Here is a 54,417-nt window from a genome sequence, read left to right as displayed (position 1 = left end):
GTACGACGTGCAGGGGAGTGTCGCGCTCTCATCGCAGAGCGGAGGCATCGGGATGGCGATCCTCGGCTTCAGCCGCTCCAGCCGGATGGGAGTTTCCGCAATCGTTGGGGTAGGCAACAAGGCCGATATCGACGAGGATGACCTCCTGACGTTCTTCGAGAGCGACGACAACACCAACCTGATCGCCATGCACCTTGAGGACCTGAAGGACGGCCGGGCCTTCGCCGAGACGGCGGCCCGGGTGTCGAAGCGGAAGCCGGTCGTCGTCCTGAAGGCCGGCCGTACCGCCCTGGGCGCGCGGGCCGCCAGCTCGCACACCGGCGCGCTGGCCGGCGACGACAAGGTGTACGACGACATCCTCAAGCAGAGCGGCGTGGTCCGGGCACCGGGGCTGAACGAGATGCTCCAGTACGCCCGCGGGATCCCGCTGCTGCCGACGCCGAAGGGCGAGAACGTCGTCATCATCACCGGCGCGGGCGGCTCCGGCGTACTGCTGTCGGACGCCTGCGTGGACGCCGGCCTCACGCTGATGGACATCCCGCCGGACCTGGACGCGGCGTTCCGGACGTTCATCCCGCCGTTCGGTGCGGCCGGCAACCCGGTCGACATCACCGGCGGCGAACCGCCGTCGACGTACCGGAACACGATCGCGCTCGGGCTGTCCGACGAGCGCATCCACGCCCTCATCCTCGGCTACTGGCACACGATCGTGACGCCGCCGATGGTGTTCGCGCACCTGGTGGCCGAGGTGGTCGAGGAGTTCCGGGCGAAGGGGATCGACAAGCCCGTGGTCGCCTCGCTGTCCGGGGACGTCGAGGTCGAGGAGGCCGCGCAGTACCTGTTCGACCACGGCGTCGTCGCCTACCCCTACACCACCGAGACCCCGGTCCAGGTCCTCGGTGCGAAGTACCGCTGGGCCCGCAACGCCGGCCCGCTCTGATTGGAGGCAGGAACACACGGGAACAACCGCTAGTTGGCGTCGAACTAAGGAGTCCGCCTTGGACGTCACGAGCAAGACCTCAGAAGTACCCGAAGAGCCGGCGGCCGTCACCGAGAAGGTCTGGAAGGCCGGCCGACTCGAACCGATGCCGATCCGGAAACTTCCGGACGCACCGCCCTCGATGCACATCCTCGGCCCGACCGTGTTCCTGGTCGCGCTGGGGGTGGGCATGGGGGAGTCGTACATGTGGCCCCGGCTCGTCCTGGTGTTCGGGCCGGACATCCGCTGGCTGTTCATGGTCGGTGTCACGCTGCAGGCGTTCGTGCTGCTGGAGATGGCGCGGTATGCGATGGCCACCGGGGAGAGCATCTTCTTCGGCGCGGCCCGGATCTTCAAACCGCTGATGTGGTTCTTCTACGCGGCGGCGATCCTGATCTACATGTGGCCGGGCCATCTGTCCGCCGGCGCGGCCGCGTTCGAGGAGATCACCGGCATCCCCTGGCAGGTCACCGCGTGCGTGGCTCTGGTGTTCGTGGGTGTGCTGTTCAGTCTGCTGTCGGTGATCTACAACTTCCTCGAGAAACTGCTCGGTCTGCTGATCGGTCTGCTGGTCGTCGGTACGTCGGTGATCGCCGCGATCGTGGGCAGCTGGGACGACCTCGGCCGGACGCTGAGCGGGATGTTCGCGGTCGGGTTCTTCCCGCACGAGGCGATGACGTCGACGTGGTTCCCGGTGGTGGTCGGCTCGATCGCGTTCGCCGGGCCGTCCGGGATGCAGCAGATGTGGTACACGCTGCAGCTGCGCGACAGCGGCGCCGGCATGGGCGCGCACATCCCGAAGATCCGCGGCCTGCGCGCCTCGGCTTCGGAGGAGGCCGAGTCGATGCCGTCGCGCGGGTTCATGTTCGACACCGAGGACCCGGCCGAGATGGCGAAGTGGAAGGGCTGGCGCAAGTGGGTGACGTTCGACGCGATCCTGCTGTTCTGGGGGATCACGATGCTGGTCACGATCTCGTTCACGGTACTGGCGATGTCGGCGGCCCGGGAGAACCCGAACGTCGGCACGCTGATCGAGGGCGGTGACCGGGAGGCGGCGCTGAAGGCGATGTCGGACTCGTTCGCGTCGGCCGGCTCGCCGATCCTCGGCACGTTGTTCTTCGCCTTCATCGCACTGATCGGGCTGAACGCGACCCTCGGGCTGTTCGACTCGTTCTCCCGCGGCCAGGCGGACATGACGTACTACTTCGTGCCCGGCGCGAAACGCTTCTCGATGTCGCGGCTGTACGCCGGGTTCCTGTGGGGCGTGATCCTGTTCGGGATCCTGATCCTGCTGTTCGGGCCGGCCGACGGTCCGGCGGGGATCCTGGACACGCTGGCGTTCCTGTCGACGTTCGCGATGGGCGCGTACTGCATCGTGCTGCTGCTCACCAACAACAGGCTGCTGCCGAAGAAGATCCGGCCCGGCCCGGTGCGGAACGTGATCATCGGGTTCGGCGCGGTGTTCTACCTCGGGATGCTGTTCTACTGCCTGTTCCGCTTCGGCGTGGCAGTGGGCTGACATGAAAGAGCTTGCGGAGTACTGCGTCCCGGCCGCCTCGGTCGGCGCCGCCGCCGGGCTCGTCGCCGGCGGACTGGCCGCGTTCGCCGGCCGGCCCGTCGGCTGGTCGATCCTCAGCGGCCTCGGGCTCGGCGTACCGCTGATCCTGTTCGGCTCCGGGTACGCCGTACTCGTTGCCCTCGGCAAAGTCCCCGCCGGGGTGTTCGCCCCGGCGGCGGTCTACTGGGTGATCGCGTTCCCACTGGCGCTGCTGGTGCACGGGATCACCAACGTGTGGTTGGTGACCGGAACGCCCGGCCTTCCGGTTGATCCGTGGAAGTTCTTGGCGTTCCGGGCGTTGATCAGCATGGGGTTCGCGATCGGGTTCCTCTGGATGCACGACCAGATAGCGCGCCTCTGGTGGCCCCGAATCCTCGACCACAACCGCTACGCCAACCGCACCGTCTCCCAGTACCACCTCTCCACCACCCTCCAACCCCGCAAAACCGCCGCCGACCGCAAAAGCTGACACCCCGCCCGCACTCACCCCCGAGTGCGGGCGGGCGTCCCGCCCGAAGCAGCGACGGGGGTACGGCGCGTGGTGGGCGCGTGGAGGTAACGACGGAGCGGCCGCTCAACTGGTGCGGCTGGCGACGGCGACGCCAGGCGTGGAGGTTCTGCAGATCGGGCTTCCTGCTGATGAGACCGTCGGTGATGTCCGCTTCGAGCGGGCCTACCCCGTGTGGACGATGACGCACGACGGGATCAGCTGGCCTGAGCGTGAACCGGAGCTGGTGGCGCCGCTCGAGTACTGCGGGGCGGACGACCTGCCCCGCGACTTCCAACACGCCTATGAACAGGCGTACCGCGACCAACGGCTCGTCGAACCGCGCAACTCCTGGGATCGCTCACCCGACCAGGGCGCGCTAGCTGTCACCCCCGACGGTCAAGTAGCCGGCTTCGTCCTCGGCTTCTCCCAGCCAGACGGCAGCATCGAGCTAGGCCCGATCGGCACCGTTCCCACCTGGCGCGGGCGCGGTGTCTGTACGGCGCTGCTCGCCACAGTGCTGTATCGCTCCCGAGGACTCCACCTGCACCTGACCGTCGACGGCGAGAGCCCAACGCGCGCCCACGAGCTCTACCTACGCCACGGCTTCCGGATCACCGAGCGCCTGGTCAGGTACGAGGTACAGCTCAGCTAGCGACGTCGACTCGCGCGGCCGCTGGAGGTCAGGTGATGCGGCGGCGGCGCTTTTGGGTCGGGGTTGAGGGCTCGGGGACGGGGTCCGCGGCCTGGAGGTCGTGGTACGCCTTGCGGGTGTGTTCGGTGTGTTCGCGCATGATCTGGGCGGCCTTGTCCTCGTCGCCTTCGCTGATGGCTTTGACGAGGCGGTTGTGTTCACGCCACGACGCCGCGCCACGCACGGGCGCGACGGGCGTGTAGTACCAGCGGACCCGGCGGTCGACCTGGGCGGCGAAGTCGACGAGGAAGCGGTTGCCCGACATCTCGGTGATCAGGCTGTGGAGTTCGCCGTTCGTACGTACGGTGCCGTCGATGTCGCCGGCCTCCTGGTACGCCGTGCCGACCTTGCACAGGTCGCGAAGCTTGGCGACGTCCTCCTTGGACGCGTGCCGGGCGGCGAGGCGCGCGGACTCGGACTCGAGGGCGGCGCGGGCCGCGAGCAGTTGGTCGACCTCGTCCTCGGCGGGCACGTGCACCATCGCGCCGAAACCGGGGCGCAGGTCCACCCAGCCCTCGTTGTTCAGCCGCTGCAGGGCCTCGCGGACCGGCTGCCGGGAGACACCCAGCAGTTCGGCGAGCTCGACCTCGACGAGGTGCCGGCCGCGCTCCAGCGTGCCGTCGATGATCATCTCGGTGAGGGCCTCGTACACCGACTCGCGCAACGGCTGCGGCCGCTTGACGTGCCGCGCGCCCGCCGGTTCGGCACCCGCCCCTGGCCCCGCACTGATCGTCGTCATGAGGTCCCTTCCGGTCCAACAGTGATGGCACTTGGTAGACAGTCTACCAAGTGCCACGAGCTGGCCCAGGGATTCAGGCCGCCGACTCCTCGGCGTCGTCCCGGGCGTCCCGGCCGGTCAGTTCGGCGAGCTCCAGGTCGAGTGCGTCCAGCTCCTGCAGTTCCGGGGCGTCCGGGAACTGCGGTCGTGCTGCGAGGGCCCCGAACCTACGCGTGAAGATCATGTCCACCTCTCATTGAATTCTGGCTTCTGTATACATTGAACCAGGTCGACCGGCCGGGTATGCCCTCGTCTCACGTGATCCCGCTTACACCTTCGCCGAGTACGAATGCGCGCCGGTGCCCGCCAACTGTCGATTGTTGACAATCAGATAGTCGTCACGGATCGGCGTACCGCTCAGCCATGCCTCGAGGATCTCCCGGGTCCCCGCGGCGTACCGGGCCTGCGCGGACAGCGTCGACCCGGAGATGTGCGGCGTCATCCCGTGGTGCGGCATGGTCCGCCACGGGTGGTCCGCGGGCGCCGGCTGCGGGTACCAGACGTCACCGGCGTACCCGGCCAGCTGTCCGCTCTCCAGCGCGCGCACGATCGCGTCCTGGTCGGCAATCTTCGCCCGCGCGGTGTTGATCAGGTACGCGCCGCGCTTCATCGTCGCGAGCAGTTCGTCCCCGAACAGTCCCTCGGTCTCCGGGTGCAGTGGGGCGTTGATCGTCACGACGTCGCAGTACGGCGCCATGGCGGCCGCGCTCGGGTGGAACGTCAGCCCGAGTTCCCGCTCGACCGATTCCGGCAGCCGGTGCCGGTCGGTGTAGTGCAGGTGTACGTCGAACGGCGCGAGCCGCCGGAGCACCGCCGTACCGATCCGTCCGGCCGCGACCGTACCGACGTGCATGCCTTCGAGGTCGTACGAGCGGGTCACGCAGTCCGCGATGTTCCAGCCGCCGTCGCGGACGACCTGGTGCGACGGGAGGTAGTTCCGGACCAGCCCGAGGATCATCATCACGACGTGCTCGGCGACACTGACGCTGTTCGAATAGGTGACCTCGGCAACCGTCACGCCGTGCGCGATCGCCGCGTCCAGGTCGACGTGGTCGGACCCGATCCCGGCGGTGATCGCGAGCTTGAGCTTCGGCGCGTTCGCGATCCGCTCCGCGGTGAGGTACGCCGGCCAGAACGGCTGGGAGATCACCACGTCCGTGTCGGGCAGTTCGCGATCCAGGGCGGTCTCCTTGTCGGAGAGGATGACGAGTGTGTGCCCCTGGCTCTCCAGGAAGCTCCGCAGCCCGAGTTCACCGGACACGCTCCCGAGCAGGGTGCCTCATGATGGGGAATCTCCTTGTTCCGAAGGGATTTCCACCATCGCCGGGTCAGGCCTCGGCGGTCAAAGACTTGCTGGCTATCGCGAGATAGCCGGAGCCCGTCAGATGTACGTCGAGCAGGTCGTCGAGCGCTTTCTGTACGCCGGCCTGCCGGGCGATGTCGAGCAACGCCCGTGCCTGCACGGGCTCGGGGCTGCGCGCGGCGATCACCAGCCCGACCCGGGGCCCGTTCGCCGGCCGCTTGAGCGGTACGACGCGCATCCCGTCCGGTACGCCGAACATGTGCAGCCACGCGTGCGAGATCACCGTCGACCAATGCCTGCCGTGCAGGTGGCTGTAGAGGCCCGACACGGTGTCGCTCTCGATCGACGGGTTCGCGGTGGCGCCGTCATCGGTGAAGTACCCGTTCATGATCCGGCGGTTGCGCATGTCGGGGGAGAGCAGACACAACGGCAGCTCAGCGACCTGCGCCCAGGTGGCGACCGGCAGGTCGGCGAGCTCGGTGTGCTTGGGCGTCAGCAGCAGGTACCGCTCCTCGTACAGCGGGGTCTTGCGGACCTGGCCGAGCGTGTCGTCGTCGAGGTACGTCATCGCGACGTCCAGGTCGAACTCGGCCAGCTTGTGGGTGATGTCGCGCGACGACAGCGACTCCAGCGTGACCCGCGCGTTCGGGTGCCGCTCGCAGAACGGCGTGGTGAGCAGCGAGACGACCGGCATCGCGGTCGGGATCGCGCCGAGCCGGAGCGTGCCGGTCAGGCCGCCGCGCAGCATCGACAGCTCGTGGCGGAGCGCGTCCTGCTCGGCGAGGATCCGCTGCGCCCAGAGCAGCACCCGTTCGCCCTCCGGCGTCAGCCCCTCGAACCGGCGGCCGCGCCGTACGATCGGCACGTCCAGCTCCTGCTCGAGCTTGCGGATCGCGGCGGACAGCGACGGCTGCGAGACGTAGCAGGCGTCCGCGGCCCGGGCGAAGTGCTTCTCCCGGGCGAGGGCGACGAGATACTCCAGTTGGCGGAGCAGCATCAGCGCTCCGAATGCGGTGTGCAGTCGCCGGTATACATAATCCAACTGTAATGAACCGGGATCCTCTCGGCAATGGTGTGAACTGGATCACAGCATGTCTTGTTCGCGGCGCCTCGTTCGACGTTCAGTCAGAGAGAGGAGCTAGCTGATGGAGAATGTCGTTTCGAAGGACGGCACCGAGCTCGCGTACGACGTGACCGGCAGTGGACCCGGGCTGGTCCTGGTCGCCGGTGCGTTCACGGGCCGCGCGTACTTCGCCGAGTACGCCCAGGCGCTGTCGTCGACGTTCACGGTGATCGCGTACGACCGCCGTGGTCGCGGTGACTCCGGTGACACGGCGCCGTACGCCGTGGAGTGCGAGTGGGAGGACCTGGACGCCGTCCGGTCGGCCTCGGGCGCTCAGTACGCGTGTGCGTTCTCTTCGGGGAGCATGGTGCTGTTGCAGGCAGGGTTGCCGTTCGAGAAGCAGGCGGTCGTGGAGCCGCCGTTCCGCGTCGAGGGCGCACCACCGGCGCCGGAGCGATACGTAGAGCGGCTGCAGGAGTACGTGGCCGCTGGGAACCCAGGAGGTGCGGCCGAGCTGTTCATGGTGGAGGCGGTCGGTCAGCCGCGCGAGATGGTCGAACAGATCCGCCAGACACCCATGTGGGCCGGGCTGGAGGCTATGGCGCCCACCCTGGTGTACGACGCGCTGCAGATGCGTGACAGCGCCGTACCGGTCGAACTGCTCGCGTCGATCGAGGTGCCGACGCTAGGGCTCTACAGCAACGCCAGCCCGGAGTGGTTGCAGCGGTCTGTGCGCGAGACGGCTGCCGCGCTGCCTCAGGGCACAGCGGACGGCCGTGACGGTACGTTCCACACCGTGCCGCCTGAAACGCTGGCTGCCGTGTTGACGGACTACTTCGGCACTAGCTGAGCTGGCCTGGTCAGTAGACGCTTCAGACGCGGTGCGAGCGGCCGTTCCACGCCGTAGTGCAGGGCGGCCGCGACACCGGCCATGAGCAGCATCGTGGCGGCGACCAGGAGGACGTGGTTCACCTGGTCGCCGAGGCGCTCGAAGATGATGAAGCCGAGGTGCGCGTGCACCAGGTAGAGCGGGTACGTGAGCGCGCCGAGCACCGCGAACCACGGCCGGCCCAGGTGGTGCGTGACCTTCAATGCGACCGCGAGCATGATCGCGAAGATCGCCACGATGATCGCGACCACGACGGGCCGGTGGATCTCCGTGTTGTACCGGAGGCCGACCCGGTCCGCGAACCCGATGCCGCGGTAGATCGCGTTGCCGAGCGAGATCGCGACGATCGCCAGCGTCTGCGGCGCCGAGCCGTACCGGTGGATCAGGCAGAGCGCCATCCCGGCGATGAAGTAGTGCGCGAACTGCGTGTTCAGCACCAGATCGGTGGCGTGCGGCAACAGCCCGGCCTGGAACACGAAGGTCGCCGCCAGCCACGCCCAGCAGAAGGCCGTCACCCGGCGCGCGGTGATCCCGATCCAGCTCAGCACCAGGACCATCGCGTAGAACCGGAGCTCGGCCCACAACGTCCAGTAGACGACGTCGACGTTCTGGATGTTCGGCAGCGAGTTCAACATCGTGAGATTCGCCAGGTACTGCGGCAACGAGACCGGGAACCGCCCTTGGCTGAAGCCGACCGACACCAGCGTCGTGAGCGTGACCGCGACCCAGTACGCCGGGTACAGCCGGACCGCCCGCGACACCACGAACGACCGTGGGCTCCGGTTCCACGCGCTGAGCAGTACGACGAAGCCGCTGATCGTGAAGAACAGGTCGACGCCCAGGTACCCGTACCGTGCCACCAGATCGACGTGCGGAAAGTGCAGTCCGCTCAGACCGCCGGCGTACGCCGAGAACAGGTAGTGGTACGCCATCACCGACACCGCCGCGCAGATGCGCAGCAGATCGACCTCGTGAAGCCTGCCTGCTCTGGAATCCACAGCCGTAGTCTGCCGACGCACTCCGCGCCGATCGTCAACCCTGAGGACGATCCCGTCGTGCTACCTCCGGATGACATTCCCGGCGAGGAGACGGTTGTACGCGGCAAGGACTTCGGGCGGGATCTCGACGCGGTCGATGAAGTTCCGGCCGTCGGGTCCGTAGCCGTCGGGCGACAGGCGGTGGATCTCGCCGAGTAGCAGGGACCGGAAGCGGTCTCGCGACCAGATCTCCGGGGCGCCCGGGCCGGTGCCGACGTGATCGGGGCCGATCCACGGGATGATCGGGGCCTGGCTGAGCAGCGTCGTACCGGGGAGGTCGGCGAACGAGCGGACGAAGCAGGCGTGCGTACGGCGTTGCATCGTCGGGTCCTGGATCAGCAGCAGCGTCTGCGGAGTGTCGATCAGGCGGCGGGTGAACTCGGCGTTCTCGCCGCAGTTGGTGGACCGATCCTCGATGGTGACCCGCTCGATACCGGCCCTGATCAGCAGGTCCCGGAACACGTGCGCCTCCGGCCGTCCCGTCGCGACGTCGAGCCCACGTCGCCGGACCGCCTCGTCGAGGTACCGCGTCGAGTGCCCGATCCCGCCGCTGATCAGGACGGGTACGTCGTACTCACGGCAGGCGTCGGCCGCGATCTCGACCGACTCGATGACTGCCGAGCCCATCAGTACGACGACATCCGGCCGCTCGACCGGATCCCGCCGCGCGAGGTACCGGGCGATCACTTCCTCATCCAAAGCTGACGCGCTCCAGGTAGTAGTCGAGCAAGGTGGTGTCGCCCTCCGCGACGGTCTTGTCGGTACTGCGTTTGTACAGGTGTAGCAGGAGGTTGGTGACCGGGCCGTGGACCGTGACCGCGGTCGGTTCGTCGCTGTGCCGCCAGCGGATCACGTCGCCGGTCAGGTCGACGACCCACGCCTGCTCCGGCGCGTCGAACTTCAGCGTGCGCTCCGGGCCGAGCAGCTCGCGCATCCACGGATGCACGTCGAAGTGGAACGGCAGCGCACCGAGCTCCATCCACTCGTCGATCCCGTCCGCCGCCACCTCGGGCGTCAGTTCGTACGGAATCCCGAGCGCGAGCGCCGCGTCGGCGCGGTGCATGACGGTCTCGTGCGTCATGCGCCGCGCGGTGAACCGGGTGGTCGGATCGTCGACCGGCATCTCGATCGGTACGTCGGGACCGGCGGCCCGGAGTGCATCCGCCAGTTCGCGTGCGCCGTCGACGATCCACCCGGCGAGCTCGTCGAGCGCGTCGTCGGTGCGGTCGGCCGGGTCGGCGTACCAGTGCGTCGGGTCGCGGAACTCGTCCTCCGGCGGTGCCGCACCGGTCCGCGCGACCACCGTCGCCTCGCGGTGGGCTCCGCCGACGTGACGGACCAGCTGACCGACGTTCCACCCGGGGCAGGACGGGACGGCCTGGCCCAGGTCCTTGCCTGTGGTCAGGTGGGCGCCCAGCAACTCGGCTTGCTCGACGATCAGTGCGCAGTGCTGCTCGAACTCCATCTGCTCCTCCTTGACCGGTTGCCCGTTGGTCGGAGCCGGTGGCGGCAGTTTGACATCAGGTCGGCAGGCGCATCGGCATCAGGATGTACGCGGAGTCGGCGGTCGGCGCGTCCTCGGGGGAGTGCAGGCCGGTCAGGTTGGCCGGCTTGATCGGCTGGGTGAAGGCGAAGTGCGCGACCGGCGTACCGAGTGAGGCCAGGCCGTCGAGCAGGTAACCGGCGTTGAACCCGGTCACCACCGGGTCGCCGGTGAGCGAGACCTCCACGGACTCCGAAGCCTGCGCCTCCTCACCGTTGCCGGCGTCGAGCGTCGCCGTACCGTCCGCGAACGTGAGCCGCACCGGCGCCGACCGCTCCGCCACCAGCGCGACCCGTTTCACTGCCTCGGCGAGTGCCGCGGTCTGCACGGTGACCGTCGACGTGATCGCCGTCGGCACGGGGATCAGCCCGCGGACCCTCGGGAACTCGCCGTCGATCAGCCGGCTGGTCGCGTGCCGGCCGCCGCCCTCGAACCCGATCAACCCGTCCCCTGTACGGGTCGAACCGAGCGCGAGCGTGAACTCGTGACCGGCCATCGCCTTCGCAACGTCCAGCAGTCGCTTGGCCGGGACGAGTGCGTTCGCCTCGATGCCGGCGTCGACCGGTTGCCACTCGAACGTCCGGACGGCCAGCCGGTACCTGTCGGTGGCCAGCAGTGAGATCGTCGAGCCGCGGATCTCCAGCCGGATCCCGGTGAACACCGGCAGCGTGTCGTCGCGCCCCGCCGCGCTGATCACCTGCGTCACCGCGCGCTGGAACACCTCGCCGTCGACGAGGCCGCTCGCTGCCGGGATCTCCGGAAGCGGCGGGTACTCGTCGAGCGGCAGGGTATGAAGGACGAATCGGGCGGCACCGCTGCTCACGTGGACCCGCGCGGTCTCCGCCGTCAGCTCCACCGTGTCGAGCGGCATGCTCTTGCAGATGTCCGACAGCAACCGCCCGGAGACCAGCGCCCGCCCCTCGTCGGCCACCTCCGCCGGCACGCTGACCTGCGCCGAACTCTCGTAGTCGAACCCGGACACCGTCACCTGACCGTCCGCCGCGTCGACCACCATCCCGGCGAGAATCGGCACACTCGGCCGGCTCGGCAGCCCGCGTGCCACCCACCCGACCGCCTCGGCCAGCACCTCACGCCCGACCCGAACCTTCATTCCCAGCTCCTCCCCATCGAGAGGAACCAGCCAATCAGGCGCCACCGACAATTCTTGGACCGCAGCTGATCTCGCCGCACCGAGAACGGGTCAACTCCTTGAGAGCCGACCGTTCCTGTCGAGCTCCAGGACTGTGTCGACCCGGATGCGTTGCAGGAACGCGTTGTCGTGGCTGACCACTAGGAGGGCGCCGCGGTACGCATCGAGCGCTTCTGCGAGCTGCTCCACGCTGGCGATGTCCAGGTTGTTGGTGGGCTCGTCCAGCACGAGCAGTTGCGCAGGTGGCTCTGCCAGCAGCAGCCGTGCCAGCGATACCCGGAAACGCTCGCCGCCGGACAGTGTGTGCACCGGCCTGTCCGGACTGTCACCGCGTAGGAGCAGCCGGGCCAGCTGGTTGCGGATGGTGCTTGTCGGCAGGCCAGGAGCGACCGCTTGCACGTTCGCGATCGCACTGGCGTCGTCGTCGAGCCCGTCGAGCCGCTGCGGGAGATAGCCGACCAGATCGGTCAGCAGCCGCCCGTGCGGCCTGCCAGGCGTTGCTGCGGCCCCACGGATCAGCTGGTAGATCAGCGTCGACTTGCCGGTGCCGTTCGCTCCCACGAGTGCTACGCGCTCAGGACCTTGCACCACGATCGTGCGGTCCTCGTCGTACAGCTCAGCGATTCGGCGTCCTCGCGGTACGTCGGGGTCCGGCAGCACGAGGTGGATGTGCTCGTCCTGCCGTACGCGGGCGTCCGCCGCGTCGACAGCCGCCTGCGCGGCCTGCACCTTGTCGTCGAGCGTGGAACGCATCGCCCCGGCTGAGGCCTGCGCCTTACTCGCACGGTTGCCCGCCAGGATCTTCGGGATACCGCCCTGCTGCTGCGTCTTCTTCGCCGTACGCTCACGGCGCGCCAGCTTGGTCTCGGCCTCGACCCGCTGCCGTTTCTCGACCTTGAGCGTCTGCTGCGCGCTACGGGCGGCCTGGACCGCTGCGGCCTGCTCCTGCTCCCGGTGTTCCTTCCAGGCGCTGTACGGACCGCCGTACGTGTCGAGAGTCCCGGCGTACAGCTCGGTGGTGTTCTCCATGTGCTCCAGCAGTTCGAGGTCGTGGCTGACGACGACGAGCGTTCCGGGCCAGTTGTCCACGAACTCGGCCAGCTTGGCGCGCGTCGGCCGGTCGAGGTTGTTCGTCGGCTCGTCGAGCAAGGTGATCGGCGTACGGCGGACGCGCAGGCCGGTGATCGCGATCAGCATCGCCTCACCGCCGGACACCTCCGCGACCCGGCGGTCGAGGTCGGCGGCGGAGAACCCGAGCTGGTCGAGCGCCTCCGCGGCCCGGGCCTCGATGTCCCAGTCGTCGCCGATCGTGTCGAAGTGCCGTTCGTCGGCGTCGCCCGCCTCGATCGCGCGGATCGCCGTGACGATCGCGTCGATCCCGAGCAACTCGGCGACCGTTGCGTCCTGGCGCAACGCCAACGTCTGCGGCAGGTACCCGACCTCGCCGGCGGTGTCGAGGTGGCCGGCCGTCGGCCGCAGTACACCGGCGATCAGCCGGAGCAGCGTCGACTTGCCGGCGCCGTTGCGGCCGATCAGACCGGTACGCCCGGCACTGATGGTGCCGGTCACGCCGGCCAGCGCCACGGCGCCGTCCGGCCATTCGAAGGTGAGATTGCGCAGCGAGATCGCGGACTTGGAAGACATACGTGTGTATCTGCTTTCGGGGAGTCGGGTCGCGCACAGGCGACCCGGGAGACGGATCGACGCGATCCGGACATGCCCGGGCAGACGCCCACGAAGGGCGGACCAGTAAGAGAGGTCAAGGCCACCGGCAGTCCGGCGGCTAGATTCTGTCGACCTCGATCTCCACGCCTCGACCCTAGCATGTGATTGCAGTCACAACCGCGGCGAGGCCGGCAGCGCCCCCGGCAGGATTCGAACCTGCGACCCACAGATTAGAAGTCTGTCGCTCTATCCAGCTGAGCTACGGGGGCGTACGGCAGGGAAGAGTCTCTCAGATACCCGGGCGATCCCGCCTCCGGGTTACCGATCACGGTGCTCCGGCGCGGCGCCGAAGTACAGGGATGTCGTTCCATCCCGGTAACGCTGAGTGGGTGGTCCTGCCGATGGATCTTGACCCCAACTAGGCTGCGGTGCATGAGTTACCCCTCACCAGGCCCGTCCGGCCCGCCGCAACCCGCGGCTGGGTCGGCGTACGCGCCCGGCGGCCCCTATCCGCAGCCCAACGCGCTCGGGAACCACCCGGTCCCCGGCCAGCGGCGGAACCGGGGCGTGCTGATCGGCATCGTGATCGCGGTGCTGTTCGCGATCGCCGGCCTGGTGATCTTCGGCGTGGTGGCCAAGTCGACCGGTGCGGGCGGCTTCACCTGGGGCCTCGTGTTCGCGTTCGTCCCGGTCATCCCGGTCATCGCGCTGTACCTCTGGCTGGACCGCTACGAGCCCGAGCCGACGAGGTACATCGTCTTCGCGCTCTGCTGGGGCGCCTTCATCGCGACGCTGGTCGCGATCTTCATCAACACCGAGGTGTCGCACCGGCTGGCCGAGACCGGCGTCGGCGGCGACCGGTCCGCCGTCTTCGTCGCGCCGCCGGTCGAGGAGTTCGCGAAGGGCTCCGTGATCCTGCTGCTGGCGCTGCTGCGCCGCAAGGAGTTCGACGGCATCATCGACGGCCTGGTGTACGCCGGGATGGTCGGCGTCGGCTTCGCCTTCACCGAGAACATCCTGTATTACGGCCGCGTCTTCAACACGCTCTCCGAGGAGGCCGGCAGCGACGCGGGCCTCAAGGGCGCGTTCGCGCTGTTCATCGTCCGCGGCGTGATCTCGCCGTTCGCGCATCCGCTCTTCACGTCGTTCACCGCGATCGGGATCGGCGTCGCGGTACGGCACCGAAGTACCGTCGTCCGTTTCCTGGCGCCGGTCGTCGGGTACCTGGCCGCCGTACTGGCGCACGCCTCGTGGAACGCCTCCGCGAGCTGGGCCGGCGGTGGCGGCTTCATCCTCGCGTACCTGTGCCTGATGGTGCCGCTGTTCATCTGCCTGGTGGTGTTCGCGCTGGTGATGCGATCACGGGAGGGGCAGATGATTGCGTCCAGGCTGTACGACTACGTGCGGTTCGGGTGGCTGATACCGCAGGACGTACCACTGATCGCGACCCTCCGCGGCCGCAAGGCGCTGCGGCAGAACGCCCGCCGGTACGGCCCACAGGCGGAGGCCGCCGCGAAGGCGTTCCAGCACAACGCGACCGAACTGGCGTACCTGCGCGACAAGATCGTCCGCCAGGTCATCGGCCCCGACGCCCTCGAAACCGAGAAGTCCCTCCTCGACGAACTCCGCGACCGCCGCCCGAGCGTCCCCTTCCCCCCCATGCCCGCCTTCGCCCAAGCCGCCCCCTCCTACGCCACCGCCCCCATGGGCCCAGGTGCTCCGATGGGACCGGGTGCTGCCCTCGGACCGAACGCTCCGATAGGCCCGGGTGGCCCGATGGTTCCTGGCGGGTCCATGGGACCGGGTGTACCCATGGGACCTGACGGCCCGATGGGTCCCGGCGCTCCCGGCCCGGGTGCTCCGATGAGTCCTGGCGGGTCCATGGGCCCGGGTGCTCCGATGGGACCTGGCGGCCCGATGGGTCCCGGCGCTCCGGGCCCGGGTGCTCCGATGGGTCCTGCCGGGTCCATTGGACCTGATGCTCCCCGCGGATCGGGTGGCCCGATGGGGCCTGGCACGCCTCTGGCACCAGGTGCTCCGATGGGTCCGGGTGCATCCACGCAGGACGTGGTTCCGCCCGAGCATTCGGGGTATTCGGCCGGGCAATCCGGCCAGGAAGCCGGTCAGCCCGGATACCCGCCGGGACCCCCCGGCCAACAAGGACCGCCGGGAGGATACGGTCCGTATCCTCCACCGCAGTGACTGCCACCCGTCCACGCCGCCAAACGGGGATGACGATGACTTTGCTTCCGCGCTGTCCGACCGGGCACTCTGTGCTCGTGGGCGGACGTCGTGGCTGACACCAGGTCAGCAGCAGGTGAAGGTTCGGAACCGCGGGTTCCGAACCAGGATCAGCCTGCCCAGGAGCTGGCGAACCTGATCGCCCAGTCCACCCCCAAACCCCGCGGCTTCTGGCGCCGCCGCCGCAAACGCACCCCCGACCCCACACCCCCCACCGAACCAACCCCGCCCGCGTCAACCCCACCCCCCGCCACCCCCAACGCGGACAAAACCACCCCGAGCACCCCCACGCCGACCGGCACCCCCACGCCCGCCGACGCCTCCGCGCCCGGCGAGACCTCGGCGTCCGGCGAGACCTCCGCGTCCGGTCGGGCCTCCACATCCGGAGACACCCTCACGTCAGGCGGCACCCCCGTGTCTGGAGACGCCTCCGCGTCGAGCGAAGCGTCCCTGTCCGGTGACGGCACCGCGTCAAGCGGCGCCTCCGCACCCGGCGAGAACTCCGCCTCCGCGACCGGCGGCGCATCCAGTGGCGGCGGAGCCACCGCGCCGAGCGGGCCGGTGTCCGGCGAGACCTCCGCGTCCAGCGATGCCTCGACCGCGGGCACCTCGGCCGCGACTGGCGCAGACAATCCAGCGGCCGCCTCGGACGCGCCCGGCGCCGGCGGTGGAGCTGCAGCCACCGACTCGTCCGCAGCCTCGGACTCGACGGCGCAGGCGGCAAAGGCAGTCGGCACCGTCGACGGCACCGCAGCCTCCCCGGCGACCTCGGGAACCGACGCTGACCCGGCCGGCGAGCCGCAAGCCGGCGCAGTGGACACCGCCCGTCCCGACAGCGCGACTGACAGCGGTGCGACTGCGGACGCGACCAGCTCCACCCCAGACACCTCTGCCGAACCCACCGACGCCTCACCGGCCAACGGAGCAACGGCCACCACCTCCCAGCCCAACGCGTCAACCGACGAGGCGACCGCGGGGACGGCGACTGGCACCACGAATAGCACCACGGATGGCTCGGCGAGCGCCGGTACGACGGGCAAGTCGACCGGTGACGCCTCAGCCAACACGTCGACGGCCGGCGGTACCGCAGCCCTGGCCGTGGACGAATCCGCAGTACCAGCGACTCCGCGGGACGCCGCGTCCCGTCCATCAGTGGGCGTTGTCTACGAGCCTGACGAATCGGCGGACGGATTCCCGCTCGAGTACGGCAACATCATCGTGGGCCTGCCGAAGGAAGCCAGCCGGCCGCCCTCGACTCCGGACGGGTCCGAGCCCGAGGCCCCGGTGGATTCCGCGCCCGTCGCTGCAGACCCGCGTGCACAAGCTCCGGCGGATGCCGACGCCGAGGACGCCAGTACGGTCAGCAGAGCTGCGTCCGGCTCGTACGACACCGCCGCAGGCGCCGCGGTGTCCGGCTCGGCCGACGAGGCTTCCGACGTAGTCGAACCCACTCCGGCGGATGCCCCAGACGGAGCAGATGCTCGCGCAGACGCCGCAACCGCCGCTCACGCGGTGGCCGGGGATGCGGTGGACGCCGACACGGTGAATGGTGACGCGGTGGATGCCGATGCGGTGGACGGCGATGCGGTGGATGCCAATGCGGTGGCCGGGGACGCGCTGGATGCCGACGGGGTAGGCGCTGGGACAGGCGGAGTGGGACCCGAGGCTGCGGATGATGCGCCGGGTGAGACCGGAGCCGGTACGAGCGAGGGCATGGCCGCTGCAGGTGACCGTGCAGACGGTAGGCCCGGCGCAGTTGGCCCAGACAGCGGTGCGACTCCCGCGGGTGAGGCCGACCCCGCCGACGGCGCAACCGGTGCCGACGGTGTGGCTGACGCGGACGGTGTGGCTGATGCGGCGGTGGGCGGGTCGGGGGCTGAGGCGTCTGGCGCGGAGGTCGTCGAGCCGGTGGATGAGGCTGGTGCAGCTGGGTCGGCGGAGGATGCTTCCGGTGCGGATGATGCCTCGGGCGGTACGCCGGAGTCCTCGGAGCGGGCTGCTGACGCGGGTGCGGAACACGCGGCGAGCGGGTCGGTGGACGGTACCTCGGATGGTGCCTCGGACGATGCGGGTGCTAGTGGCGTTGGTGACGGCTTCGCAGGTGTGGGGGCGGGTGGCTCGGCCTCGGGGAGTCGTTCGGATGATGCAGTTGGCTCGGACGGTGGAACGGGCGGTGGTTCTGATGCGGTCTCCGAGGAAGACACTGACGGTTCTGCGGTAGGTGCTGGTGTTGACGGCGCGTCCGGTGGAGAGAGCGCTGCTGAGGGTGTTGACGGGGCTGAGGGCGGCTCTGGGGACGCTGGCGGGGACGAGGGCGGCTCTGGCGGCGCTGGCAGTGGTGCGGCTGTAGATGAGGCTGAGGACCGGACCCAGGCTGCGGTTGGTGCTGCGGCGGTGGCTGCGGCTGGGACTGCGGCTGCGGGAGCTGGGGCGAGCCAGGCGGATGGTGGGGAAAGCTCTGCTGAGGGTGCTGCAGGGGCGGAGGCCGTGGCTGCGGATGGTGACGCTGAGGGCTCTGCGTCCCAGGACGAGTCTGCGCCTGAGGATGGGGCGGCGTCCGAGGATGGGGCGAGGCCTGACGAGGGTGCTGCGTCCGAGGGGGCTGTGTCCGAGGGGGCTGTGTCCGATCGGGCTGGCGGGTCTGGGGATGGTGCTGCGGCTGGCGACAATGCTGTGTCGGGTGGTGGCGCAGCGTTCGAGGGTGGGGTTGCGGCTGAGGGTGGGGATGGGTCCGGCGGTTCCGAGGGGGCCGGCGGTGGCGGCGCGGGTGAGGGTGCGGGCGTTGCTGAGGGTGCGGGCGCGTCCGGTGCTGGGGATGCGTCCGATGGTGCGGGCGCGTCCGATGGTGGGGATTCGTCTGGTGGTGCGGGCGAGTCTGGTGGTGGGGATGCATCCGGTAGTGGGGATGGGGATGCGTCTGGTGGTGGGGATGAGCGGGAGCTGACTGCGGAAGAGTTGGCTGGGAAGTTGGCGGCTGAGCAGGCTGCTATGGCTTTGATTACTGCGTTGATGAAGTTGCGGGGGGTGTTGGCGGGGAGTCAGTTGCCGCTTGAGGTGGTGGGGGCTGATGAGGCTCGGCAGCAGCAGAAGGCCATGCTGGATCAGCTGGACGACTACTTGTTGCCGCGGCTGGTGCAGTTGGAAGCTCCGATTCTTGCGGTGGTTGGTGGGTCTACGGGAGCCGGCAAGTCGACGCTGGTGAACACGGTGATCGGCAAGGTCGTCAGTGAGCCGGGTGTGTTGCGGCCGACTACGCGTTCGCCGGTGTTGATTCATCACCCGGCGGATGCGGACTGGTTCGTCGGGGACCGGGTGTTGCCGGGGATGGCGCGGACCGCGTCCGAAGAGCCGGGTGGCATGGAGGACGCGGGACAGCTGCGGCTCGTGGCGGCCGAGAGTGTGCCGCGCGGGCTGGCGATCCTGGACGCGCCGGACATCGACTCCGTGGTCGAGGCGAACCGTGATCTCGCGACGCAGTTGCTCGCGGCCGCCGACCTCTGGTTGTTCGTCACGACGGCGGCGCGGTACTCCGACGCGGTCCCATGGGAGTTCCTGCAGAGCGCGTCGGACCGCAGTACGGCGGTTGCCGTGGTGCTGGACCGGGCGCCGAGCGAGACGATCGACGACATCACCGGGCACCTCGCGCAGATGCTGCTCGAGCGCGGGCTGGGTGACTCGCCGCTGTTCTCGATCCAGGAGACGGTTGTGGACGGCAACGGGATGTTGCCGCAGCCGGTCGTTGCCGGGATCAAGGACTGGCTGATCGATCTGGCGGCCGACGCCGAGGCGCGGGCGGGTGTCGTACGGCGGACCTTGCAGGGTGCGGTCAGCGCGATGGTGAAGAAGACGGCGCCGTTCGCGGCCGCGGTCAAGGCGCAGGCCGAGACGGCGCTCGAGCTGCGGTCCTCGGTGGAGTCGGCGTACGACCAGGGTGTCAAGGACATCGCGAAGGCGGGCCAGGACGGGACGTTGCTGCGCGGCGAGGTGCTTGCGCGGTGGCAGCAGTTCGTCGGGACCGGCGAACTGCTGAAGGGGCTGCAGTCCAACGGCGGACGGTTGCGCGACCGGCTGAAGAGCTCGCTGGGCAACAAGCCGGCGGAGACCCGCGACGTCCGCGACGCTATCCAGTCCGGTCTGGAGTCGTTGCTGAGTGAGCACGCGACCGCCGCGGCGGAGCGGGCGGAGAAGGTCTGGCAGGGGACGGCGCCCGGGCGCCAGTTGCTCGCCGCCGCGGATGCCGACAAGGCGGCGGGCGTGAACTCCGCTCGGGTCGATGGACAGTCCGCGGGGGTGGGGAAGGCCGGTGCGTCGGCTGCGAAGGCCGGTGCCGGTGGCAACGATGTGGTGCCATCGCTCGGAACGTTGTCGGAGCAGTTCCCGGCCGCGGCCAGCCGGACGGTACGCGAGTGGCAGGCGTTCGTGCTCGACCTGGTCCGCAAGGAAGGCGCGGACAAGAAGTCGACGGCGAAGATCCTGGAGTACGGCGTCAACGGGCTCGGCCTTTCGCTGATGGTGGTCATGTTCGCCAGTGCGGCAGGCATCCCGAAGGGCGCTCAGACGAGCGCCGGCGTCGGGAGCGCGGTCGTCGGGCAGCGGTTGCTGGAGGCAGTTTTCGGCGACAAGGCAGTTCAGGGCATGGTGGACAAGGCACGCGAGGACCTTGACGGTAAGGTTCGTGCCCTGATGGATGCCGAATTCGCCCGCTATCTGCCTGTCCTTGACCAGCATCCGGTCGACGCCGAGACGGCCAGGCAACTGACCGAGGCCGCGCGCGCGGTGGAGGACTGCACGTGACGGAAACAGTGGATACGGTCGAGACGCCCGCCCGGGCGGAGACCGATGTCCTGAAGAAGATCGATGCGCTCGAAGCGGCCGCGAAGTCCGGTGACGGCCGGCTGGACCCGGTGGTGCTCACCGAGGCCGCGCAGATCGTCGATCGCGCCGGCCAACGGCTGCGGATGTCCGGCGACCTGACCGTGGTCGCGCTCGCCGGTGCGACCGGCTCCGGGAAGTCGTCGCTGTTCAACGCGCTGACCGGGCTCGACCTGGCCGCGATCGGAACACGCCGGCCGACCAGCTCGATGCCGCTCGCCTGCGTGTGGGGTGACGAACCGGCCGGTGAGGTCCTGAGCTGGCTGGGCATTCCGCGCCGGCACCAGGTGCAGCACCGCAGCTCGCTGGAGGAGGCGCACTCCGAGGACCTGGACGGACTAGTCCTGCTCGACCTCCCCGACCACGACTCGACCGAAGTCGAGCACCGGCTGATCGTCGACCGCCTGGTCGAACTGGTCGACCTGCTCATCTGGGTGGTGGACCCGCAGAAGTACGCCGATGCGGCGCTGCACAACCGGTACATCAAACCGTTCGCCTCGCATTCCGGGGTGATGGTGTTCGCGCTGAACCACATCGACAAGCTGACGCCGGAGCAGCGGAAGAGCTGCCTCGAAGACCTCGACAAGCTGATCAAGTCGGACGGGCTGAAGTCGCCGACGATCGTTGCCACCTCGGCGGTCAGCGGTGACGGGCTGGAAGAGATTCGCTCCTTGCTGGTCAAGCGGGTCAGCAACAAGCGCTCCGCGCGGGAGCGGCTCGCGGCCGATGTCGACCGGGTCTCGGACCGGATGGCGAGCCAGTGCGGCAACGCGAAGACGCCGGAGATCGCTGAGGCCGATGTCACCGAGCTCGTCGAGTCGTTGTCGGACGCGAGCGGGTTGACGGTGGTGTCGGACGCCGTACGGCGCTCCTACCTGCAGCGTGCTCGTGCGGCGACCGGGTGGCCGTTGACGAAGTGGGTCGGGCGGTTCCGGCCGGACCCGTTGCGGCGGCTGCACGGCGACCAGGTGTCTCGCGAAGAGGGCAAGGCGTTGCGGAAGTCGGCGTCCAGCGAGGTCGCCATTGCACGCTCTTCGTTGCCTGCGGCAACACCGGTGCAGCGGGCCCGGATGGACGCCGCGGTACGCACGATCACGAACAAGGCCGCCGATGGTCTGTCGCGGCCGTGGGCGGACTCGGTCCGGACGGCGATCCGCCGGCGCGAGGAATCGCTCGGCGACGAACTCGACCAAGCGGTCGCGCGGACCGACCTCGGCGTGTCCAGCACTCCGGGCTGGTGGAGCGTCGCCCGGATCGTCCAGTGGCTGCTGTTCCTGGTGACACTCGGCGGTGCCGCGTGGCTGATCGCCTTGCTGGTAACGCGAATCGCGCACCTGAACGATCCGCCGCTGCCAGAGCTGAACGGCGTGCCGTACGCGTGGATCATGCTCGTCGGTGGCGCCGTCCTCGGGCTGGCGCTCTCCTTCCTCTGCCGGGTCTTCGCCACCAACGGGGCGCTGCGGCGCTCCCGGCAGGTGTCGAAGGCGTTGCGCGAGGAACTGGTGAAGGTTGCCGACAGCCACGTTGTGGCGCCGGCGCGCGAGGAGCTCGCGGCGTACACCAAGTGCCGCGACAGCCTGGCCACCGCTCGCCACTAGGGCGCCGCACCGGCAGCGCGCGCCGGGGTCGAGGCGGCGCACGCTCCGGAGGGTCAGAGCTCGGCGTCGGGGGCGAACTGCGCCATCGAGGTCTTGGCGGCGCTGAGCAGGTCCTCCTCGGTGGTGGTGCCGGAGGCGCGGACCGCGTCGATCCAGGCGCGGACGCACTGCTCGTTGTACTTGATCACCTCGGCGGAGTTGGCCATCGCGGTCGGGTCCGCGTCCGGCGGCAGTTCGCCGGTGACGTAGAGCGCGAGGCCGAGCAGGCCGCCGTCCCAGCCGGGGCCGACCCAGAGCGCGCCGGCGCCGCCGGGGGCCGGCGCCCCGTCCATGGAGTGTTCGAGCTCGAGATCGGTCGAGGAGCCCGCTCCGGGGAGGAGCCGCAGCTCGAGCAGGCTGGTCGGGCCGCCGAAGGTCACCTTGAAGCGCTTCGGCGGATCGCACTCGAGGATCTCGCCGCCGGCGTTGCCCTGCAGCTGGAACGAGCCGCCGACCTTCAGGTCGCCGCTCACCGGCATGAACCAGCGAGCCATCCGCTCGGGGTCCGTGAGGGCGCCCCACACCTCGGTAGGCTCGGCCCGGTAGGTGCGGCGCATCAGCACCGTCACGGTCTCGCCGGTCCGGCTGACCTCGCGCTGGACCGCGTTGATGTGCTCGAGGATGTCGATCACGGGTGGTTCCCTCTCCTGGTCGGCTGCTGGGTAGGCCCCCAGAATGCCGGGCAGGGCTTATATAAGTCAACGGTGAGATAGTCATGCCGCCTCCGCCGCCGGGCGTTCCGCGGACAGGGGGAGCGGCGTGGCGGAGAACTCGTCGGGCGGGTACGGCGCGGCGTTCACGTCGGGTGTCCGTGGGACGGATCCGAGTGATTCGGAGCGCGGCGCGCTCTTGGCGAAGGTCGCAGTACCGCGACTGAGATCGTGGCCGAGTGAGAAGGCCTCCAGGATGACGCGACTGCGTTGTTCACCGGAGTCGTCCGTCCATTCGTGGGTCCGGAGGCGACCGGTCACGATGACCGGATGGCCGATGCCGATCGAGTCGAACACGTTGCGGGCCAGGCCTCGCCAGCATTCCACCGTGTACCAGGTGGTCGGCTTGTCCACGTAGGTGTTGAGGGCCTTCTCGAACTGGCGTGGAGTCGAGGCGAGCCGGAAGCTGACCTGAGGTGTCTGTCCGAGCTCCTTGAAGTCCGGTTCGCTGCCGATCCTGCCGACGACTGTGATGTAGGTGTCACCGAGGCTCATGCGGGTGCCTTCCGGTCGGAGGGGTGCGTTGTCGACGGAGAAGGTGCACCGATCGCGGCGTATGCGGAGGGATGAACCGGGCGGCTGTGGACAACCGGTTGGGAAACGGGCAGGGGGAGCACATAGGCTCTGGGTATGGCGGAATTCATCTACACCCTTCGCAACGTCCGGAAGGCGTACGGCGACAAGGTCGTTCTCGACGACGTCACGCTGAACTTCCTGATCGGCGCGAAGATCGGCGTGGTCGGGCCGAACGGCACCGGCAAGTCCTCGCTGTTCAAGATCATGGCCGGGCTCGAGCACCCGAACAACGGCGAGGCGCGGCTGGCCGAGGACGCGACGGTCGGGATCCTGCTGCAGGAGCCGCCGCTGACCGAGGGCAAGACGGTGCTGGAGAACGTCGAGGAAGGCGTCGGCGACACCAAGCAGAAGCTCGACCGCTTCAACGAGATCTCCGCCGAGCTGGCCGATCCGGACGCGGACTACGACACGCTGCTGGCCGAGATGGGCGACCTGCAGACCGAGCTCGACCACCGCAACGCCTGGGACATCGACGCCCAGCTCGAGCAGGCGATGGACGCGCTGCGCTGCCCGCCGCCGGACGCGATCGTCGACAACCTCTCCGGTGGTGAGCGCCGCCGGGTCGCGCTCTGCAAGCTGCTGCTCCAGCAGCCGGACCTGCTGCTGCTCGACGAGCCCACCAACCACCTGGACGCCGAGTCGGTGCTCTGGCTGGAGCAGCACCTGCAGAAGTACCCGGGCGCCGTGATGGCGATCACCCACGACCGGTACTTCCTGGACAACGTCGCCGAGTGGATCCTCGAGCTCGACCGCGGCCGGACGTACGGCTACGAGGGCAACTACTCGAAGTACCTGGAGACCAAGCAGCAGCGGCTCGTGGTCGAGGGGCAGAAGGACGCGAAGCGGCAGAAGATCCTGGAGCGCGAGCTCGAGTGGGTCCGGTCGAACGCGAAGGCCCGGCAGACCAAGAGCAAGGCCCGGCTTGCGCGCTACGAGGAGCTTGCCGCCGAGGCCGAGCGCAACCGCAAGCTGGACATCGACGAGATCAACATCCCGGCGGGTCCGCGGCTTGGCAGCACCGTGCTCGAGGCCGCCAAGCTGGTCAAGGGATTCGGCGACCGCACGCTGATCGACGGCCTGAGCTTCAGCCTGCCGCGGGCCGGCATCGTCGGTGTGGTCGGCCCGAACGGCGTCGGCAAGTCGACGCTGTTCCGGATGATCGTCGGCGAGGAGCAGCCCGATGCGGGCTCGCTGAAGCTCGGTGAGACGGTCAAGATCTCGTACGTCGACCAGTCCCGCGGCGGCCTGGACCCGAAGAAGACCGTCTGGGAGCAGGTGTCCGACGGCCTCGACCACATCAAGGTCGCGAACTTCGAGATGCCGAGCCGGGCGTACGTCGCCTCGTTCGGGTTCAAGGGCCCGGACCAGCAGAAGCCGACCGGCGTGCTGTCCGGCGGTGAGCGGAACCGGCTGAACCTGGCGCTGACGCTGAAGATGGGCGGCAACCTGCTGCTCCTCGACGAGCCGACCAACGACCTGGATGTCGAGACCCTGCAGTCGCTCGAGGACGCGCTGCTGGAGTTCCCGGGCTGTGCGGTGGTCGTGTCCCACGACCGCTGGTTCCTGGACCGCGTCGCGACCCACATCCTGGCCTGGGAGGGTACCGACGAGGACGAGGCCAAGTGGTTCTGGTTCGAGGGCAACTTCGCGTCCTACGAGGCGAACAAGCTCGAGCGTCTCGGCCCGGAGGCGGCCCGCCCGCACCGGGTGACGCACCGCAAGCTCACCCGCGACTGACGCGCGCCGCAAAGACCCCGTCTCCGCCACCAGGAGGCGGGGTTTTTCGGCGTCAAATACTTAGCCCTTGCGCTAAGTATTGAGAGAACGCAATACTTAGCCTCATGGCACAGTATGAGGTCGATGGAGTGTTCGTCGCGCTCGCCGACCCGACCCGGCGGAGCGTGATCCGGCGGCTCGGGCGGGGCCCGACCAGTGTGGGTGAGCTCGCCGCCGAGTACCCGATCACGCTGCCGTCGTTCATGAAGCACGTCCGGACGCTGGAGTCGAACGGGCTGATCCGCACGGTCAAGACCGGCCGGGTGCGGACCTGCGTGCTGAACCGCGAACGGCTCGCCGTGGTCGACGACTGGCTGGCCGAGCAACGGCGGATCTGGGAAGCGCGCACCGATCGGTTGGAGCGCCTGGTCACCGAGGAGGACATGTGAAGGCGGAGTTCGATCCGGAGCTGGACCTGGTCGTGGAGCGCCTGATCCGGGCGCCGCGGGAGAAGGTCTGGAGAGCGTGGAGCGATCCGGAGCGGTTCGCGCGGTGGTGGGTGCCGGCGCCCGCGGTCTGCCGGGTACGGCGCCTGGAGCTGCGGCCGGGCGGCGCGATGGTGACCGAGCTCAGCGAGGACGGTATGGCGTTCGGGCCGCATCTGGATGCGAGCTTCCTGGTGGTGGAGGAGCTCGAGCGGCTGGTGTTCACGAACGCGATCGACAGCCGTTGGCGTCCGGCTGATCCGGAGCCGTTGCTGATGACCGCGGAGGTGCTGCTCGCGGAGCATACGGAGGGGACGGACTACCGCGTTGTCGTGCGGCATGGGTCGGCGGCGGCGCGGGCGTTGCACGAGGAGCTCGGGTTCGCGGACGGCTGGGGCACCGTGACCAAGCAGCTCGCGGCGGTGGTCGAGGCATGAGGCTGGTACTCACGGAGTTCGTCACGCTGGACGGGGTGTACCAGGGGCCGGGGTCGCCGAGCGAGGACACGACCGACGGGTTCGTGCGGGGTGGCTGGCTGGTGCCGTACATGGATGAGATGTTCGTTCGGCGGGCGGCCGAATGGTTGCGGTTGGCGGGCGGCTTGCTGCTCGGGCGGCGGACCTATCAGGCGTTTGCCCGGGACTGGCCGCGGATCACGGATCCTGATGATCCGTTCACCGAGCTGATGAACTCGCTTCCCAAGTACGTCGTCAGTACGTCGATGGGCGAAGGTGATTGGGGGCCGGACTGGTCGATGCCGTGCGGCTCGTGGTTGCGCCGACGGTGATCGGGGATGGGCGGCGGTTGTTCGATCAGCCGGGGGAGACCGCGGGGCTCGAACTCACGAACTACGAGGCGACTCCGGGCGGCCTGCTGCTGCTCGAGTACCAGACCGTCGGTAGCGCGCCGGCCGGCGCGTACGAAGGCGTGGCCGCGCTGGTCCGACCGGCCGGAAGAAATCGGACGTGAAATGCTGGTGAGTATTTACTGAGAAGCATTGTTGGTATTTGCAACGAATAGCTCCCGGTATGGACAACGACGGTTTCCGGGTATCAACTGGGAGTAGCCGTACCGCCCCACGGTCTTGGGGCGGTGGGGGGTTATGGCAGGTCTCGGGTGGTCGGGCGCGGGCGCGCGGGGTCCGCCGTGTGCGCGGGGTGCCGCAGGTACATCCGCCACTCGGACTCCAGGAGCATCATGATGGCAACACCAACATGTTTTTTCATTCCGCCGCACATCACCGACCACATCGCGAGGAACGCGCAGCGGCAGGGCCGCGGGGCCGAGGCCGTCCGTTCGGCCATGGCCGACCAGGCTTTGCGGCAACAGCGTAAGGCCGCAACCTACGCGACCCTTCAAACGCTTACTCCGCCCCAGCCGGGCAAGAGCGACATCGCCATCTACGACGACCAGAACCAGTGGACCGTCAACGTCCAGCTGATCCGCGGCCCGGACGATCCTCCGGTCGCGGCCCAGAACGCCAACCTCGCGTACGACGCGCTGACCGCGACCCGGAAGTTCTACCACGACGTGCTCGGTCGCGAGTCGATCGACAACGCCGGCCTGACCATCGACGGCAACGTCAATTTCGGGGTCCAGTACGACAATGCGTTCTGGGACGGCTCGGAAATGGTGTTCGGGAACGGCGACAACGTCATCTTCAAGGATTTCACCAATGACGTCGACGTCCCCGGCCACGAGCTGACCCACGGCGTCACGCAGTACACCGCCGGCCTCGGGTACACCGACCAGACCGGCGCTCTGAACGAGGCGACCTCCGACATCATGGGTGCGTGCATCGACCAGTACGTCAGCGGCCAGGACGCCGGTACGTTCAACTGGCTGATCGGTGAGGGCGTGATGGCCGACGACCTGTACGGCGAGGCGATCCGGTCGATGGCGCACCCGGGTACGGCGTACGACGATCCGCTGCTCGGCAAGGACCCGCAGCCCGACAGCATGGCGGGCTACGTGCCGAACGGCGACCCGCACGTCAACAGCGGGATCATCAACCGGGTGTTCTACCTGATCGCGACCGATCTCGGCAGCTTCCCCGCGGCGAAGCTCTGGTACGCGACCCTGCAGAACCTCTGGCCGACCGCGGTGTTCGCCGACACGGCGCACGTCGCGAGCGAGATGGCGCGCATCCTGGCGCGGGACGGCGTGGTCGCCCGCCAGGCACCGCAGACCGTCAGGGCAGCCTTCCACGAGGTCGGCATCAGTTGATCCAGGACGGGCGGGGCCGGCCTTGACCTCCCGGAGACCGACCCCGCTCGAATCAGGCCGACTGCGCCAGGTCGGACCCTGGTCCGGCCCAGGCGACGTCGCAGGTCTCGCAGGACCAGGTGAAGTGTTGATGACGGCGCTGCCGGAGCGGGACATGCTTGCCTAGCAAGGCGCCACAGGACCAGCAGATGCTGCTGACCAGGACGTGGCCTTCCGGTATTTGGGCGCCGCCATCCTGGAGGGGGATGGGGTTGCTCATCGATCTGCTCTTTCGGTGGGGGTGCTACCAGTGTGCGCTACCCACGCGAAGGTCAGGCGTTTGTTTGATGATCCGCGAGCACTTCTTCGAGCACCTGACGACTGGCAGCGGAAGTCTCGTAGGTGATCAGCGCTTTCCAGAGCGCCCAGCCGCGGGCGCGGGCCCACATCGCGTCGTCCTGAGCGACAGCCTCGCGGAAGCTCGCGCGGGACGAGCCGGAGAAGAACGTGTACGCGATCACCAGGTCGCACGCGGGATCGCCGACGCCCGACGTACCGAAGTCGATGACCGCCGACAGCCGGCCGTCGCGGACGAGGAGGTTGCCGCTGGCGATGTCGCCGTGGAACCACACCGGCGGACCGTCCCACGAGGCGGCGAGGGCGGCGTCCCAGATCTCGCCGGCGAGGCCTGTGTCGTCCAGTACGGCGAGGGCGTCGAGCGTCTCGTCGTGGTAGTGCTCGAGCGATGCGCCGCGATAGAAGCTGTGCGCGCCGGCGAGTGGGCCGCCGGTCGCGTCGACGCTCTGCAGCGCGAGGACGAAGGCGGCGACCGAGCGGGCGAACTCGTCCAGGTCGACGGTCTCGGGTGCCGCCGTTTCGCCTGAGATCCAGCGTCGAACGGCCCAGGGGTGTGGATAGCCCAGACCGGGCTTGCCCTTCGCGACAGCCTCAGGGATCTCGACCGGCAGTTCCGGCCCGAGGCGGGGGAGCCAGACGTGTTCCTTGTCGACGGCAGCGACATACGCCTCGGCTGTCGGGAGGCGGGCGGTGAGGCCGGAGCCGAGGCGGTACGTCCGGTTGTCCCACCCGTCGACCGCGACCGGCGTCACCGGCAGGTCGGCCCACTGGGGGAACTGCTGTGCGATCAGTCGCCGTACCAGCGCCGCATCGATGCCGGCGCGGCCGTCCTGAGGGAGTTCGGTCACGTCCAGCAGGTTCCCGGAGGAGGCCGACGCCCTCAATCGCTTTAGCTCCTGGCTTCAGCGACCGAGTCGTTGAGGAACGCGGCGATGGTCTCGAGTTCCTCGACGGTGCGCGATTCCAGTACGCCGGCCAGCCGGTTGCCCTGGTCGGCGTACAGCGGGGCGAGCCGCTCGTTGATCGCCTCCAGCGACGGCGTGACGACGACCTTCCGCCGGTCCGCGGGGTCGGGCCGGCGGGTGACGAAGCCGTGCGCCTCGAGCCGGTCGATGACGCCGGTGACCGTGCCGGACGTCAGGCCGGTGTGCTCGGTGAGCTGCCGCGGGGTGAGCGGTCCGTACGTCTGCAGCAGCGTCATGAACTGGGAGTCGCTCGCGCCGAGCCCGACCTTCGCCGAGATCGCGTGGTTGAACAGCACCACCTCGGCGATCAGCCGGATCATGCGCTGCTGGATCTCGCCGGTGAGCTCTTCGCGGGAACTGGTCATGGTCCGCCTCAGCATAGGGCTTGCATTTCTCTCGGATCTCCAAGATACTCGGAGTACCAAGATACTTGAAGGGACGAGAGAACATGAAGGTGCTGGTAATCGGCGGCGGGACCGGCGGGCTCGCGCTGGCGCACGGACTGCTGCGGGCGGGGATCGAGGTGGCGGTGTTCGAGCGCGACGCGCTGCGCACCGACGGGCTGCACGGCTACCGGGTCGGGATCGACCCGGACGGCAGCCGCGCGCTGCATTCGCTGCTGCCCCCGGAGTTGTACGACACGTTCGTCGCCACCAAGGCGCGCGACCCGAAGTACTTCAACATGCTCACCGAGGACTTCAAGGAGGTCCTGTCGATGGAGGTTCCGTCGTCGACGGACCCGGTCGAGAGCGAGAAGTCGATCAGCCGGATGACGCTCCGCCAGGTGCTGCTGACCGGCCTCGAGGACGTGGTCGAGTTCGGCAAGGAGTTCACCCGCTTCGAGCAGTACGACGACCACGTGACGGCGTACTTCGCCGACGGGACCGAGGCGACCGGGGACCTGCTGGTCGCCGCCGACGGATCAGGGTCCCGGGTACGCCGGCAGTACCTGCCGCAGGCGAAGACCGAGGAGACCGGGATCGTGGCGATCGCGGGCAAGCTGCCGATCACCGACGAGAGCGTGAAGCTGGTGTCGCCGAAGGTCTTCGAGGGCATCTCGATGATCAACGCGCCGCGCGGGCTGTTCTGCATCATCCACGTGATGGAGTTCCAGTGGGACCGCGACGGGCGCGTGAAGCACGGGATCGGCGGCAACACCGAGGAGCTGATCCGGCACTGGCCGGGCCTGCAGTTCGACAACACCCGCGACTACATCAACTGGGGCCTGTCGGCGACCCGGGACAAGCTGCCCGCGAACGTCATGGAGCTCACCGGCGACGAGCTGATCGAGGTCGCGCTCGACCTGACGCCGGACTGGCACCCGAACCTGCGCCGGATGTTCGAGCTCACCGATCGGGGCACCTGCTTCCCGGTGAACATCTGGACGTCGGTCCCGCTGGAGCAGTGGGACAGTACGAACGTCACGCTGATCGGTGACGCGATTCACACGATGACGCCGGGCCGTGGCGTCGGCGCGAACACCGCGCTCCGGGACGCTGTGAACCTCTGCCGCGCGCTGATCGACGTACGCGACGGCCGCCGTGAACTGGTCGCGGCTGTGCGCGAGTACGAGACGAAGATGATCGAGTACGGGTTCGACGCCGTGATCAAGTCGCGCGCCCAGATGACCGCGGACGACCCGGTGCACAAGCCGGTGATCGGCCGGCTGGCCCTGGCCGGCATGCGTACGGCGATGCGCGCGGTGAACCACGTACCACCGTTGAAGCGGCGGATGCGGGACTCGATGATGGCGTACCGCGGCGCCGGCCGGGAGGAAAACCAGCTGGAGATCACTCCGGCCCCGGCCGGCAGGTGACGAGCGGTCAGCGCTGGCCGATGTGCTCCGAGACGGCGTCGAAGACCCGCCCGACCGCGGCGAAGTCCTCCTGGCTGGCCAGGTCGACGAGGTTCTCCCGGACGCCGGCGACGTGGTACGGCGCGGCCTGCTCCAGCAGGGCGAACCCGGCGTCGGTCAGCTCGGCCCAGACGCCGCGCTTGTCGCTCGTGCACGACGTACGGCGGACGAGCTCGGCGGCCTCGAGGCGGCCGACCGTGTGGGTCAGGCGGGACCGGCTCTGGTGCAGCCGGTCCGCCAGGTCGGCCATCCGGAGCCGCCGGTCGGGCGCCTCGGAGAGCCGGACGAGGATCTCGTAGTCGTTGATCCCCAGGCCGAACTGACGAAGGTCGTCGTCGAGCTTCGCCATCAGGCGTGCGGTGCCCAGCAGGTAGGCCCGCCACGCCACCTGCTGCTCGGCGTCGAGCCACCGAGTCCCCCGGTCCATCTCAGTCTCCGTCGTCACGGGAACAGTGTACCGGGAATGTGGTTGACATTTAAACTGTTACTGCCTACTGTCGTAGTCATCGGTTGAAGCTTTAACTATTGAACCAGGCTGCGTCGCCCCCGACCAGTAGCGCCACATTCCCCGAGAGGACCTCATGAGCGACACCACCACCGGCACCCTGACCAGCACGATCCCCGGCCTGGCTGCCGGCACGTATGCCATCGACACCGCGCACACCGAGATCGGCTTCACCGTCCGGCACCTGATGACCAAGGTCCGCGGCACGTTCGAGGACTTCAGCGGCGAGATCGTCGTCAAGGACACCATCGAGGAGTCCGTGGCGAACGTCGCCGTCGAGCTGGCCTCCGTGCACACCCGCAACGCGCAGCGCGACGGGCACCTGCGTTCCGGCGACTTCTTCGACGCCGAGAAGAGCCCGAAGATGACTTTCGTCAGCACCGCCATCAAGGCCGAGGGCGACGACTACGTGCTGGCCGGCGACCTGACCATCAAGGACGTCACCAAGCCGATCGAGTTCGCGGTCGAGTTCCTCGGTGTCGACCAGAACGCGTACGGGCAGACCATCATCGGTTTCGAGGCCTCCGCGTCGATCAGCCGCAAGGAGTGGGGCATCGACTTCAACGTCCCGCTCGAGGGTGGCAAGCTGCTGATCGGTGACAAGGTGGACATCCACCTCGACGTCCAGGCCGCGCTGCAGGCCTGATCGTCCGAGCGAATACCCCGCACCCGGGTGGTGCGGGGTTTTGCTATGCCTGGACCATTCGGTGCGCGAGGTCGGCGTACAGCTTGCCCAGGGTGGCCGGCTCGCCGCGGTGCGGGGTGTACCAGCGGGCGACGTCGATCGAGAGCGACAGTACGGCGAGCGTGGTGCCCGGCAGGTCGCTGACGACGAACTCGCCCGCCCGTACGCCGTCCGCGAGCACCTGCTCGATCTGGGTCGAGATGGCGCGGCGGATCGTCGCGACCTCGGCCAGGTGCTCCGGGGAGAGCGCGGCCAGTTCGTACTGCACCACGCGGGCGATCGTGTGGTGCTCGGCGTGCCAGGCGGTGAAGGCGGTGACCAGCGAGCGCAGCCGATCCGCGGCGGTCGGGCCGGTGTCCGCGGTGCGCAGTACCTCCAAGGCGGCCTTGTGGCCGTACAGGCTGATCTCGAAGAGCAGGCGTTCCTTGGACGGGTAGTGCACGTACAGCGCGGCCGGGCTCATCCCGGCCCGGGACGCGATGTCGCGGGTCGTCGTCGCCTGGTAGCCGCGCTCGGCGAACGCGTCGATGGCGCCCGTCAGCAGCCGGCGGGCCGCGGCCGGCTGGACGTGCTCCCACACCAGGGGATCGGTGACTGCGGACACGTTGACACCTTGCACCAAAAGCGTGAAGCTAAGCAAGCGCTTAGCCACTCGTCTCATGCCTTGGGGAGGCCCCATGGACCGCGTCATCTTCAACGAGGACCATCACGCATTCCGTGCCAGCGCGAAGGAGTACTGCGACCGCTCGCTGGTGCCGCGGATGGAGCAGTTCCTCGACGAGAAGACGATCGACCGGGCCGTCTGGCTGGAGGCCGGCAAGCAGGGCTTCCTCGGGCTGGACGTGCCGGAGGAGTACGGCGGTTCGAGCGTCGGCGACTACCGGTTCAACGCGGTGTTCGCGGAGGAGGTGTCGAAGGTCTCCGCGTCGCTGTCAAGCTGTTTCGGCATCCACTACGACTGCGCCGCGCCGTACTTCGTGGACCTCGGCACCGAGGAGCAGAAGCAGCGCTGGCTGCCGAAGTTCTGTTCCGGCGAGTACGTCGCCGCGATCGGGATGACCGAGCCGTCCGGCGGTTCGGACCTGGCCGCGCTGAAGACCACCGCGAAGAAGACCGACGGCGGCTGGGTGCTGAACGGGTCGAAGACCTTCATCACGAACGGCGACATGGCCGACCTGGTGATCGTCGCCGCCCGGACCGACCCGTCGAAGGGCGCGAAGGGCATCACGCTGTTCGTGGTCGAGGAGGGGATGGCCGGGTTCGCCCGCGGCCGCAAGCTGGACAAGGTCGGGCAGACCGAGTCCGGTACGTCGGAACTCTTCTTCGAGGACGTCTTCGTTGCCGATGACAACGTCCTCGGTGAGGTGGACCGCGGCTTCATCCACATGATGGAGCGGCTCGCGCAGGAGCGGATCGGCGCCGCGGTGTCGAACATCGCGCACGCCACCCAGATCCTCGCCGAGACGATCGACTACGTGAAGCAGCGCAAGGCGTTCGGGCAGGCGGTCGGCTCGTTCCAGTACAACAAGTTCCTGATCGCCGAGCTGGTCACGAAGGCCGAGGTGACCCAGGCGTACGTCGACAACGCGATCGTCGCGCACGACGAGGACCGGCTGTCCGCGGTGGACGCCGCGAAGACCAAGTGGTGGAGCGCGCACGTGCAGAACGAGATCCTGGACGCGTGCGTCCAGCTGCACGGCGGCTACGGCTACATGAACGAGTACCGGGTGGCCCGCGCCTGGCGCGACGCCCGGGTGACGAAGATCTGGGCCGGATCGAACGAGATCATGAAGGAACTCATCGGCCGCGACCTCGGCCTCTAGAAGGGACTGGCAATGCCTGAAGCAGTCATCGTGTCCACGGCGCGTTCGCCGATCGGGCGTGCGCACAAGGGGTCGCTGACCACGATCCGGCCGGACGACCTGGCCGTCCAGATGATCAAGGCGGCCGTCGGCAAGGTGGGGCTGACCGGGGACCAGATCGAGGACCTGGCGCTCGGCTGTGCGGAGCCGCACGATGAGCACGGCGGGAACATGGCCCGCCGGGTCGCGGTGCAGCTCGGCTGGGACAACACGCCGGCGACCACCGTGAACCGGTTCTGCGCGTCGTCGACGCAGACCGCGCGGATGGCGTACCACGCGATCAAGGCCGGCGAGGGCGACATCTTCGTCAGCGCCGGCGTCGAGTGCGTCTCGCGGTACAAGAACTTCGGGTCCGCCGGTGTCGGTGACCCGAGCTCGTTCAACCCGCTCTTCACCGACGCGGTCGCGCGGACCGAGAAGTACGCGGAGACCAACGACACTTGGCACGACCCGCGCGCGGACGGGCAGATCCCGGACATCTACATCTCGATGGGGCAGACAGCGGAGAACGTGGCGACGCTGCGCGGCATCAGCCGTGCGGACCAGGACGTGTTCGGCGTCCGTTCGCAGAATCTCGCCGAGAAGGCGATCGGGAACGGGTTCTTCGAGCGCGAGATCGTCCCGGTGACGCTGCCGGACGGGACTGTTGTCAGCAAGGACGACGGCCCGCGGGCGGGGACGACCCTCGAGGGTGTCAGCGGGCTGAAGCCGGTGTTCCGGCCCGACGGAACCGTGACGGCCGGCAACTGCTGCCCGCTGAACGACGGCGCCGCCGCGGTCGTGATCATGAGCGACACCAAGGCGCGGGAACTCGGGCTGACGCCGCTCGCGCGGATCGTGTCCACGGGTGTCAGTGGCCTGTCGCCGGAGATCATGGGCCTCGGTCCGGTGGAGGCGTCGAAGCAGGCGCTGGCGCGGGCCGGGATGAGCATCAACGACATCGACCTGGTCGAGATCAACGAGGCGTTCGCGGTCCAGGTGATCGGGTCGGCGCGCGAGCTCGGCATCGACGAGGACAAGCTGAACGTGCACGGCGGCGCGATCGCGCTCGGCCACCCGTTCGGCTCGACCGGCGCGCGGATCATGACCACGCTGCTGAACGGGCTGCAGTTCGAGGACAAGCAGTTCGGCCTCGAGACGATGTGCGTCGGCGGCGGGCAGGGCATGGCGATCGTGCTCGAGCGCCTCAGCTGATGAGCCTGGACGGCCGGACGGCGATCGTCACCGGAGCCTCGCGCGGGATCGGGTTGGCGGTCGCCCAGCGCCTGGTGGCCGACGGCGCCCGGGTTGTCATCACCGGGCGCACCCAGGAGACCCTCGACGAGGCTGTGCAGACCCTGGGCGGTCGTGAGCACGCTCTTGCGATCGCGGGCAACGCTGCGGATCCCTCGCACCGCGGGGCGGTCGTCGCGGCCGCGGTGGCGACGTATGGCTCGGTGGATCTGCTGGTGAACAACACCGGCATCAATCCGATCTACGGAAAGCTCCTGGACGTCGATCAGACCGTTGCGGCCAAGATGGTCGACACCAACGTGCTGGCCGCGATCGCGTGGGTGAAGGCGTGCCGGGACGCGTGGATGGGCCCACACGGTGGCGCTGTGGTGAACCTGTCCTCGGTGGCCGGTCTGGCGCCTTCGCCCGGCATCGGGTGGTACGGCGCGACCAAGGCGATGCTGTCCCGGGTCACGCAGGAGTTGGCGATGGAGCTGGCTCCGGAGATCCGGGTGAACGCAGTGGCTCCGGCGGTGGTCAAGACCAAGTTCGCCGGAGCGCTCTACGAAGGGCGTGAGGACAAGGTCGCGGCGGCGTACCCGTTGGGGCGTCTGGGCCGGCCAGAGGACGTTGCGTCGCTGGTGTGGTTCCTGTTGTCCGACGAGGCGTCCTGGATCACCGGCCAGACCATCACGATCGACGGCGGCCTCACGCTGAACGGCGGGATCGTCTAGGGCTGACGCCCCTGCCAGGCGGCCAGCTGGTCGTACGGCGAGGCGTCGTCGGCCACCTGTACCACCGGACCGAACGGGACGTGGCCGCCGCGCTGGTCGGCCGGAGTGAACTGCCGGACCAGGGGCAGCACCTGTGTCGCCAGGGCGTCGTCCAGCTCGCTCACACGACCTGTGGCCTTGGCCAGGTCCCAGGAATGCGTCGTGAGCTCGCCTGTGTAGCCAGCGATCGCGGCAGCGCCCGGCAACGTCGCCCATGGCAGCTTGCAGATCCGGCCGAGCACGGTGTCGTCGGAGAGCGTGGCATCGAGGGCAACGCGGCGTTCCTTCCATGCAGCGGGTACGTCGTCGACGCCCGTGGTCACCACTGGGATCGTCAGCGGGTCGCCGCCCTGCAGTGCGAGGTTGATGCGCGCGATGACGGTCAGCAGGTGCCCCTGCAGCGTGCTGACGTCGTACTCGTCGCACGGCGTCGGCAGGGCGAGGTCTTCTGGGCTGGTGGTGGTGATCAGCCGTTCCGTCTGGTCGAGGGCGCGGACGAAGAGCGGTCGGGGGTCGTTCTGAACGAAGGTCATGAAGAGAGCATCGCCGGCAATATGTGACATCTTCTGTCGCGTATTGTGGGAGACATGCGTGCGGACCGGTTGTTGCAGATCATCCTGTTGCTGCAGCGGCACGAGCGCTTGAGTGCGCGGGAGCTGGCAGGGCGGCTGGAAGTGTCGTCGCGGACGGTCATGCGGGATATGGAGGCGTTGTCCGCGGCCGGTGTGCCGGTGTACTCCGAGCGTGGGCGTAACGGGGGCTGTGTACTGCTGCCGGGGTACCGGGCCGACGTCAGTGAGCTCACGCCGCGGGAGGCGCAGGCGTTGTTCGCGTGGTCGGGGCGGGCTGCGCTGTCGGAGGAGCTCGGGCTGCAGGACGCGCTGCACACCGCGATGGGCAAGCTGTCCGCGACGCTGCCGGTCGAGTTGCAGGACGACGCGGACGCACTGTCCGGGGCGATCGTCGTCGATCGCCGCCGGTGGTTCGCGGACGCCGAGGACACCGGCGCCTTGCCAGTACTGCGGCAAGCGGTCGTGAAGCGCCGCCGGGTGCGGCTGCGGTACGCGTCGGCCAGTGAGGGCGTGCAGCAACGAACGGTCGACCCGTGGGGCCTGGTGGAGCAGGCAGGCCGCTGGTACCTGGTGGCCGCGCACCGCGGCGCGGCCCGGATGTACCGGGTGTCGCGGGTCGAGGAGGTCGACGTACTCGAGGAAACGGCCGAGCGGCCCGACGGGCTGGACGTGCGTGCGGAGTGGGAGCGGCTGCGGTCCGGGCTGGAGCGGCAGGCGCCGGCCGGCGTCGATGTGCTGACCCGGGTCCGGCCGGACAAGGTCGAGTTCATCCGGCGGATCAGTGCGCCGATGCTGGCCAAGGGGGAGGTGCCGCGCGACGTCCCGTCGGACGACGAGTGGCCGCACCTGCGGCTGCACTTCCGGGTCCGGGAGGCCGCGTGCGGCGTACTGCTCGGGTTCGCGGGCGATCTGGAGGTGCTGGAGCCGCCGGACCTTCGGGAGCGGATGCTGGAGCTGGCCCGGGCAGCCGTCGCGACCTACGGCTGACGGGTCGCCACGAAAGTCTGCCGGAGGATGACGTTGCCATCGGCATCGATGTCCTCGTTGCGCCAGTGGAACCCGTCCACGGTGATCCCGGTGAACTCCCAGCGGGTGCTCGCCGACTGGGCCTCGAGCGTGATGGTGTCCCCGCTCGCGTGTGCCACGAACGGCATCACGAACGCCGCCTTCGGGCCCATCCAGGTCGAACGGAACGCCTGCAGTTCCGGGTCGTAGATCCGGATCGACAGGCCCCACTCGCCGTCACCGTCGGTACTGCGGGCCAGCCGGCTCGGCGTGATCCAGACGTCGGCGACCGCGCGGCCGTCGAGCGCCCAGGCGAAGTGCCATTCGCCGTGCGTACGGCGGGTGACGGCGCCGGTCTCGTCGTACCACGCGACGTCGAGGTCCCAACTGCCGATCAAGGGGGCGAACGGGCGGAACGCGTCGGCGTACTCGGCGCGCGGGCCGTCGGAAACCATCAGGTCGGCGAGAACTCGCGCGGCCGCCGCGCCGTCGTGGAGCTGCATCCGTCCAGGGTAGATGTGGACGCCCCGCCGCCGGTGACCCCGTCGCGTGCAACCACGATGGCACTTCCGGCGGTCGGGGCATTCAGTCCGACAGCACCGCGCTACTTTAATACGAGTTCGCCCCACAGCCGAATCACGGGACCCGCGCGATCACGTCTCTTAATGCGTGGCGTGCGTACGGCGTGCTGGCTAGGGTCGCGGAGCATGAGGACTCGGGCGGTGGTACGGCAGGCCGTGGCGGACGATGCGGAGGCGGTGGCGGCGGTACGGCGGGTGGTGGCGCCGTACAAGGTGATGTCGCCCGCGGCGGTCCGGCACATGCTGACCGTGCAGGCACCGGGAGAGCGGTTCCTCCCGCTGGTCGCCGAACGTGACGGCGAGATCGTGGCCTGGGCATCGGCCGGGCTGAACGTGTGGACGAGCGAACCCGGGCAGGCCGGGCTGCTCATCTTCGTCCACCCGGAGCACCGCAAGCAGGGCATCGGCAGCGAGCTCGCCGAGCGGCTGCACCAGCATCTGACCGAGGTCGGCGCCGTCCGGGTGCGGACGTTCGTCCAGCCGGAGGGTCTCGAGTTCGCCCGCAACCTCGGGTACGACGGGACGCGGCAGATGCACTACGCGGGTCTGGAGCTGACCGGTCTGCCTGATCAGCCGCCGACTCCGGACGGGATAGAACTAGTACCGCTGGACGCGGTGGACCCCAGGGCGGCGTACGAGGCCGATGCGATCGCGTCGCTGGACGAGCCGAGCGACTCGCCGCTGGACGCCGTCGAGTACGACGCGTGGCTCGAGGAGATCTGGAACAGCCCGTCCCTGGACAAGACGCTCAGCGTCGCCGCACTGGCCGGCGCCGAGGTGGCCGCGTTCACGGTCGTCGAGACAGCGGGCGACCGGATGTGGTCGGGCATGACCGGCACGATCCCGGCGTACCGCGGAAAGGGTCTCGCCAAGCTCGTGAAGTCGGTCGCCCTCCGCAAGGCGGCCGCGGCCGGCATCACGTCGGCGTACACCTCGAACGACGACACCAACGCCCCGATGCTTGCCGTCAACAACTGGCTCGGCTACCACCGCGTCCAGACCGAACTGGGCCTGTTGCGAACCCTCTGAGACAGAGCTGTAATCGGTTTCCTTCCGGTCTGCACCTGAAGGACGTTAGATTCCGGGTACTTGGTTGTTGGAGTGCCCAAGGAGTTTCGGATGGAGATCAGGCCGGCCGGTCCCGGCGACGTGGATCAGGCGCTGGCGTTGCACGACGAACTGGTGCCGTACCTGGTGACCACGCGCGGCATGCTGACCCGGGAGCTCGCTCGGCCGGGCGTGCCGGGGCGGGCGACGTACGCCGCGTTCGACGGCGGCGAACTGGTGGGCTGGGCAACGACCGGGCTGATCGCCGGTTCGGATCCGCTGGACGGGCAGCTCCGGCTGCTGGTCCGGCCGGAGTACCGGCGCCGGGGGATCGGTACGCGGTTGCTGGAGGCAACGCACGCGAACCTGCGGGAAGCCGGCGCGACGACCGCCCGGGTGTTCGCGGACCCGTCCTCGGTCGAGTGGGCCGCCCGGTTCGGGTACCGGCAGACGCGGCAGGTGCACTACGCGGGCATCGACCCGCGGAAGGCGCCGCGGCAGCCCGAACCGCCGAGCGCGGTACGGCTCGCACCGCTCACCGAGGTCGAGCCGGCGGCGCTGTACGCCGCCGACGTGGTTGCCCAGCGCACCAAACCCGGCGACGCGAAGATCTCCGCGCGGCCGTACGACGAGTGGTTCGCCGCGGTGTGGCAGTCCGAGGACACGGTGCTCGACCTGAGCGTGGCCGCGCTGTACCGGGACGAGATCGTGGCGTTCACGATGGGCCTCGGCGATCACACGATGATCTGGTCGAAGATGACCTCGACGCTACCGGAGTACCGCGGGCGCGGCCTCGCGAAGCTGGTGAAGGCGGCCGCCCTGCACCGCGCCGCGGACGCCGGCGTGCAGGGCGCGTACACGGCCAACTACGACGGCAACACGCCCATGCTCGCCGTCAACGAGTGGCTCGGCTACCACCGGATCGCGACCCACGCCGTACTCATCTGCCCGCTCTAGGGCACCAGCAGTACGACGGTCTCCGCGACGCAGGCGGGCTTCGTGGAGTTCTCCAGCTCGATCACCCAGTTGAGCGACACCTGGACGCCGGCCGGGGTCTCGACCGCGTTCGAGATCGAGGCGCCGGCCCGGACCCGGCTGCCGACCGGGACCGGCGCCGGGAAGCGGACCTTGTTCACGCCGTAGTTGAGCTTCGCCGTCACGCCGTCGACCTTGAACAGCTCGTCGCCGAAGCGGGCGATCAGGCTCAGCGTCAGGTAGCCGTGCGCGATCGTCCCGCCGTACGGGCCCTTCGCCGCCCGCTCGACGTCGACGTGGATCCACTGGTGGTCACCGGTCGCGTCGGCGAACTGGTTCACCTGCTCCTGGGTGATCTCCAGCCATTCGGACTCGCCGAGCTGGGTGCCGACGGCGTGCGCCACCTCGTCGACGCCGTTGAAGGTCTGCGGCATGCTCAGGCTCCCTTAGTTGCGCGGTCCGCCGGCGACGTACAGGACCTGGCCGGAGACGAACCCGGCCTCCTCGCTGCAGAAGAACGACGCGGCCGCGGCGATGTCAGCCGGCGTGCCGGTGCGCTGCACCGGAATGGTCGCGGCGGTCGCCTTCTTGAACTCCTCGAAGTCGACGCCGACCCGGGCCGCGGTGGCCGCCGTCATGTCGGTCTCGATGAAGCCCGGCGCGATCGCGTTCGCGGTGACGCCGAACTTGCCCAGCTCGATCGCCAGCGTCTTCGCCAGCCCCTGCAGGCCGGCCTTCGCGGACGCGTAGTTGGCCTGGCCGCGGTTGCCGAGCGCCGACGTCGACGACAGGAAGACCATCCGGCCGTACTTGGCCTCGACCATGTGCGCCTGGCAGGCCTTCGACATCAGGAAGCTGCCTTTGAGGTGCACGGACATGACCGTGTCCCAGTCGTCCTCGGACATCTTGAACAGCAGGTTGTCCCGCAGTACGCCGGCGTTGTTCACCAGGATCGTCGGCGCGCCCAGCTCGGCGGCGACCCGCTCGACCGCGGCCGCGACCTGGTCGGACTTGCTGACGTCGGCGCCGACCGCGATCGCCGTGCCGCCGGCCTCGGTGATCGCCTTGACGGTCGCCGCGCAGGCTGCCTCGTCGAGGTCGACGACCGCGACCGCGTTGCCGTCCTTGGCGAGCCGCTGCGCGACGGCCGCGCCGATTCCCCGGGCCGCCCCGGTCACGATCGCTACCCGCTGCGCGCTCATCCACCACTCCAATCGGTCAACTGGTCTGCCGGGGATGACATTACCCACGGCCTGTCCGCGGCGGATGTACCCCGGATGACATGATCGTCGTGTGGATCATCACAACCGCCACGTCTATCACTGCCCGTTGCGCTGGGGCGACATGGACGCGCTTGGACACGTGAACAACGGCCGGTATGTCGACTATCTGCAGGACGCGCGCGTCGACTTCCTGTTCCGGACCGCGAAGGAGCTCGGCGCCGACACGCTGGAGACCGGGCTGCTGGTCGCCCGGCACGAGGTCCAGTACCGCGCGCCGCTGCACTTCCGCGCGGAGCCGGTCCGGATCGAGCTGTGGATCTCCGAGATCCGGGCCGCGTCGTTCACGGTCGACTACGAGATCCTCGACGCGGAGCCGGAACGCCGTACCTATGTCGAGGCCCGCACCCGGCTGGTGCCGTTCGACTTCACCGCGAACCGCCTGCGCCGGATCACCCCCGAGGAGCGGACCGCGCTCGAGAAGCTGGTGGGCGCCTGATGTACACATACCAGGTCCAGGTCCGGTGGTCGGACATCGACTCGTACGACCACGTCAACAACGTCCGGTACTTCGACTACCTGCAGGAGGCGCGTATCGGGTTCCTCACCCAGCTGATGGCGGCGACCGGCGACTACTTCGAGCAGTACCCGTGCGTCCTGGTCAGCCAGACGGTCGACTACCTGCGCCCGATCCTGCTCCGGCACCCGCCGTACGACGTGGACGTGTGGATCAGCGCCGTCGGTGCGTCGTCGTACACGCTCGGCTCCCGGATCGTCGACCGCAGCGGCGAATCCGAGGACGTGTACGCGAAGGCGGAGTCGGTGATCGTCGCCGTCGACGGTGCGACGCACGCGAAACGCGCCCTCGGCGACGACGAACGGGCAGCCCTGCTGCAACACATTTCGACCACTTGAGAGACTGGATCCGAGATGACTGAGCAGCAGAGCTTCTACGACGCCGTCGGTGGGGCGGACACCTTCCACCGATTGGTGGCCGCGTTCTACCGCGGCGTTGCCGCCGACCCGGAGCTGCGGGCGCTGTACCCGGACGAGGATCTGGGTCCGGCCGAGGTGCGGTTCCGGATGTTCCTGGAGCAGTACTGGGGCGGCCCGAAAACGTACTCCGAGCAGCGTGGGCACCCCCGGCTGCGGATGCGGCACGCCCCGTTCGCGGTCACCCCGAGTCAGCGGGACCGGTGGCTCGGCCACATGCGGGCCGCGCTGGACGAGCTCGGTCTGACGCCCGAACAGGACGAGCAGATCTGGACGTACATGGTGATGGCCGCACAGAGCATGGTGAACACCGACGAACCCAATTATCCCGGCGCGATCGACGTGTCCGGACGCTGAACCTCTTCTAAGGAGACAACACGAGCATGGCTACCACTCGTACGGCGAAGGCGCACTGGGAAGGCTCGCTGATGGAGGGCGCCGGCCAGGTCGCCCTGGAGTCCTCCGGTGTCGGCACCTACGACGTCACCTGGGCCTCCCGCGCGAACGACGCGAACGGCAAGACCAGCCCGGAGGAGCTGATCGCCGCCGCGCACTCGACCTGCTTCTCGATGGCGCTGTCGCACGCGCTCGCCGGTGCGGGCAAGCCGCCGGCGTCGATCGACACCCAGGCCGACGTGACCTTCCAGCCGGGGGAGGGCATCACCGGCATCAAGCTGTCCGTGAACGGCAACGTCCCCGGCCTGACCGCCGACGAGTTCGCCGAGTTCGCCGAGGGCGCGAAGAAGAACTGCCCGGTCTCGCAGGCGCTGTCCGCCGTCCCGATCACGCTGGACGTCACCTTCACCGCCTGAGCCCCACGCACAGCAGTGCCCCGGCGCGCCGCGCCGGGGCACTCGTGCGTTTCAGCGCCGGTACTGCGCGATCACCTTGGTGAAGTCGTACGCGCTCTGGGAGATCCCGCTGCACGTGTCGCCGTCGGTGTTGCTGCCGCCGCAGGCGCGGTCGCGGTTGACGGCCCAGAACGTGAACCGGGCCAGGTGGTGCTGCTGCGCGTACGCGAGCAGTGTTTTGAAGTCGGACAGCCGAACGGTCTCGCCGGAGTCGTCGGTCTTGCCGTTCATCGACGAGATTCCCATGTGCCGGTACGCCTCGTCGTCGGAGTAGCCATACGCGCTCTTCAGCCGGCCCTTGAGGCCTTCCTCGGCCGTCTTGGTCAGCGTCGCCATGTCGGTCGAGCCGCCGCCGAAGTCGAACGGCATCAGCACCCAGCCGTCGTTCGCCAGCCCGGCGGCCGCGCCCTTCTTGATCAGGTCGACGCCCGAGGCGTCCGGGCCGCCCTGGTCGGTGCCCATCGTGATGTACGTCGTGATGCCCGGGTTCTTGCTCTTCACGATCTTCAGCGCGCTGACCACCCGCTGCCGGGCGGTCGAGCTGTGGAACTCGGTGTCCTCGATGTCGATGTCGATCGCCTTCAGCTGATAGGCGTCGATCACCTTCTGGTACGCGCCGGCCAGTGCGGAGGCCGAGCTGCACTTCTCGCCGAGCTTGTTGCCGGACCAGCCGCCGAACGACGGGATGACGTCGCCGCCGGCCGCCCGGATGCTGTTGATCGCGGACTGGTCCGAGCCGCCGGTCAGCGGCCGGCTGCCGTCCCACTTCGGGTTGCAGCCGCCGTCGGACAGGACGAACGCCAGCGTGAACCACTTGTTCCCGGCGGCCTTCATCACGTCGGCGGGCTTCTGCGGGTTCCCCCAGCCGAGGTACAGGTACGGCGCCGCGGGCATCGCGGCCGCGTCGGCGGCCCGTACCTGCGGGCTGCTCACCGGCCGGGTACTTGCCTGCGCGACGGACGCGACACCGGTCGCCAGGCACGCGGCGGTCACCGCGCTCACGAGGATCTTCATGACTCTCCTTGGATCGGGGGGCGGTCAGAGTCCGAATCAATAGGAAGGTTTCCTAATGATTCTGCTCGATCATCACCCCGCCGATCGCAAGACGTCAACTGTTGATTACTCGTGCGACCCTTCGTCGGACTTGGCGGCTTCCGCTTCCTTCTCGGTGCTGGAGCCGACGCCGGAGGACGAGGTGCTGTTCGGGTCGCGGGTGGTGAGGTTGCCGATCCGGACGACCTCGCCGTTGCGGACGTACCAGGTGGTGCCGTCCTCGCCGCGTAGCGTGGTGATGCGCAGGCCGACCGCGACCACGACGCCGGTCGCCTTCTCCATGTCGATCAGGTCGCCGACGCCGTACTGGTCCTCGAAGATCATGAACACGCCCGCCAGGAAGTCCTTCACCAGCGTCTGCGCGCCGAAACCGAGCGCGACGCCGATGATGCTCGCGGACGCGATCACCGGCAGGATGTTGAACCCGAGCTCGGCGAGCACCATCACCACCAGGACGGCGGTGAGCACGATCGTCACCGTGCTGGTCAGCAGTGAGGCGATCGTCTCCGCGCGCTGCGCCCGGCGTTCGTTGGCGAGGGTGTTCTCGACGAACTCCTGCCCCCGCTTCGACTTCGCGAGGACGCCGGCCACCGCGCCGTTCCCGGTCCGCCGGGCGAACCGGCGGATGATCTTGTGCAGGACCCAGCGGAGCACGAAGAAGCCGATGATCAGACCGGCGATCCGGGCCGGCACGACGATGATCTGATCGGTCATCTCCAGCTTGCCGTCGGAGCCGGTCCGGAAGAAGGTCGGGAACGAGCTCGGCAGCGAAAACAGGGGGTGACTGACTAGGGACACAAGGTAGCTGGTCAGAATAGGCATCTCGCCGCCTGATGTTAGTAGGGCTGACAAGGAGAAGCGATCGCATGTCGAGCCGGCTGGACGACGAGCTTTCCAGGCTCGTGAGTGCTGGTGTGCTGCGCCAGTACCAGGCCGACTCGATCCGGGACGCGGCCGACGCGGAGATCGACGCGGCGCTCGCCGACCCGGGCCGTCCGCGGCCTTCCGGGGAGGCTCCGGAGCCCTCCGAACCGGCCAAGCGGAAGACGCCGCCGGTAGCGGTCCATACCAACGCTCTGGTCGAGGTTCTCGGGTACGTCGGCGGCGCGCTGCTGCTCGGCGCCGTTGCGCTCCTGACCTTGGCGAACTGGGGTGAAATGGGGCGTGCCGCGCGGATCAGTACCGGCACGACGGCCGCCGTCGTACTGCTCGGTGTCGCGGTCGTTCTGGCCCTGCTGGGACGTCGCGCGCAGCTCAGCGCGGCGCTCGCCTCGCTGGGGTGTTGCGTGGCCGGGTTTGCGACGTTCGTGGCGATCGAGGGGGAGGCCGGGCGGGTCGCGGGAGTGGTGGTCGCGCTCGCGCTGGCGGCCGGCGGGCTGTGGTGGCTCAAGGAGTCATCGTTGCTGGTGGCAACTTTTGGGATCCTCGCCGTCGGTGTGCTGGTGATCACCTCGGACGTCCTGACTCCGGACACCGGGTCGGCCGCGAACAGCGCGGGCATCGCCGGCACCGGGTTCATCGTCGTCGCGTTCGTGTTCGCGATGCTCGGCCTGGTGCGCGATCAGGTGACGTCGTGGTCACTCGCCGGAGCCGCGATGTTCAGCTCGTCGATCTGCTGGCTGGTGCAGGAGCGCGGCGAGATCATGGCGCTCGCCGTCGGTACGGCGGGCCCGGCCGCGCTGCTGGTCGCGTACGGGCGGACCCGGCGCTCGGCGTACGCCGTGGTGGGCTGCGCGATCCTGCTGGTGATCTGGCCGACCGCCCTGTACCAGCTGACCGACAACCTGGCCGGCGTAGCGGTCGGGCTGGTCGTCGCGAGCGGCGTACTGCTCCTGGCGGTGCTGATGCTCAGCCGTCGCCGTTCGAACGAGTAACGCAACGCGCGCCGTTTCGCCCTAGCTGCGGTTGATACGGCAGACTCGCTGGGGTGACAGCTCCCACTCCGGCCCTTGTCGAGCTTGCAGTCGCCCATGGCGTGGCCACGGAGTACTGGAACTGGCAAGGCGAGCATGTGGTCGTTTCCAGTGAGGTCGTGTCCGATGTGCTCGCTGCACTCGGTGTCGACGCGTCCACGCCGCAGAAGGCCACCATTGCGTTGGCTGAGCACCAGCAGGCGCGCTGGCGCCGTACGCTGCCGCCCACCGTGGTGATGCGTGCGGGCTGGACGCCCTGGTTCGCCGTACACCTGCCGCACGGGTCTACCGCCGAGGTGTGGGTGGATCTGGAGGACGGCGGTCAGCGGCGGGACATCCCGCAGCAGGACCATTGGGTCGAGCCGGAGTGGATCGACGGCGTCCAGGTCGGTGAGGCGACGTTCCAGCTGCCGGGTGACCTGCCGCTCGGGTATCACCGGCTGTGCGCGCGGGTCGGCACCAACCCGGAGATCTCGGTCAGCACGCTGATCGTCACGCCGCGGAAGCTGGAGCCCGAGAAGCTGCCGCGCACGTGGGGCTGGGTCCTCCAGCTGTACTCGGTACGGTCCCGGCGTTCCTGGGGCATCGGCGACCTGCACGACCTGGGCGACCTGGCTGCCTGGTCGGCGCACGACCTGGGCGCCGGCTTCGTCCTGGTGAACCCCCTGCACGCTGCTGAGCTGGCCGGACGCATGGAGCCGTCGCCGTACCTGCCGGCGTCACGGCGGTTCGGGAACCCGATCTACCTGCGCATCGAGGACATCGACGAGTACGGCGACCTCGCCCCGATGGAGCGGGACCAGGTACGGGCGCTAGCGCTGCAGGCGCGGGCGTTGAGCGAGGACTCGACCATGCTGGACCGGGACGCCGTGTGGACCGCCAAGCGTGAGGCACTCCAGGTGCTGTTCCGCGTGCAGCCGTCCGTGGGGCGGATCGCGGAGTACGGCGCGTACTGCGACCGCGAGAGCCAGGGGCTGATCGACTTCGCGACCTGGGCCGCGATCGCCGACGTCCACGGTCCGGAGTGGAGCAAGTGGCCGGAGGAGCTGCAGGAGCCGACGGCGCCCGCGGTTGTTGCCTTCCGCAACGAGAACCCGGACCCGGTCGAGTTCCACTGCTGGCTGCAGTGGCAGCTGGACGAGCAGCTGGGGCGGACCCAGGCCCGGGCGAAGGCGGCCGGGATGTCGTTGGGCGTCGTACACGACCTGGCTGTCGGCGTACATCCCGACGGCGCTGACGCGTGGGCCTTGCAGCACGTGCTGGCGCCGAACATCCACGTGGGTGCTCCGCCGGACGCCTTCAACCAGCAGGGGCAGGACTGGTCGCAGCCGCCGTGGCGCCCGAACGCGCTGGCCGAGACCGGGTACGCCGCCTGGCGGGACCTGGTGCGGGCGGTGATGCGACACGGTGGCGGGCTGCGGATCGACCATATCCTCGGCATGTTCCGGCTGTGGTGGGTCACGTCGCCGGAGCGGCCTACCGAGGGCACGTACGTGCGGTACGACCACGAGGCGTTGGTGGGCATCCTGGTGCTGGAGGCGCAGCGGGCCGGGGTCACCGTGATCGGCGAGGACCTGGGCACCGTGGAGCCGTGGGTGCGCGACTACCTGACCGAACGCGGCGTTCTGGGTACTTCGGTGCTCTGGTTCGAGCGGGACGCCAACGGGAAGCCCCTGGCGCCCGAGCGGTGGCGGGAGCTGTGCTTGGCGACTGTGACGACGCATGACCTCCCGCCGACGGCGGGGTACCTGGCCGGCGACCATGTCGAGCTACGGAATCGCCTAGGTCTGCTCACGCGCCCTGTGGCCGAGGAGCTCGCTGTTGACGAGGCAGACCGCGACGCGTGGCTCAACGCGCTCCGGGAGCGTCACCTGCTCAGCAACACCGACGGGGACGTCGAGCGGATCGTCGAGGCGCTGCACAGGTACGTCGCCCACACGCCCGCGAAGCTCGTCGGCGTCGCGCTGACCGACGCCGTCGGCGAACGCCGTACCCAGAACCAGCCCGGCACCACCGACGAGTACCCCAACTGGCGCGTCCCCCTCGGCGGCCCCGAGGGCGACCCCGTCCTGGTCGAGGACCTCCCCAACAACCTCCGCCTCCGCCGCCTGATCGGCGCCCTCAACATCTAGGTGGTCGCGTTTCGGAAATATCTTTCGCGGGAAATTGACTTCTTGAAAAACCGCCCCGTTTCAAGGAGTGTCCCCATGAAATCTGTGCTCCGACGTGTCGTCGTACCGCTGGTCGCCGTCCTCGCCGGGCTGCTGCCCGGCGTGGTGGTGGTCGAACAGGCCTCCGCGGTCACGAAGATGACGCACGCCCAGGCGACCGCGATCTTCCGCGCGGCCGGCATCACCTGGTCGTCCAGCGGCAACTGCTCGAACCGCAACGTGGCGACCTGCACGTCGTTCGACCAGATCAACGACAGCACCGCGTACGGCGTTCGTACGCTCAAGACCGCGAGCGGCTGCGCGATCAACATCACCGGCGGGACCGAGACCGGGCACGCCAGCGGCACGTACAGCCACTGGAACGGCTACAAGGTCGACCTCGGGAAGAACACGTGCATCACGAACTACATCCACGGGTTCACCCGGATCGCGAACCGCGGCGACGGCTACCCGCAGTGGCAGTCCGGCGCGGGCAACATCTACGCCGACGAGGGCTCGCACTGGGACGTGACGTACTACAACTGCGGCGGCTGCTGAGCCTGCTGCGCCGACCGTTGCCGGAGGGGCGGTGGCTCCTCCGGCAGCTGTCAGGTACTAGTCTGCTGGCGTGATTGCTGAATTGTCCGGGCACTCGTTGCTGGTGTTCGTCGGGATTCCGGCGCTGGTCATCTCGGTGGTGGCGTTGCTGACGTTCGCCTCCTCGATCGCGAACGGGCCGCGGTACCGTCCGGGGCTGTCCTGGTGGGCACCGCCGGTCTGGATCAACGGTCCGGCCGCGACCAAGCCCGACCCCGCCCACCTGCCCGAGCTCGACCCCGCTCCGGCTGCCACCGCGACCGCCGCCGCCGGCGTCGCCCGCACGATCGGAGGCGCAAGTGCCAGCTGGTGACGCTTTCACCCCTGACCAGCTCTACGACATCGAGCGCGCGGTCCGGAACGCCGAGGAGGCGTCCGGCCTGCACTTCTCGGTGTACGTCGGTGGCGCCGACTCGGAGACCCGGCCGTTCGCGGTCGAGCTGCTGAACGAGCTGGACGACCCAGACAGCACCGTCCTGGTGTACGTCGACCCCGCCGGCCGCCGGCTGGAGATCATCACCGGCGAGCAGGCCCGCCGCCAGCTGTCGGACGCGGCCGCCGGTCTGGCCGCGCTGACCATGCAGACCTCGTTCGCGACCGGCGACCTCGCCGGCGGCCTGGTCACCGGCGTCCAGCAGCTCGGCGCGCACGCCCACCAGGCGCCGCTGCTGCACGCGAACAACGAGCCGCACAAGCTGTAGGACACGCCTTCCACCGCGCCGAGCAGTTGTTCGGCGCGGCGTGGGTGTTGAGGGAGATGCTCTAGCCATGGCCGCACTGCAGCCGCATCGCATCGAGTTGGGCGATGTGGTTCTTCGCCCGTTCGTCGGGTCCGACGAGGCCGCGGTGGCCTCGGCGCTCGAGGATCCCGGCATCCTGCGCTGGACCGCCGGGACCGCGGTGATCAGCTCACCGGCGGCTCTGCGGGGCCGCAGGTGGCTGGACCCGCGGATCGACGGCTGGGCGCACGGCAACGCGGTCTTCGCGATCGCCGAGCGCGACACCGACCGGGTGGTCGGCAGCGTGACCCTGCGGGACGTGCACCGGGTGCCCGACCAGGCAGTCGCGGCGTACTGGGTGAGCCCGGTCGCCCGCGGCCGCCGGCTGGGTGCCCGCGCCTTGGACGCCGCCGCCCGCTGGGGCTTCGCCGCCGACGGCCTGCGGCTGCACCGCATCTCGCTCGACCACTCACTCGTGAACGAGGGGTCCTGCCACGTCGCGCTCCGCGCCGGGTTCCAGCTCGAGGGCGTGATGCGCGAGTACTACGTCGAGCCGACCGGACAGCGGCACGACTCCCACCTGCACGCCCGCCTCGCGACCGACGCCGTACCTCAGCCGGCCGGTTCGTAGGTCGGGCAGGGGCTCGGGTACGCCGCCTGCGTGCGCGGGTCCTGGCAGAGGTTGACCATCTGCTCCGACGACGGGCCCGGACCCAGGTACACCATCCAGGTGCCGGTAACCGGCGCCAGCGAGCTGTCCTTCAGGCCCGGGTACTGACCGTTCACCAGCATCGCCTTCGCCGGGATCCCGGCGCGCGTGACCTTCGTGGCGGTCGCCTTCGCGGTGTCACCCGCGTCGGCCGGGTACTTGTCCAGTACGGCGATCCACTCGCCGTGCTTGAACTTCGGCGACTCCGGCCCGGTGTTGACCGGCGGCAGGGTCGTGGTCTGCACCTTGACCGTCGGCTGCGTCTGCGAGACCGGCGGCTTCCGGTCGCCCTTCGTGGCGGTCCCGGAGGCGCTGGTGGTCGGCGCCGCGGCGCCGTTGTCGGTTCCCGAACCAATCTGCAGCCCGTCGGCGCTCGGACTCGTGGTCGTGCCCCGGGTGAGGATGAACCCCAGCACGGCGGCCAGCGCCAGCGCGGCCACGATGCCCGCACTGACCGCACTCCGCGAGCGCTTCTTCTTCCTGCGGTGCCCGACACGTGTCACGACAAGGGTCCCTCCCCAAGAACTTCGGTGCAGCTTAGACCGAACTCCGAGGAAAGTGAGCGGCTTTCAGGTGGCAAGAATCTCTTTCCTGCAAGGGATGTCGCGCAGCGCGCACGCCCCCTCACGATCCGCCGACCAGCAATCGTTTGATGGATACGGACGGCGTCCGCGCGACCACGGGGCTTGACCTAGACAGCGCTCTAGTTGTTTGGCTGGACGCATGCGAGAGCTGACGATTGGGAGCGACCCCGCGCGACAGCGCCGGGTCAGCACGATCGCCCTCGGGGCGATGCTGATGGGTACGGTGACCGACGAGGCGACCTCGTTCGCGGTCCTGGACCGGTACGTCGAGGCGGGCGGGACGTTCGTCGACACGGCCAACAACTACGCGTTCTGGGTCAACGGCACCCAGGGCGGCGAGAGCGAGCAGTTGCTCGGGCGCTGGTTGAAGAGCCGCGGGGTGGGCGACGAACTCACCATCGCGACCAAGGTGGGAGGCCGGCCGCCGCAGCCGGCCAAGCAGCTGAGCGAGAACCTGGAAGGCCTGTCGGCGCAGGTCGTCAAGGAGTCGCTGGCGCGCAGCCTGGACAACCTCGGCCGCGACCACGTGGACGTGTACTACGCCCACATCGACGACCCCGCCGTACCGATCGAGGAGCAGGTCGAGACGTTCGGATCGCTTGTCCAGGAAGGCCTGGTCGGGCTGGTCGGGCTGAGCAACTACTGGACCTGGCGGCTCGAGCGGTACCGGGCGGTGGCGGCCGCGGCCGGTCTGCCGTCGCACGACCTGCTGCAGTACCACCACACGTACTTCCGGGCCCGTACCGACCTCGGTGGGCTCCGTTCGAAGGACGGCAGCATCGGAGTCGCCGAAGGCAACCTGCTGAGCTATCTGCGTGGTGAGCCTGGTCCCACCTTGGTGGCGTACACACCGCTGCTCAGTGGCGGGTACGTGCGAGCCGACAGGCCACTGGACGAGTCTTACGACCACGCCGGTACGAGAGCTCGTAAGAGCGCGCTGGACGAGGTCGTGAAGGAGACAGGCGCAACGGCCAACCAGGTGGTGCTTTCCTGGCTGACTGGTGGTGAGATCCCGACCGTGGCACTGGTAGGCGCGTCCTCGGTCGCGCAGATCAACGAGAGCCTCGCTGCGGCCGACCTGGAGCTCACACCGGACCAGCGTCAACGGCTGGACGCGGCCGGCAACAACTAGGTCCCTGACGGGATCCCGTCGTACCGGACGGTCGGGCGGGTGTCGAGAGCGTCGTCCAGCCAGCCGTCCACGTCGACATCTCCGGACAAGATGTGGTTGACGTACGCCGTGCGCTCGTGGCTGAGCACCTCCAGCTCCCACACGCACGGCGCGGCCCCGAGCGGCGCCGGGCGCAGATCGTCGACGTCCATCCCGCTGAAGATGCTCAGCCGGGACTGGAAGTCCCGCGCCCAGCTCTGCACCACCAGGTAGACACCGTCGTCGCCCAGGTGCAGTACGACGACACCGAGCCCGACGGCGCCCATGGCGTCGTCGAACTCGAGCTGCCGGGTCGCCGTACCGCGGGCGATCTCGACCATCTCGTCGTCCCACTGCCGTCCGCGGGCCGTGACGACGTACGGCTTCACCAGGCGGTTGGCGTAGCGCCAGGGCATCAGGGGAGTGACGGGGCGGGGTCGGTACGCCTCTGCGAGTCCGGTCAGCGCAACAGCTGCCGCACCAGCCAAGGCGGGGTCAGAGGCGGGCACCGCTCCAGTCTTACCGCACGACGAGGTTCAAAGCGACAGGGCCGGTCCCAGAGTGAGACCAGCCCTGTCAGAAACCCTCAGTTGGTGGCGGTATCCGTTGCCTGTGCGGCGATCGCGCGGGTCAGGTCGGCCTGGGCCTCGGTGACGTACCGGAGTGTCGGGGCGTCCACCGCCGTGGACTCCGTGGCCAGCCAGCCGGTCAGTGCGTCCAACGCCGCCTGGTCGGCCAGGTGCCGCGGCGACAGGTACACCAGCACGTTCTCGCCCATGGACGAGCCGAGCCGCGTGTACACGTCCTTGGCCGCGCTCAGGTACTTCTCGACGTACGGCCGCAGCAGGTCCTCCTGGCCGGGCTGCTGGAACCCGAGGATGGTCCGGAACTGCGTCTCGTTCGGGGTGTCCGAGGACTCCACCGCGACCTGCCAGGCCTCTTCCTTGGCCTCCGCGGTCGGCCGGGCGGCCCGGGCCTGGGCGGCCCGCTCCTGACCGGTGATCGTGGTGTCGCGGGTCAGCTCGTCGTCGATCTCGGCGGCACCGATCCGGCCGAGCCGGGCCAGCGCGACGATCAGCGTCCAGCGCAGGTCGGTGTCGACGACCAGGCCGGCCGGCAGGTCCCGGCCGTCCAGCCAGCCCGCCAGCCGCTCGGCGCCGGCCTCGGAGAAGACGGCCGAGCTGTACGCCCGGACGAACGCGAGCTGGTGGTCACTGCCCGCCTCGGAACCGGCCACCAGCTCGGACAGCGCCTGCTCGTACTGCGCGCGCAGGGCCGGCCGGTTCTGCGGGGCGGCGTACTGGTTGATCGCGTTGCCGGCCTGGTTGAGCAGCGAGCGCACACCGGTCAGGTCGGTCTCGGCCCGGATCCCGCGCAGCACGATGCCGACGTACTGGCTGGCCGGCATCTCGGCGTCCCGGGTCATGTCCCACGCCGAACCCCAGGCGAGGGCCCTGGGCAACGATTCGGTCAGCTGGTCGATCGACTCCACCAGGGTCGCCCGGGACCGCTCGTCCATCCGGATCTTCGCATAGGTGAGGTCGTCGTCGTTCAGCAGCACCAGGTCCGGCTGGGTTGCGCCGGTCAGCTCCGGGAGCTCCGTCCGCGCGCCGTCGATGTCGACCTCGAACCGCTCGGTGCGGACCAGGCCCTCGTCGGTACGGCGGTACAGGCCGACCGCGAGCCGGTGCGGCCGCAGCACCGGGAACTTCTCGGTCGCGGTCTGCTCGATCGCGAACGACGTGAACGCGCCCTGGTCGTCGACCGCGAAGTCGGCGCGCAGCGTGTTCACGCCGGCGGTCCGCAGCCACCGCTCGGTCCAGTCGTCGAGGTCGCGCCCGGACGCCTTCTCCAGCGGCTTCAGCAGGTCGGTCAGCTCGGTGTTCCCGAACGCGTGGTCCTTGAAGTACTCCTTCAGCGCGGTGACGAAGGTCTCCTCGCCGACGAACGCCACCAGCTGCCGCAGCGTCGACGCGCCCTTGGCGTAGGTGATGCCGTCGAAGTTCACCTCGACCGCGTGGAAGTCGATCATGTCCGCGGCGATCGGGTGCGTCGACGGCAGCTGGTCCTGCCGGTACGCCCAGTTCTTCCGGGCGTTGCAGAACGTCGTCCAGGCGTCGTTGTACTTCGTCGTCGCGACCACCTGCGCCCAGTGGCTGGCCCACTCGGCGAACGACTCGTTCAGCCACAGGTCGTCCCACCAGGTCATCGTGACCAGGTCGCCGAACCACATGTGCGCCAGCTCGTGCAGCACGGTGTTCGCGCGGGCTTCCATCTCCGCGTGCGTCGTCCGGCTGCGGAACAGGTACTCGTCCCGCAGCGTCACACAGCCCGCGTTCTCCATCGCGCCCATGTTGTACTCCGGCACGAAGGCCTGGTCGTACTTGTGGAACGGGTACGGCGTACCGAACGCTTCCTCGAACAGCGCGAAGCCCTGCTTGGTGACCTCGAACAGGTCGTCGACGTCCAGCGCGCCCTGCAGCGACGGACGGCACA

General features: G+C 69.0%; 59 protein-coding genes and 1 tRNA gene (2 of these 60 running past the window's edge). 33 read left to right on the top strand and 27 right to left on the bottom strand.

Annotation, left to right across the window (positions count from 1 at the left end; genetic code table 11):
• The 4 genes from ACFV9C_RS30690 to ACFV9C_RS30675 form a co-directional block, all read left to right on the top strand.
• Positions 1–940, top strand: partial view of an acetate--CoA ligase family protein gene (locus ACFV9C_RS30690; protein ID WP_380199026.1) — the final stretch only. Its footprint begins 1,199 nt before the window's first position; the window shows 940 of its 2,139 coding nt (coding positions 1,200–2,139); its start codon lies beyond the left edge, outside the window; its stop codon occupies positions 938–940.
• Between the two features lie 58 nt (positions 941–998).
• Positions 999–2,498 (top strand): Nramp family divalent metal transporter, encoded by a 1,500-nt coding sequence (locus ACFV9C_RS30685; protein ID WP_380199025.1) that lies wholly within the window; start codon positions 999–1,001, stop codon positions 2,496–2,498.
• A gap of 1 nt (position 2,499) precedes the next feature.
• The gene (locus ACFV9C_RS30680; RefSeq protein ID WP_380199024.1) at positions 2,500–3,006 is read left to right on the top strand and encodes a hypothetical protein; all 507 of its coding nucleotides are present in this window, start codon (positions 2,500–2,502) and stop codon (positions 3,004–3,006) included.
• Positions 3,007–3,145: 139 nt separating this feature from the next.
• Positions 3,146–3,679 carry a GNAT family N-acetyltransferase gene (locus ACFV9C_RS30675; RefSeq protein WP_380199023.1) on the top strand — a complete coding sequence of 178 codons (534 nt, stop codon included), beginning with the start codon at positions 3,146–3,148 and terminating at the stop codon, positions 3,677–3,679.
• Between the two features lie 28 nt (positions 3,680–3,707).
• Here ACFV9C_RS30675 and ACFV9C_RS30670 read toward each other — a convergent pair whose 3' ends face one another.
• The 4 genes from ACFV9C_RS30670 to ACFV9C_RS30655 form a co-directional block, all read right to left on the bottom strand.
• Positions 3,708–4,457, bottom strand: coding sequence for a GntR family transcriptional regulator (locus ACFV9C_RS30670; RefSeq protein WP_380199022.1), 750 nt, complete (start codon positions 4,455–4,457; stop codon positions 3,708–3,710).
• Positions 4,458–4,530: 73 nt separating this feature from the next.
• Entirely contained in the window at positions 4,531–4,680 is a 150-nt protein-coding gene (locus ACFV9C_RS30665) for a hypothetical protein (RefSeq protein WP_380199021.1), read from the bottom strand.
• Positions 4,681–4,764: 84 nt separating this feature from the next.
• A complete protein-coding gene (locus ACFV9C_RS30660; protein WP_380199126.1) occupies positions 4,765–5,769 on the bottom strand; it encodes an NAD-dependent formate dehydrogenase in 1,005 nt (334 codons plus the stop codon).
• Between the two features lie 55 nt (positions 5,770–5,824).
• Complete coding sequence (locus tag ACFV9C_RS30655) at positions 5,825–6,796, bottom strand: LysR substrate-binding domain-containing protein (RefSeq protein WP_380199020.1); 972 nt, start codon at positions 6,794–6,796, stop codon at positions 5,825–5,827.
• A 148-nt stretch (positions 6,797–6,944) separates the two neighbouring features.
• Here ACFV9C_RS30655 and ACFV9C_RS30650 point away from each other — a divergent pair, with 148 nt between their 5' ends.
• Positions 6,945–7,712 (top strand): alpha/beta fold hydrolase, encoded by a 768-nt coding sequence (locus ACFV9C_RS30650; RefSeq protein ID WP_380199019.1) that lies wholly within the window; start codon positions 6,945–6,947, stop codon positions 7,710–7,712.
• Here the strand turns inward: ACFV9C_RS30650 and ACFV9C_RS30645 are convergent.
• The 6 genes from ACFV9C_RS30645 to ACFV9C_RS30620 form a co-directional block, all read right to left on the bottom strand.
• A complete protein-coding gene (locus ACFV9C_RS30645) occupies positions 7,694–8,749 on the bottom strand; it encodes an acyltransferase family protein (protein ID WP_380199018.1) in 1,056 nt (351 codons plus the stop codon). The genes ACFV9C_RS30650 and ACFV9C_RS30645 overlap by 19 nt on opposite strands.
• A 60-nt stretch (positions 8,750–8,809) precedes the next feature.
• On the bottom strand, positions 8,810–9,487 hold the full coding sequence (locus ACFV9C_RS30640) for a YdcF family protein (protein ID WP_380199017.1): 678 nt from the start codon (positions 9,485–9,487) through the stop codon (positions 8,810–8,812).
• Positions 9,480–10,253: a maleylpyruvate isomerase family mycothiol-dependent enzyme gene (locus ACFV9C_RS30635; protein ID WP_380199016.1), complete on the bottom strand. Its 774-nt coding sequence runs from the start codon at positions 10,251–10,253 to the stop codon at positions 9,480–9,482. The genes ACFV9C_RS30640 and ACFV9C_RS30635 overlap by 8 nt, the downstream gene beginning before the upstream one ends.
• A gap of 55 nt (positions 10,254–10,308) precedes the next feature.
• The gene (dnaN, locus tag ACFV9C_RS30630; protein WP_380199015.1) at positions 10,309–11,442 is read right to left on the bottom strand and encodes a DNA polymerase III subunit beta; all 1,134 of its coding nucleotides are present in this window, start codon (positions 11,440–11,442) and stop codon (positions 10,309–10,311) included.
• 90 nt (positions 11,443–11,532) lie between these two features.
• Complete coding sequence (locus ACFV9C_RS30625; protein ID WP_380199014.1) at positions 11,533–13,125, bottom strand: ABC-F family ATP-binding cassette domain-containing protein; 1,593 nt, start codon at positions 13,123–13,125, stop codon at positions 11,533–11,535.
• A 216-nt stretch (positions 13,126–13,341) separates the two neighbouring features.
• Positions 13,342–13,415 (bottom strand) — tRNA-Arg (locus ACFV9C_RS30620).
• 163 nt (positions 13,416–13,578) lie between these two features.
• On the opposite strand from ACFV9C_RS30620, the gene ACFV9C_RS30615 reads away from it, so the two are divergent.
• Complete coding sequence (locus ACFV9C_RS30615) at positions 13,579–15,348, top strand: PrsW family intramembrane metalloprotease (RefSeq protein ID WP_380199013.1); 1,770 nt, start codon at positions 13,579–13,581, stop codon at positions 15,346–15,348.
• 149 nt (positions 15,349–15,497) lie between these two features.
• Here ACFV9C_RS30615 and ACFV9C_RS30610 read toward each other — a convergent pair whose 3' ends face one another.
• On the bottom strand, positions 15,498–16,382 hold the full coding sequence (locus ACFV9C_RS30610; protein ID WP_380199012.1) for a hypothetical protein: 885 nt from the start codon (positions 16,380–16,382) through the stop codon (positions 15,498–15,500).
• 1,993 nt (positions 16,383–18,375) lie between these two features.
• On the opposite strand from ACFV9C_RS30610, the gene ACFV9C_RS30605 reads away from it, so the two are divergent.
• Together ACFV9C_RS30605 and ACFV9C_RS30600 are read left to right on the top strand one after the other, a co-directional pair.
• Positions 18,376–20,181, top strand: coding sequence for an ABC transporter (locus tag ACFV9C_RS30605; RefSeq protein ID WP_380199011.1), 1,806 nt, complete (start codon positions 18,376–18,378; stop codon positions 20,179–20,181).
• Positions 20,178–21,857, top strand: coding sequence for a GTPase (locus tag ACFV9C_RS30600; protein ID WP_380199010.1), 1,680 nt, complete (start codon positions 20,178–20,180; stop codon positions 21,855–21,857). The genes ACFV9C_RS30605 and ACFV9C_RS30600 overlap by 4 nt, the downstream gene beginning before the upstream one ends.
• A 53-nt stretch (positions 21,858–21,910) precedes the next feature.
• On the opposite strand, the gene ACFV9C_RS30595 is transcribed toward ACFV9C_RS30600, so the two are convergent.
• Positions 21,911–22,528, bottom strand: coding sequence for an SRPBCC family protein (locus ACFV9C_RS30595; RefSeq protein WP_380199009.1), 618 nt, complete (start codon positions 22,526–22,528; stop codon positions 21,911–21,913).
• A gap of 81 nt (positions 22,529–22,609) precedes the next feature.
• Entirely contained in the window at positions 22,610–23,101 is a 492-nt protein-coding gene (locus ACFV9C_RS30590; protein ID WP_380199008.1) for a single-stranded DNA-binding protein, read from the bottom strand.
• Between the two features lie 135 nt (positions 23,102–23,236).
• Here ACFV9C_RS30590 and ettA point away from each other — a divergent pair, with 135 nt between their 5' ends.
• From ettA to ACFV9C_RS30560, 6 genes are all read left to right on the top strand, one after another.
• Positions 23,237–24,919: an energy-dependent translational throttle protein EttA gene (gene ettA, locus ACFV9C_RS30585; protein ID WP_380199007.1), complete on the top strand. Its 1,683-nt coding sequence runs from the start codon at positions 23,237–23,239 to the stop codon at positions 24,917–24,919.
• Positions 24,920–25,023: 104 nt separating this feature from the next.
• The gene (locus ACFV9C_RS30580; protein WP_380199006.1) at positions 25,024–25,347 is read left to right on the top strand and encodes an ArsR/SmtB family transcription factor; all 324 of its coding nucleotides are present in this window, start codon (positions 25,024–25,026) and stop codon (positions 25,345–25,347) included.
• Positions 25,344–25,820: an SRPBCC domain-containing protein gene (locus ACFV9C_RS30575; RefSeq protein WP_380199005.1), complete on the top strand. Its 477-nt coding sequence runs from the start codon at positions 25,344–25,346 to the stop codon at positions 25,818–25,820. The genes ACFV9C_RS30580 and ACFV9C_RS30575 overlap by 4 nt, the downstream gene beginning before the upstream one ends.
• On the top strand, positions 25,817–26,170 hold the full coding sequence (locus ACFV9C_RS30570) for a dihydrofolate reductase family protein (protein WP_380199004.1): 354 nt from the start codon (positions 25,817–25,819) through the stop codon (positions 26,168–26,170). Before ACFV9C_RS30575 ends, ACFV9C_RS30570 begins: the two co-directional genes overlap by 4 nt.
• Positions 26,143–26,352 carry a hypothetical protein gene (locus ACFV9C_RS30565; protein ID WP_380199003.1) on the top strand — a complete coding sequence of 70 codons (210 nt, stop codon included), beginning with the start codon at positions 26,143–26,145 and terminating at the stop codon, positions 26,350–26,352. Before ACFV9C_RS30570 ends, ACFV9C_RS30565 begins: the two co-directional genes overlap by 28 nt.
• A gap of 333 nt (positions 26,353–26,685) precedes the next feature.
• Positions 26,686–27,609 (top strand): M4 family metallopeptidase, encoded by a 924-nt coding sequence (locus ACFV9C_RS30560; RefSeq protein WP_380199002.1) that lies wholly within the window; start codon positions 26,686–26,688, stop codon positions 27,607–27,609.
• A 52-nt stretch (positions 27,610–27,661) separates the two neighbouring features.
• On the opposite strand, the gene ACFV9C_RS30555 is transcribed toward ACFV9C_RS30560, so the two are convergent.
• Genes ACFV9C_RS30555 through ACFV9C_RS30545 form a run of 3 tightly spaced genes read right to left on the bottom strand, consistent with a single transcriptional unit; the run spans position 27,662 to position 29,275 of the window.
• Complete coding sequence (locus ACFV9C_RS30555; RefSeq protein ID WP_380199001.1) at positions 27,662–27,868, bottom strand: hypothetical protein; 207 nt, start codon at positions 27,866–27,868, stop codon at positions 27,662–27,664.
• A gap of 52 nt (positions 27,869–27,920) precedes the next feature.
• Complete coding sequence (locus ACFV9C_RS30550; RefSeq protein WP_380199000.1) at positions 27,921–28,793, bottom strand: aminoglycoside phosphotransferase family protein; 873 nt, start codon at positions 28,791–28,793, stop codon at positions 27,921–27,923.
• A 41-nt stretch (positions 28,794–28,834) separates the two neighbouring features.
• Positions 28,835–29,275 carry a MarR family winged helix-turn-helix transcriptional regulator gene (locus ACFV9C_RS30545; protein ID WP_380198999.1) on the bottom strand — a complete coding sequence of 147 codons (441 nt, stop codon included), beginning with the start codon at positions 29,273–29,275 and terminating at the stop codon, positions 28,835–28,837.
• A gap of 83 nt (positions 29,276–29,358) precedes the next feature.
• On the opposite strand from ACFV9C_RS30545, the gene ACFV9C_RS30540 reads away from it, so the two are divergent.
• A complete protein-coding gene (locus ACFV9C_RS30540; RefSeq protein WP_380198998.1) occupies positions 29,359–30,726 on the top strand; it encodes an FAD-dependent oxidoreductase in 1,368 nt (455 codons plus the stop codon).
• Positions 30,727–30,733: 7 nt separating this feature from the next.
• On the opposite strand, the gene ACFV9C_RS30535 is transcribed toward ACFV9C_RS30540, so the two are convergent.
• A complete protein-coding gene (locus ACFV9C_RS30535) occupies positions 30,734–31,192 on the bottom strand; it encodes a MarR family winged helix-turn-helix transcriptional regulator (protein WP_380199125.1) in 459 nt (152 codons plus the stop codon).
• Positions 31,193–31,346: 154 nt separating this feature from the next.
• Between ACFV9C_RS30535 and ACFV9C_RS30530 the strand changes: the two genes are divergently transcribed.
• A complete protein-coding gene (locus ACFV9C_RS30530; protein WP_380198997.1) occupies positions 31,347–31,916 on the top strand; it encodes a YceI family protein in 570 nt (189 codons plus the stop codon).
• Between the two features lie 43 nt (positions 31,917–31,959).
• On the opposite strand, the gene ACFV9C_RS30525 is transcribed toward ACFV9C_RS30530, so the two are convergent.
• Positions 31,960–32,559 (bottom strand): TetR/AcrR family transcriptional regulator, encoded by a 600-nt coding sequence (locus ACFV9C_RS30525; protein ID WP_380198996.1) that lies wholly within the window; start codon positions 32,557–32,559, stop codon positions 31,960–31,962.
• Between the two features lie 73 nt (positions 32,560–32,632).
• On the opposite strand from ACFV9C_RS30525, the gene ACFV9C_RS30520 reads away from it, so the two are divergent.
• The 3 genes from ACFV9C_RS30520 to ACFV9C_RS30510 are packed head-to-tail and all read left to right on the top strand — an operon-like array spanning position 32,633 to position 35,763.
• The gene (locus tag ACFV9C_RS30520; protein ID WP_380198995.1) at positions 32,633–33,778 is read left to right on the top strand and encodes an acyl-CoA dehydrogenase family protein; all 1,146 of its coding nucleotides are present in this window, start codon (positions 32,633–32,635) and stop codon (positions 33,776–33,778) included.
• 12 nt (positions 33,779–33,790) lie between these two features.
• The gene (locus ACFV9C_RS30515; RefSeq protein WP_380198994.1) at positions 33,791–35,011 is read left to right on the top strand and encodes an acetyl-CoA C-acetyltransferase; all 1,221 of its coding nucleotides are present in this window, start codon (positions 33,791–33,793) and stop codon (positions 35,009–35,011) included.
• Positions 35,011–35,763, top strand: a complete 753-nt coding sequence (locus ACFV9C_RS30510; protein WP_380198993.1) for an SDR family oxidoreductase — start codon at positions 35,011–35,013, stop codon at positions 35,761–35,763. The genes ACFV9C_RS30515 and ACFV9C_RS30510 overlap by 1 nt, the downstream gene beginning before the upstream one ends.
• Here the strand turns inward: ACFV9C_RS30510 and ACFV9C_RS30505 are convergent.
• On the bottom strand, positions 35,760–36,335 hold the full coding sequence (locus tag ACFV9C_RS30505; protein ID WP_380198992.1) for a TIGR03086 family metal-binding protein: 576 nt from the start codon (positions 36,333–36,335) through the stop codon (positions 35,760–35,762). The genes ACFV9C_RS30510 and ACFV9C_RS30505 overlap by 4 nt on opposite strands.
• 54 nt (positions 36,336–36,389) lie before the next feature.
• On the opposite strand from ACFV9C_RS30505, the gene ACFV9C_RS30500 reads away from it, so the two are divergent.
• On the top strand, positions 36,390–37,361 hold the full coding sequence (locus ACFV9C_RS30500; RefSeq protein WP_380198991.1) for a helix-turn-helix transcriptional regulator: 972 nt from the start codon (positions 36,390–36,392) through the stop codon (positions 37,359–37,361).
• On the opposite strand, the gene ACFV9C_RS30495 is transcribed toward ACFV9C_RS30500, so the two are convergent.
• A complete protein-coding gene (locus tag ACFV9C_RS30495; RefSeq protein ID WP_380198990.1) occupies positions 37,352–37,882 on the bottom strand; it encodes a hypothetical protein in 531 nt (176 codons plus the stop codon). The two genes, ACFV9C_RS30500 and ACFV9C_RS30495, sit on opposite strands and share 10 nt — an antisense overlap.
• A gap of 204 nt (positions 37,883–38,086) precedes the next feature.
• Here ACFV9C_RS30495 and ACFV9C_RS30490 point away from each other — a divergent pair, with 204 nt between their 5' ends.
• Together ACFV9C_RS30490 and ACFV9C_RS30485 are read left to right on the top strand one after the other, a co-directional pair.
• Positions 38,087–38,989 carry a GNAT family N-acetyltransferase gene (locus tag ACFV9C_RS30490; RefSeq protein ID WP_380198989.1) on the top strand — a complete coding sequence of 301 codons (903 nt, stop codon included), beginning with the start codon at positions 38,087–38,089 and terminating at the stop codon, positions 38,987–38,989.
• Between the two features lie 90 nt (positions 38,990–39,079).
• Positions 39,080–39,964, top strand: a complete 885-nt coding sequence (locus ACFV9C_RS30485; RefSeq protein ID WP_380198988.1) for a GNAT family N-acetyltransferase — start codon at positions 39,080–39,082, stop codon at positions 39,962–39,964.
• On the opposite strand, the gene ACFV9C_RS30480 is transcribed toward ACFV9C_RS30485, so the two are convergent.
• Positions 39,961–40,416, bottom strand: coding sequence for a MaoC family dehydratase (locus ACFV9C_RS30480; protein WP_380198987.1), 456 nt, complete (start codon positions 40,414–40,416; stop codon positions 39,961–39,963). The two genes, ACFV9C_RS30485 and ACFV9C_RS30480, sit on opposite strands and share 4 nt — an antisense overlap.
• A gap of 12 nt (positions 40,417–40,428) precedes the next feature.
• Complete coding sequence (locus ACFV9C_RS30475) at positions 40,429–41,184, bottom strand: SDR family oxidoreductase (RefSeq protein WP_380198986.1); 756 nt, start codon at positions 41,182–41,184, stop codon at positions 40,429–40,431.
• A gap of 91 nt (positions 41,185–41,275) precedes the next feature.
• Here ACFV9C_RS30475 and ACFV9C_RS30470 point away from each other — a divergent pair, with 91 nt between their 5' ends.
• From ACFV9C_RS30470 to ACFV9C_RS30455, 4 genes are read left to right on the top strand one after another with little or no spacing between them, the layout of a single operon-like run.
• The gene (locus ACFV9C_RS30470; protein WP_380198985.1) at positions 41,276–41,701 is read left to right on the top strand and encodes an acyl-CoA thioesterase; all 426 of its coding nucleotides are present in this window, start codon (positions 41,276–41,278) and stop codon (positions 41,699–41,701) included.
• Entirely contained in the window at positions 41,701–42,117 is a 417-nt protein-coding gene (locus ACFV9C_RS30465) for an acyl-CoA thioesterase (RefSeq protein ID WP_380198984.1), read from the top strand. Before ACFV9C_RS30470 ends, ACFV9C_RS30465 begins: the two co-directional genes overlap by 1 nt.
• Positions 42,118–42,132: 15 nt before the next feature.
• Positions 42,133–42,552, top strand: a complete 420-nt coding sequence (locus tag ACFV9C_RS30460) for a globin (protein ID WP_380198983.1) — start codon at positions 42,133–42,135, stop codon at positions 42,550–42,552.
• Between the two features lie 26 nt (positions 42,553–42,578).
• A complete protein-coding gene (locus tag ACFV9C_RS30455; protein ID WP_209698828.1) occupies positions 42,579–43,007 on the top strand; it encodes an OsmC family protein in 429 nt (142 codons plus the stop codon).
• 51 nt (positions 43,008–43,058) lie between these two features.
• Here ACFV9C_RS30455 and ACFV9C_RS30450 read toward each other — a convergent pair whose 3' ends face one another.
• Positions 43,059–44,060, bottom strand: coding sequence for a chitinase (locus ACFV9C_RS30450; RefSeq protein WP_380198982.1), 1,002 nt, complete (start codon positions 44,058–44,060; stop codon positions 43,059–43,061).
• Between the two features lie 105 nt (positions 44,061–44,165).
• Positions 44,166–44,921, bottom strand: coding sequence for a mechanosensitive ion channel family protein (locus ACFV9C_RS30445; RefSeq protein ID WP_380198981.1), 756 nt, complete (start codon positions 44,919–44,921; stop codon positions 44,166–44,168).
• A 44-nt stretch (positions 44,922–44,965) separates the two neighbouring features.
• Between ACFV9C_RS30445 and ACFV9C_RS30440 the strand changes: the two genes are divergently transcribed.
• The 6 genes from ACFV9C_RS30440 (at position 44,966) to ACFV9C_RS30415 (ending at position 50,109) form a co-directional block, all read left to right on the top strand.
• Positions 44,966–45,973: a hypothetical protein gene (locus ACFV9C_RS30440; protein WP_380198980.1), complete on the top strand. Its 1,008-nt coding sequence runs from the start codon at positions 44,966–44,968 to the stop codon at positions 45,971–45,973.
• A 53-nt stretch (positions 45,974–46,026) separates the two neighbouring features.
• A complete protein-coding gene (gene malQ, locus ACFV9C_RS30435; RefSeq protein ID WP_380198979.1) occupies positions 46,027–48,144 on the top strand; it encodes a 4-alpha-glucanotransferase in 2,118 nt (705 codons plus the stop codon).
• Between the two features lie 75 nt (positions 48,145–48,219).
• Complete coding sequence (locus ACFV9C_RS30430) at positions 48,220–48,720, top strand: hypothetical protein (protein ID WP_380198978.1); 501 nt, start codon at positions 48,220–48,222, stop codon at positions 48,718–48,720.
• Between the two features lie 70 nt (positions 48,721–48,790).
• Complete coding sequence (locus ACFV9C_RS30425; protein WP_380198977.1) at positions 48,791–49,072, top strand: hypothetical protein; 282 nt, start codon at positions 48,791–48,793, stop codon at positions 49,070–49,072.
• Entirely contained in the window at positions 49,059–49,460 is a 402-nt protein-coding gene (locus ACFV9C_RS30420; protein WP_380198976.1) for a DUF5130 family protein, read from the top strand. Before ACFV9C_RS30425 ends, ACFV9C_RS30420 begins: the two co-directional genes overlap by 14 nt.
• A 67-nt stretch (positions 49,461–49,527) precedes the next feature.
• Positions 49,528–50,109: a GNAT family N-acetyltransferase gene (locus ACFV9C_RS30415; RefSeq protein ID WP_380198975.1), complete on the top strand. Its 582-nt coding sequence runs from the start codon at positions 49,528–49,530 to the stop codon at positions 50,107–50,109.
• Here the strand turns inward: ACFV9C_RS30415 and ACFV9C_RS30410 are convergent.
• Positions 50,091–50,690, bottom strand: coding sequence for a hypothetical protein (locus tag ACFV9C_RS30410; protein WP_380198974.1), 600 nt, complete (start codon positions 50,688–50,690; stop codon positions 50,091–50,093). The two genes, ACFV9C_RS30415 and ACFV9C_RS30410, sit on opposite strands and share 19 nt — an antisense overlap.
• Before the next feature lie 220 nt (positions 50,691–50,910).
• On the opposite strand from ACFV9C_RS30410, the gene ACFV9C_RS30405 reads away from it, so the two are divergent.
• Entirely contained in the window at positions 50,911–51,903 is a 993-nt protein-coding gene (locus ACFV9C_RS30405) for an aldo/keto reductase (protein WP_380198973.1), read from the top strand.
• Here ACFV9C_RS30405 and ACFV9C_RS30400 read toward each other — a convergent pair.
• Together ACFV9C_RS30400 and pepN are read right to left on the bottom strand one after the other, a co-directional pair.
• Positions 51,900–52,337, bottom strand: coding sequence for a hypothetical protein (locus ACFV9C_RS30400; protein WP_380198972.1), 438 nt, complete (start codon positions 52,335–52,337; stop codon positions 51,900–51,902). The genes ACFV9C_RS30405 and ACFV9C_RS30400 overlap by 4 nt on opposite strands.
• 170 nt (positions 52,338–52,507) lie before the next feature.
• A protein-coding gene (gene pepN / locus ACFV9C_RS30395; protein ID WP_380198971.1) for an aminopeptidase N crosses the window boundary here: on the bottom strand, positions 52,508–54,417 show its 3' portion. It continues 667 nt past the right edge of the window; the window shows 1,910 of its 2,577 coding nt (coding positions 668–2,577); its start codon lies beyond the right edge, outside the window — the gene reads right to left on this strand; the stop codon is at positions 52,508–52,510.

The organism is Kribbella sp. NPDC059898 (assembly GCF_042730855.1).
Classification (GTDB): domain Bacteria; phylum Actinomycetota; class Actinomycetes; order Propionibacteriales; family Kribbellaceae; genus Kribbella.
The sequence above is the reverse complement of the archived record's forward strand: the minus strand, read 5'-3'. Positions and strand labels throughout refer to the sequence as shown.

Excerpts from the sequence above, each read along its gene's own strand:
- ACFV9C_RS30505 (WP_380198992.1), bottom strand. The coding sequence starts at position 36,335 with ATGACCTTCGTTCAGAACGACCCCCGACCGCTCTTCGTCCGCGCCCTC.
- ACFV9C_RS30625 (WP_380199014.1), bottom strand. The coding sequence starts at position 13,125 with ATGTCTTCCAAGTCCGCGATCTCGCTGCGCAATCTCACCTTCGAATGG.
- ACFV9C_RS30475 (WP_380198986.1), bottom strand. The coding sequence starts at position 41,184 with ATGAGCGCGCAGCGGGTAGCGATCGTGACCGGGGCGGCCCGGGGAATC.
- ACFV9C_RS30615 (WP_380199013.1), top strand. The coding sequence starts at position 13,579 with ATGAGTTACCCCTCACCAGGCCCGTCCGGCCCGCCGCAACCCGCGGCT.
- ACFV9C_RS30515 (WP_380198994.1), top strand. The coding sequence starts at position 33,791 with ATGCCTGAAGCAGTCATCGTGTCCACGGCGCGTTCGCCGATCGGGCGT.
- ACFV9C_RS30655 (WP_380199020.1), bottom strand. The coding sequence starts at position 6,796 with ATGCTGCTCCGCCAACTGGAGTATCTCGTCGCCCTCGCCCGGGAGAAG.
- ACFV9C_RS30670 (WP_380199022.1), bottom strand. The coding sequence starts at position 4,457 with ATGACGACGATCAGTGCGGGGCCAGGGGCGGGTGCCGAACCGGCGGGC.
- ACFV9C_RS30540 (WP_380198998.1), top strand. The coding sequence starts at position 29,359 with ATGAAGGTGCTGGTAATCGGCGGCGGGACCGGCGGGCTCGCGCTGGCG.
- ACFV9C_RS30400 (WP_380198972.1), bottom strand. The coding sequence starts at position 52,337 with ATGCCCTGGCGCTACGCCAACCGCCTGGTGAAGCCGTACGTCGTCACG.
- ACFV9C_RS30680 (WP_380199024.1), top strand. The coding sequence starts at position 2,500 with ATGAAAGAGCTTGCGGAGTACTGCGTCCCGGCCGCCTCGGTCGGCGCC.
- ettA (WP_380199007.1), top strand. The coding sequence starts at position 23,237 with ATGGCGGAATTCATCTACACCCTTCGCAACGTCCGGAAGGCGTACGGC.
- ACFV9C_RS30665 (WP_380199021.1), bottom strand. The coding sequence starts at position 4,680 with ATGATCTTCACGCGTAGGTTCGGGGCCCTCGCAGCACGACCGCAGTTC.
- ACFV9C_RS30465 (WP_380198984.1), top strand. The coding sequence starts at position 41,701 with ATGTACACATACCAGGTCCAGGTCCGGTGGTCGGACATCGACTCGTAC.
- ACFV9C_RS30580 (WP_380199006.1), top strand. The coding sequence starts at position 25,024 with ATGGCACAGTATGAGGTCGATGGAGTGTTCGTCGCGCTCGCCGACCCG.
- ACFV9C_RS30445 (WP_380198981.1), bottom strand. The coding sequence starts at position 44,921 with ATGCCTATTCTGACCAGCTACCTTGTGTCCCTAGTCAGTCACCCCCTG.
- dnaN (WP_380199015.1), bottom strand. The coding sequence starts at position 11,442 with ATGAAGGTTCGGGTCGGGCGTGAGGTGCTGGCCGAGGCGGTCGGGTGG.
- ACFV9C_RS30485 (WP_380198988.1), top strand. The coding sequence starts at position 39,080 with ATGGAGATCAGGCCGGCCGGTCCCGGCGACGTGGATCAGGCGCTGGCG.
- ACFV9C_RS30530 (WP_380198997.1), top strand. The coding sequence starts at position 31,347 with ATGAGCGACACCACCACCGGCACCCTGACCAGCACGATCCCCGGCCTG.
- ACFV9C_RS30500 (WP_380198991.1), top strand. The coding sequence starts at position 36,390 with ATGCGTGCGGACCGGTTGTTGCAGATCATCCTGTTGCTGCAGCGGCAC.
- ACFV9C_RS30510 (WP_380198993.1), top strand. The coding sequence starts at position 35,011 with ATGAGCCTGGACGGCCGGACGGCGATCGTCACCGGAGCCTCGCGCGGG.
- ACFV9C_RS30535 (WP_380199125.1), bottom strand. The coding sequence starts at position 31,192 with ATGGACCGGGGGACTCGGTGGCTCGACGCCGAGCAGCAGGTGGCGTGG.
- ACFV9C_RS30545 (WP_380198999.1), bottom strand. The coding sequence starts at position 29,275 with ATGACCAGTTCCCGCGAAGAGCTCACCGGCGAGATCCAGCAGCGCATG.
- ACFV9C_RS30635 (WP_380199016.1), bottom strand. The coding sequence starts at position 10,253 with ATGGAGTTCGAGCAGCACTGCGCACTGATCGTCGAGCAAGCCGAGTTG.
- ACFV9C_RS30455 (WP_209698828.1), top strand. The coding sequence starts at position 42,579 with ATGGCTACCACTCGTACGGCGAAGGCGCACTGGGAAGGCTCGCTGATG.
- ACFV9C_RS30440 (WP_380198980.1), top strand. The coding sequence starts at position 44,966 with ATGTCGAGCCGGCTGGACGACGAGCTTTCCAGGCTCGTGAGTGCTGGT.
- ACFV9C_RS30570 (WP_380199004.1), top strand. The coding sequence starts at position 25,817 with ATGAGGCTGGTACTCACGGAGTTCGTCACGCTGGACGGGGTGTACCAG.
- ACFV9C_RS30460 (WP_380198983.1), top strand. The coding sequence starts at position 42,133 with ATGACTGAGCAGCAGAGCTTCTACGACGCCGTCGGTGGGGCGGACACC.
- ACFV9C_RS30490 (WP_380198989.1), top strand. The coding sequence starts at position 38,087 with ATGAGGACTCGGGCGGTGGTACGGCAGGCCGTGGCGGACGATGCGGAG.
- ACFV9C_RS30590 (WP_380199008.1), bottom strand. The coding sequence starts at position 23,101 with ATGAGCCTCGGTGACACCTACATCACAGTCGTCGGCAGGATCGGCAGC.
- ACFV9C_RS30430 (WP_380198978.1), top strand. The coding sequence starts at position 48,220 with ATGAAATCTGTGCTCCGACGTGTCGTCGTACCGCTGGTCGCCGTCCTC.
- ACFV9C_RS30405 (WP_380198973.1), top strand. The coding sequence starts at position 50,911 with ATGCGAGAGCTGACGATTGGGAGCGACCCCGCGCGACAGCGCCGGGTC.
- ACFV9C_RS30650 (WP_380199019.1), top strand. The coding sequence starts at position 6,945 with ATGGAGAATGTCGTTTCGAAGGACGGCACCGAGCTCGCGTACGACGTG.
- ACFV9C_RS30450 (WP_380198982.1), bottom strand. The coding sequence starts at position 44,060 with ATGAAGATCCTCGTGAGCGCGGTGACCGCCGCGTGCCTGGCGACCGGT.
- ACFV9C_RS30480 (WP_380198987.1), bottom strand. The coding sequence starts at position 40,416 with ATGCCGCAGACCTTCAACGGCGTCGACGAGGTGGCGCACGCCGTCGGC.
- ACFV9C_RS30495 (WP_380198990.1), bottom strand. The coding sequence starts at position 37,882 with ATGCAGCTCCACGACGGCGCGGCGGCCGCGCGAGTTCTCGCCGACCTG.
- ACFV9C_RS30560 (WP_380199002.1), top strand. The coding sequence starts at position 26,686 with ATGGCCGACCAGGCTTTGCGGCAACAGCGTAAGGCCGCAACCTACGCG.
- ACFV9C_RS30555 (WP_380199001.1), bottom strand. The coding sequence starts at position 27,868 with ATGAGCAACCCCATCCCCCTCCAGGATGGCGGCGCCCAAATACCGGAA.
- ACFV9C_RS30605 (WP_380199011.1), top strand. The coding sequence starts at position 18,376 with ATGGCTTTGATTACTGCGTTGATGAAGTTGCGGGGGGTGTTGGCGGGG.
- ACFV9C_RS30520 (WP_380198995.1), top strand. The coding sequence starts at position 32,633 with ATGGACCGCGTCATCTTCAACGAGGACCATCACGCATTCCGTGCCAGC.
- ACFV9C_RS30415 (WP_380198975.1), top strand. The coding sequence starts at position 49,528 with ATGGCCGCACTGCAGCCGCATCGCATCGAGTTGGGCGATGTGGTTCTT.